The organism is uncultured Roseibium sp., from assembly GCF_947499295.1.
Lineage (GTDB): Bacteria > Pseudomonadota > Alphaproteobacteria > Rhizobiales > Stappiaceae > Roseibium.
On record NZ_CANMNP010000010.1, the window covers coordinates 173,015 to 229,424 of the forward strand.

A 56,410-nucleotide genomic window follows, 5' to 3' on the forward strand; every position below is an offset into this window, starting at 1 on the left:
CGCCATTGGCCAATCAATGCGCAGCTCGTTCAAGGAGCGGTCGAGCCGGTCAAGATGACGAGGAACATCGACTATCTTGCTTTGCCAGACTTCGCAGACCTCATATACGCCATCAGCGAACTGGTACCCACGATCCTCCACATGGACCGCAGCGTCCGCATGACGGACATATTGACCGTTGACATAGGCAATTCGGCTCATGCTTCCTCCGTTCGGGGACCGGATCTATTCAAACCAATCGGTATTGAGGTCATTTTTGACCTTTCGGTCAGGCAATTGCAAGACTAGAAAATCGGCAGTCGATCAGAAGAAGTCGAGACTGACTCGGAACATTTGTTCCACCTGGCGCACTCTGTTGGCGACGGCGAAGATCACGATGCGGTCCTGCGCCTGGATCTGCAGATCGCCATTTGGTGTCAGGACCTTACCCTCGCGAAAAACTGCACCGACGCGGATACCTGATGGCAGATCAATCACCCTCAGAGGTTTGCCGACAAGAGGTGAAGTATCCAGTGCCTCAGCCTCGACAATCTCGGCAGCACCGTTTTGCAGAGAGTGAACCCCTCTGATACGGCCGCGCCGGACATGCTGTAGAATGCGCGAGATCGTCACCGCTCTCGGATTGATGAAAGCGTCGATGCCGAGCGCATTGGCAAAGGCGGGATAACTCGGATTGTTCAACAAGGACAATGACCGCTTGCAACCGAGCTTTTTGGCCATCACCGACGACAGGATATTGACCTCGTCCTCATTGGTCAGAGCGACCATGGTGTCGGCGTCGCCTGCGTCCGCTTCATTGAGGATCTTTTGATCGAGTGCACTACCATGAAGAATGACCGATCTCTTAAGGTCATCCGCCACGGTAATCGCACGTTCTCGCGAGGCTTCAATCAGTTTGATTTTTGTTCCGGACTGACGCTGTTCCAGTGCCTTGGCGACATAAAGACCAATGTTCCCGCCTCCGGCAATAATTACCTTGGCCGCTTCCGGCTCCTCATGTCCGAAAATGCTGAGTGTGCGCCTGACCTGATCCCTGCGGGCAACCACATAGGCAAGATCACCGGTCAGAATAGAGTCGCTGCTCTTTGGCACAAAAAGGCGATTGTTTCGATAGAGCCCGACCACAACGGCCCCGAGATCTGGAAATAGCTCGGTTAGCTGACGCAGCGGCGTGTCGATGACCGGGCAATCATCTTCGCACATGATGCCGACGACGACTATTTGATCATCGGCGAACCGTACCGTTTCAACAGCACCGGGCAATGCCAGGCGACGCAGCACCATCTCGCCGACTTCGATTTCCGGCGAAATGATCACGTCGATCGGCATGTTGTCGCGCGAAAAAAGGTTGCGCCAACGGCCCTGAAGATAGGACTGCGCGCGGATTCGGGCCACCTTTGTCGGCACGTTGAACAGCGAATGCGCAACCTGACAGGCCACCATGTTGACTTCGTCATAGAGCGTGACGGCGACAATCATGTCGGCTTCCTCAGCGCCGGCCTGCGCGAGAACATCCGGATGCGCACCATGGCCGACAAAGCCGCGGACATCGAGTTGATCGCCAATGGCATTGATCAACTCTGGCGCGGAGTCGATCACGGACACATCGTTCTGTTCGGCGGCCAATCGTTCGGCGATGCCGTACCCGACCTGACCTGCGCCGCAAATCACGATTTTCATGGAAAGAACCCTTCCCTACTCTGCTGACTAGTTCCGATGTTCACCGGGCGTCAGGTCATACCCAGGGTCTTCAGTTTCCGGTGAAGCGCAGACCGTTCCATACCGACAAATTCTGCAGTCCGCGAGATGTTCCCGTCAAATCTCTTGATTTGAGCCTGGAGATATTCACGCTCGAAAATCTCTCGCGCTTCGCGCAACGGAACGGACATGAGATGCTCACCCGTTCCTGAGCTCGGCAGGCTCGGCAAGGTTTCACCGATTTCGGCAGGCAACAAATCCGCTGTGATGGTGCTGTCCGGATCACCACGGCTAAGGATCATCAGTCGCTCAACATTGTTGCGCAGCTGGCGAACATTGCCTGGCCAGTCATGAGTTTGCAGGACCGCCATCGCATCGTCGCCAATCGGGCGAAGCGGTATACCCGAGGCACCGGAAATCTGCTCCATGAAATGGTGTACGAGAACCGGGATGTCTTCACGCCGTTCAGCGAGCCCTGGCACCCTGAGAGGGACAACACTCAACCGGTGATAAAGATCCTGTCTGAAGAGTCCGGAAGCAATATGCTCTTCAAGGTTCTTCGACGTTGAAGACAGGATACGGATATCAACTTGTACTTTCTGCGTTCCGCCGACACGTGAAAAGCTCTGTTCGACAAGCACCCTCAGGATCTTGCCTTGGGTTTCAGCAGGCATATCGGCAACTTCATCGAGATACAATGTGCCGCCATGGGCTTCCTCAAGCGCACCGATCTTGCGCAGATTTCCGTTCTCGTCCTCGATACCGAACAGCTCTTCTTCCATTCGCGCAGGCGTGATGGTGGCCGCATTGAGCACCACGAACGGGCTTTTGATCCGGGGCGACAAATCATGAATCATTCGGGCCGCACGTTCCTTGCCGGCCCCCGAAGGACCGACGATCAGGATACGGCTATTGGTACCGGCAATCTTCTGAATGGTCTGTCTGAGACCATGTGCTGCAGAAGAGTTTCCGATGATATCACTGGTTTCGCCGCTACGTTGCTTGAGATCCCGGATCTCACGTTTAAGACTTGAGGCTTCCAGTGCGCGTTCTACGATGTGAATAAGGCGATCTGCCTTGAATGGTTTCTCAATGTAGTCATATGCGCCGCGCTTGATTGCCGAGACAGCCGTTTCGATGTTGCCATGACCGGATATGATGACAACCGGCATGTCCGGGTTGGAATCCTTGAACAGATCCAGAAGCGCCAAACCGTCAAGCCGGCTTCCCTGCAGCCAGATGTCGAGAATGACAAGCGACGGTTTACGCTCTTTCACCGCAGCGAGAGCGCTGTCTGAATCGTGCGCTGTCCTGGTACCGTAACCATCATCGTCCAGAATACCGGCAATCATTTCACGAATGTCGGTTTCATCGTCTATAACTAAAATATCATGTGCCATGAGCAGTCGCTGCTTCTTGTTGTTGCTCGGGTTCCAGCTCAATCTCGGCTTTGGCGGCCAAAGTCAGTCGAACAAGAGTTCCCGTGTCTGAAGGATCGTCTTTGGGCGCGTCGAGCAATTCAATACCGCCCCCGTGGTCTTCCAAAATCTTGCGCACGATTGCGAGACCCAAACCGGTCCCCTTCTCACGCGTTGTCATATAAGGCTCCAGCAAGCGGCTGCGATTTTGCTCAGGCAAGCCAACTCCGTTGTCGATCACATCGATGACAATGCGACCCGATTGGTCCGGCCCTTCTCCTGACAGACGAACCTCGACTGTGCCCTTCGGCACGTCTTCCCCTTCGCGGGCTGATACGGCTTCGGTCGCGTTCTTGACGACATTGGTCAACGCCTGCCCGATAAGCCTCGCGTCAAACACAGCCTTGACCGGAGTGTCAGGAACATCTGCTGTTACGCTGATATCCGGATTGGCAACAGACTGCATGAAGGCGGCATCTCTCACGGCTTCCCGAAGATCTCCCGATGACTTGTTGGGCTTGCGCATACGGGCAAAGGACGAGAACTCGTCAACCATCTGACCAATATCGCCCACCTGCCGAACAATCGTATCGATGCATTGGTCGAAAACCTGACGATCTTCCTCAATCCGTTTGCCATATCGTCTCCGGATTCGTTCTGCCGACAGCTGAATCGGCGTCAGAGGATTCTTGATTTCATGAGCAATTCTGCGTGCAACGTCCGCCCAGGCCGAATTGCGCTGGGCCGACACTAGATCCGTGATGTCGTCCAGGGTCACCACAAATCCGTGTTCGCGGCGGGTCGACTGTTCGGTCGTGATGCGAACGTTGATTGTCCTGAGACGGCCGCCGCGCGCAATCTCAATCTGTCGCTCAGGCAGCCGGTCACCATCATTTTCCAGGAGCTCGCCGATACACTCGTCCAGCTCTGGAACAACCTCCATCAAGGGCTTGTTCAGGATCTGAATCTCATCAAGCTGCAGAAGCTCCAACGCGGACCGGTTGATCAACATGATGGACGCTTCATCGTCTATCCCGATCACACCCGTTGAGACCCCGGACAAAACGGCCTCATTAAACCGCCGTCGCCGGTCGATCTGTTCATTGGCCGCAAGCAAGGCATCGCGCTGGCCGAGCAATTGCCCGGTCATCTTGTTAAAGGTGGTCCCGAGATTTGCGAGGTCTCCCCCTGACTTTTCCGTTCGAACCTTCACTGCGAGGTTGCCTTTGGCAACTTCGTCAGCAGCCGAAATCAACGTTCTGATTGGCGACACAAGCCGATTGGCGAAACCAAAACCTATCCAGATAGCCGACAAGAGAAGAACCAGCGCCACGCCAAGATAAACAAGAGCAAAGGCGACCTGTACTCCGAACCTGCTGCTTTCCATCTGCTGGTATTGGGAGGCCCCGGTCTCCGCCAGGCGCAAGTACTCAACAACGCGGGGATCGATGGCACGGACAGCGTAAAGATAGAAATTATCGTATGCGGACAACTTCATGATGCCGCCGACGATGTTGGAACTGCCGGGTGCAATCAGGATCGGATCGCCGGACTTTGCCTTGAAAAAACTGTCAGCCGGTGGCAGCGGAACATCGGCGTTTGGATCCAGCACGACACGCGTCACCACCTTGCCTTCGCTATCCAGGATAAACGCGGCCAGAATCCCGCGCAAAGAGACCTGGGTAGCGAAAAACTGGTCGAATCGTGTGGGTTCGAAGTCGTAAACGGCCTTAGCGCGATCGATATCATTTGTCATGGCGATCAGATCGCCACGCAACACGCGCGCATGTTCCTGCAGATAGGCCTGCGCGACCGTGAGAGCATTATCGATGATCTGGCGCGTTCGCTCTTCAAACCAGCGATCAAGGCCCCGGTCCAGCGTAATAGCTGCAAGAATAGCCATGAGGATCGCTGGTACGGCTGCAACGACACTGAAAAGGGCAACGACGCGAACGTGAAGACGAGCCGCGGCACGGCCGCGCCTTCGCGCCTGCCAGAGCTTCAGAATTTCAACGGAAATGACACCGAGCAATACTGCGGCGAGCGCGCCATTGATCGTCATTGCGGTGACAATGACTTCCCGAGTCGGGTCGATGGCCGTCAGGCCCATCAGAATGGCAAATGTCACGCCAATCGAAATCAGGGCGACAACCATGATCGCGAGGCCTGCGCGGCGCCAGAGTTTCCCTGCCGCACTCGACTGCGCTGCCGATCGCTGTTCCGCTTCCAGTATCATTAAGCCTCAGCACGGCGGCCACAATATTCCGGCCGCATCCAGTATTGTTTTATGCGGCAAACTTATCACACAATGTTGCGAAATTGCGACAGGGTGGAAGCATCACTGAAAAAATGCGGTGGAAGACTGCATGAACAGGCTTAGATACTTGTTTTATATAACTTTATTCAAGATCAAGTCTTTGTCAAACGTTCAATCGCAGTGCACATCGGACCCCTTATTCGGGCCGGCGACAGATCTGAGTGTACAAATATGCTCCCGCGCCGCACTCAGGGGCGCGGGGTCTCATTGTTCCGTCATCAAAGGATAATCTGGCAAGACAGCGACAAACGCTCGCCGGCAATCAACGAACCGAACGCATAACCTGAATGTCCAGATCCCGGATCTTCTTCCTCAAAGTGTTTCGATTGACGCCGAGGAGTTCTGCCGCCTTGATCTGGTTGCCGCGCGTTGCTGCCAATGCAGCACTGATCAGTGGATATTCGACTTCACGCAGAATGCGATGATAAAGCCCTGGAGGCGGCAACGCGTCTCCGAAAGTATCGAAGTAGCCTGCCAGATAACGTTCAACAGAGCCGCCGAGATTGATGTTCTCAGTTGTTTCCTCTTCAACCGATGCAACAGAAGGATGGCTGAGCTCCTGCTCCAGCAAGTTTTCACTTATGACATCCTGAGGATAAAGTGCTGCCAGTCGGCGAACGAGATTTTCAAGCTCGCGAACGTTCCCCGGCCAGCGATACCGTCGCAGAAGATTGAGCGCTTCCTGGTCGATCTGTTTGGCCGGCAAACCCTCCTTCTCAACCAGTGAGAAGAAGTGTCTAACGAGATCCGGAATGTCTTCGATCCGTTCGCGAAGCGGTGGCAATCTTATAGGCACCACGTTGAGACGGAAATAGAGGTCCTCGCGGAAAAGCCCTTGATTGATCAGGTGCCTGAGATCCTTGTTGGTGGCGGCAATAATGCGGACATCCGTCTTGATCGGAGTTCGCCCACCAACCGTCGTGTATTCGCCTTGTTGCAAAACCCTCAACAGACGGGTCTGTGCTTCCATGGGCATGTCGCCAATTTCATCTAGAAAGAGCGTACCGCCGTCGGCCTGCTCGAACCGGCCAGAACTGCGATTTTGAGCGCCTGTAAACGCTCCCTTTTCGTGGCCGAAGAGTTCGGCTTCGATCAAGTCTCTCGGGATGGCAGCCATGTTGATTGCAACAAAAGGTCCATTCCGCCTTTTGCCGTAGTCATGAAGGGCTCGGGCAACGAGTTCCTTGCCCGTTCCCGACTCGCCGTTGATCATGACTGTCAGGTCGGTTTGCATAAGACGCGCCAGGACCCGGTAGATCTCCTGCATCGCCGGGGATCGGCCGACAAGAGGCATTCCCTCACCGGCATCATCCAGATCCAGGGAAGGCCGCTTTTTCGGCTCTTCCAATGCACGTTGAACAATGCTGGTCAGCTCTTTGAGGTCAAACGGCTTGGGAAGATATTCATAAGCGCCTTTCTCGGACGCCTTGATCGCCGTCATGAATGTGTTCTGGGCACTCATGACAAGAACTGGCAACTCGGGACGCATTTTTTTCATGCGTGGCAGCACGTCAAAAATATTCTCGTCCGGCATCACAACATCAGTGATAACCAGATCTCCGTCGCCTGAAGATACCCAACGCCACAAGGTCGAAGCGTTAGAGGTCAGCCGGACAGTGTACCCGGCCCTGGAAAGGGCCTGATTGAGAACTGTGCGAATGGCCGCGTCGTCGTCTGCAACTAGGATCGTGCCGGTCGGCATGGTCAGCTATTCCCTTCGTTCGGCTTTTGGGAGTGGGAGGCTCCTTCGCCGGAAAAAGCGGGCATGAGGATACGGAAGACTGTTTTGTGTCGCTGACTGTCGCATTCAATCACACCGCCGTGGTCGCCGATGATCTTTGCAACCAGCGCAAGTCCAAGTCCGGATCCGTTGGTTTTCGTCGTTATGAATGGTTCGAATAGGTGCGGTAACAGGTCGTCTGGAACACCGGGACCATTGTCCTGAACACAGAATTCGAGCGGTAGGCTCACCTTTTCATCCGTTCCTGGCACAGACAGTCTGACACCGGGCCTGAAGGCCGTGGAAACGCGAATTTCTCCATCGGGGTCATCGCCGATAGCTTCACTGGCGTTCTTGATGAGGTTCAAGAACACCTGAATGAGCTGGTCCTTATTTGCATAAACGGGTGGCAAAGACGGGTCGTAAATCTCAACAATACGCTTGTCTCTTGCAAAACCGCTGTCGGAAAGACGTTTCACATGGTCCAGCACCACGTGGATGTTGACAGGCTCGCGCTCGATTGGGCGCTCATCGGAAAAGACTTCCATCCTGTCGACCAGTTTCACGATCCGGTCAGTCTCATCCATAATCAGCCTGGCAAGGGCCCGGTCTTCGCTAGGTACAGATTGTTCCATCAGCTGGGCTGCACCGCGTATGCCGGAGAGAGGGTTCTTGATCTCATGAGCCAGCATGGCTGCAAGACCTGTGACCGTGCGTGCCGCGCCGCGCGACGTCAGCTGGCGGTCGATCTTTTCAGCCATCGTGCGTTCCTGAAACATCAACACCACGGCACCTGGCCGATCGGAGACGGGAGCCGCATTTATGTCCACAACCCTGGGAGCACCAATTCGAGGCGAGCCAATGTCGACCTTGTACTCATTGACCGGTGCCGCACGCTCTCGCACTTGATCGATAAGTGTCAGAAGTGGGCTGCCGAAAGGCACAAATTCGCTGATTGGATGTCGGCGCAGTACAGACACGCTAGATCGCATAAAAATTTCTGCGGCCATATTTGCAGACTCGATCACTCCGTCCGGAGCCACGAGCAAAACAGGATGCGGCAATGCATCCAGTATAATCGGTCCATCGCTGGCCAAAGCGGCCGTTCGTCCCGTTTCAGACTTGAGATCGCTCACGCAGCTGTCCGTTCATTTGCTGAAGAGATCCAGTCATAAGCAATGCGGGTCACTTCTTTGGGATTTTGGGATGCCATAAGAATTGATTTGAGCGCAGCAGGCATTGGCATTGCCCCGAGCGCTACGGATTGTTCCAGATACCAGCCAACATGTTTTCTGGCGATACGAACACCCTTGCCTTCGCCATAGTGGCTCAGAATGCTCTCATAGTGCTCGATCACCAGATCCGCGAGGTCGTTCCCCATTGGCTCAGGCAGCCGCTCACCGGTCGCAAGATAGTGTCCGACGAAACCCGGAAGCCACGGTCGGCCATAAGCTCCCCGTCCGATCATGACCGCGTCGGCCCCAGAGGCTTCAAGCATGTTCAGTGCATCGGCACTGCTTTTACAGTCACCGTTTGCGACCAATGGAAGAGAAGTGGCTGCTCTCACCCGCGAAATAGCCGACCAGTTGGCTGCACCCTTATAGAATTGGTTCCGGGTTCGACCATGAACCGTGATGAGTTTCACACCGGCAGCTTCGGCACGTCGGGCAAGCTCAGGTGCATTGATAGACTGCTCGTCCCACCCGAGACGCATTTTCAAGGTCACCGGCACATCAACAGCTGCGACGGTTGCGTCGATCAGCATCAATGCGTGATCAAGATCGCGCATGAGAGCAGAGCCGGAATAGCCTGAGGTGACCTTCTTCGCTGGGCACCCCATGTTTATATCGATTATATCAGCACCAAGATCGGCAATGACCTTGGCCGCCTCCCCCATCCAGCGGACTTCTCGCCCTGCAAGCTGGACGACGTGCAAGCCCTGGTCATGGGCCTCGGCACGCATCTGCGTTTCCGCGTCACCCTTTACAAAGGACTCGCTTGCGACCATTTCACTGACAACCATACCTGCACCAAAACGCGCTGCGATCCGCCGAAAAGGCAGATCGGTTACGCCGGACATCGGTGCAAGCACAGCCCTGTTGGGCACTTCGTGCTTGCCAATCTTAAGTGTCTTCACCACAGGTAACACGCGATTCTCATTTTTGCTTAATGCCTGTGCACTTTCTTATTTGCCTATATTGTAGACAATTAATGCAATGCAACAAGACATAATTTGCGGTCTGAACAGGTTCTTAGTTAAAGACGGCCTGTCAGTTTGAATTTTTTGGAAAGCCTGGAGAAAGCGATCATGGCAAAATCCGCGGCAGCCCTGATCGTTGCCGCTGGGCGTGGAACGCGCCTGGCAGACGCAACCGACGCCCGGCCGAAGCAGTATAAGCTCCTCGCGAACAGTCCTGTTCTGAGCCATACACTGAACGCTTTGGGAAATCATCCGCGGATCACACATATCGTGACCGTCATTCACCCAGACGATGCGGATCTCTATTCAGAGGCGATATCCGCGATCGAAAAGCCGATCAAACAAAAGCTTTGCAGGGCTGTTTTAGGTGGCGCGACAAGGCAAAAATCGGTTTTTGAGGGACTGAAGGCGCTTGAGGAGTTGTCGTGCGACTACGTCCTCATTCACGATGCCGCACGTCCCTTTGTCGACACGGGTATCGTTGACCGGTTGCTTCAAAAGCTTGACCAGGGTGTTGAGGGAGCACTGGCCGCAGTTCCAGTTGCCGACACGCTCAAGAAGGCAGGTCAATCTGACGGCAGTCTGGAAACCGTTGACAGAACTGGCCTGTGGGCGGCCCAGACCCCCCAGGGATTTCCGTTCAACAAGATCCTCGCAGCTCACAAACGGGCGCAAGTTGCGGGAGAAACAGCCTTCACGGACGACACAGGCCTTGCGGAGTGGAATGGCATGACCATTTCCCTTTCTGACGGCGATCCGGCCAATTTCAAGATCACAACCGGCGCCGACCTAGAGCGCGCTGAAAAACAGGCAACTTATTCAAAGATGACAGCTGAAACCCCAGCACTGATCCCACTTAGCAAATTGACAGACGTTCGGGTGGGCATCGGCTATGACGTTCATGCCTTTGAAGCCGGTGAAGCAGTCATTCTCGGAGGCGTATCGATACCTTATTCCAAGCGTCTGAAAGGACACTCGGATGCCGATGTTGCGCTTCATGCCATTACCGACGCAACACTTGGCGCTATTGGAGACGGAGACATCGGTCAGCATTTCCCGCCATCTGACCCTGAGTGGAAAGGAGCGTCTTCGGATCAGTTCCAGCAATACGCCGTCAGGAGACTTGCCGTCCTTGGGGGCCGCATAGCACATATCGACCTGACGATAGTTTGTGAGGAACCCAAAGTCGGACCCCACCGTGACAAAGTTCGTGCATCTGTTGCACGTATCTGCGAACTCCCGCTTGCACGCGTCTCTGTGAAGGCGACGACGTCAGAGAAACTGGGGTTTACTGGCCGAAAAGAAGGTATTGCAGCGCTTGCTAGTGTTACTGTGCGCCTCCCCTTCAATGACGACGAGTAAAAAGTTCAGCCCCGATGAAAACCCAAATGAGCAGCTCTGCACCACACAATCTGGACGATCTCATTCCACTGGCGACCGACGTGTTGGATGCCATGAAAGCCAAGGGCTTGATGCTCGCGACAGCGGAATCGTGTACCGGCGGCCTGATCAGCGGTGTTTTGACTGAAATTGCCGGGTCCTCGGCCGTCGTTGATCGTTCGTTTGTCACTTACTCCAATGAAGCCAAGGCCGAAATGCTTGGCGTTTCGCGGGATCTCATTCAAAAGGTCGGTGCCGTCAGCAAGGAGGTTGCGATGGCAATGGCGGAAGGCGCATTGAAAAACTCCAACGCGGATGTAACCGTCTCCGTAACAGGTATTGCCGGCCCCGACGGCGGCAGTGAAGACAAGCCTGTTGGGACAGTTCATGTTGCCGTCGCGGTGCGGGGAGGAACAACGCAGCATATGCATTGCTGGTTCGCGGACCGTGGCCGCCAGTCGATCAGACTTGAAACCGTGCAGACCGCCTTAACGTCTATTCTAAATGCGGTCGCCTGAGTAAATAGGTGTCAAGGCAGGTCCAAATCCAGGCTGGCTGAACGTACACTGGTTGTGGTCCAAGTCGTTGAACCCTCTTGAGCGATAATTCCGGTCACCGTGAAACGAACTTCAGTGTTAATCACCTCGTAGGTCATTCTCGCAAGAGCAACTCTTGCGGAGAGTACTACGCCGCATGCCGGCCCTTCCTGTTTTCACGTGACACTTTTGGGTTGTTCGGCTGTTGTCACGTTTTGTTTCTCAAAAGGCTGACGTCCTTGAGAAGGCTCCTATTATGATCGGACCTAGATCGTGCGGAGCCACTCAGTTGCCAGAGCAGAGGTTGAAACCGGTTGCGGCAACACTGTTCGTCTTGAATACAATTTCAGTTTTGGCAGGCGCAATATTTGCGATGAACCAGCGCATCAGGTGACACTCATACCTCTTGGGATCGCAGTATGTGTCGAAAATGATCTTGCCCGGCTTGTTCCTGGCAACAATCCTCAAAGCCGTCTGTCAACTATATCCACAGGCTACAAACCGAGGCGGCCTTCAAGCATATGAGCAAGTTCTAACCCGGGGTAACAGACCGAATTCCTGTATCCCTAGTCTAGAAAACACAGTCATTCACCAAAGATCATCTGACCTCTAAATTTTTAATCAACTTCAATTGTCGGTAGCAACTGGTTTTACAACCACTTCCCTTATGGTCACGCTCGGCAAGAACCAAGACGCAATCAAAATTGCGAAACGGGAAAGAGTAAATGACTGTCGCACATATGCTTCTTGCAGCTGGAATACTGGTTGCAAGCGGAGCAATTGCAAAAGCGGATGGCGAACTTCAATCTGTCGGAGACACCTATATCGTGTCACGCGACGACTATAGTGCGTTTCGTGGTTCTCACCGCATCTACAGCAGGATGTCGGACGGACTGGTTCAAGTCGAGTATTGCGGACGCAAGTACTGGGTTCGCTACGCGACGGTGGCCTGGACCGAACTAGAAGTGGAACAAAACTACATTGTCCGCGTTGAGTACAACTGGGGCAAAGGCTGGCGGCCGATCTGCGCGCATCCTGAAGAGCAAGTCACCCTGGAAGACCTGGGGATTTACGACGATCCCCGCGTGATTGTTCAAAACGACGGGTCAACTGTGAAATCGGTAAACAGGTTCGCGGCAATTAGAGAATCTTTCCGCCCAACCACGGTCGAGGATGCTGCGAATACGCTGCGAGGCAACTAGTGCGAAAAACGAGCTGCCAATGGTAAGGCTCGGGTAACAACAATACAGGTAGACTTAGACGTTGCAGGCAATAAGGGGGCCGAGCAAAAAGGATTAACCGTATGAAACGCGCCCTTGCGTTCCTGACGTTATCAACGATATCCGCTGTCTACATGGCGGGAGCTGCGTATGCGCAGGGTGATTTCTATATCCGTTCCGACCATTCGAACGGCGGGTTCAACGGATCCCACGAAATCCTCACACTACCCAAAAAAGGCTATCACGAAGCCCGCTATTGCGACCGTACCTTCTGGGTGTCGTCCGGGACAGTTGTCTGGACGGAAGAAGAAGTTGCGGCAGGCCGAAGCCTCATTGTTGAAGAAAACATCGGCGCAGAGCGCCGTGTGGTCTGCTCCGACTATTCTGCATTTGCGACTCTTGAAGATCTAGGTTTGAAAAAGCGGGAGATCGAACAGATCAGGCGCAGAAACGAACCACTCGACATGAAATCGACCCGTTTGCGGACAATCAGGGATGCGTTCAGCCAGTTCAAGTAGGCATTGTCAGGCACCGTAGACCTGGTCCGCCCGCGCTTCGAACGCGTTGGAAAACTTCCGGAACGCCTTGTCGAACATGACGCCCATGAGCGAACCGAGCGTGCGGCTACGGAATTCGTAGGAGATAAAGAACCCAACCTTGCTCTTGCCCTCACCTGTGTCCTCAAAGGTCCACGTGTTCTCCAGGTGCTTGAAAGGTCCATCCAGGTATTCAACCAGTATTGTCCGTTCTTCGGGGCGAAGTTCAACACGGCTGGTAAATGTCTCCTTGAACAATTTATAGGCGACAGTCATATCGGCAACCAGAACCGTGTTGCCATTTTCAAGTTCCTTGCGACCGCGCACATGCAGCCCCTGGCAGAGCGGCACGAATTGCGGGTATTTTTCCACATCTGCGACGAGGCGGAACATGTCGTCCGCCTTGTGATTGACCGTGTGATTGGAAGTAAAACTCGGCATTCGGCTCAACAGATCCAGTTCAGGTCCGGCTCAGTGACCGAGCTTTGCTTTTCGCGCAGCCCTGAGATCAGCGAAATCCTCGCCTGCATGGTGGGAAGATCGCGTCAATGGCGTTGCGGACACCTTCAGGAAACCTTTGGCATAGGCAATGCGCTCATAACCCTTGAATTCCTCCGGCGTGACAAACGAAATCACTGGGTGGTGCTTCTTTGACGGCTGCAGATATTGCCCGATCGTCAGGAAATCCACATCGGCAGCGCGCAGATCGTCCATTAACTGAAGAACTTCATTTCTCTCTTCGCCGAGCCCAACCATGATGCCTGACTTAGTGAACATCTCGGCATCGAGCTCTTTCACCTTTTGCAATAGACGAATGGAGTGGAAATAGCGCGCGCCCGGACGCACCGTCAGATACTTGGAGGGGACAGTCTCCAGATTGTGATTGAACACGTCGGGTTTTGCATCAACCACGATTTCCGCGGCACCGTCTTTTCTGAGAAAGTCCGGTGTCAGCACTTCGACCGTTGTTGTTGGTGAGGTTTTGCGGATTGCGTTGATAACGTCGGCAAAATGCCGAGCACCGCCATCCTCCAGATCATCGCGATCAACAGATGTGATAACCACATGCTCCAGCCCCATGGCAGCGACCGCATCTGCAACACCCTGAGGTTCCTTGGGGTCGATCGGGCCCGGCATTCCCGTGCGCACATTGCAGAAGGCGCATGCCCGCGTGCACGTGTCGCCAAGGATCATGAAACTTGCGTGTTTTTTGGACCAGCATTCACCTATGTTCGGACACCCGGCCTCCTCGCACACGGTCACCAGATTGTTGTCGCGCACAACATTCTGCGTCTCGCGATAAATCGGTGAAGTTGGTGCCTTGACGCGGATCCATTTGGGTTTCCGCTGGACCGGATTGTCGGGACGATGAGCCTTCTCCGGATGACGCGGACGCGCATCGGATTTTTCATTCGGGCGGTTTAGCGTGTCGACGATCGTAACCATGAGCCTTAAGTGTCGTTTTTCCCTTGAAAGGTCAATATGGAAAGCTGTTGAGCCAGCTATGTGTTTAGCGCAGGACTGGTCAGTTTCTCCAGCTTTTGCCGGGTTTCTTCTGTGAGCGGATGAGATTTACGTGTCGTTTCATTCATCTGAACGATTACCGTGACCGCCTTTGCCACAGGTTCACCATTCTGGAAAACCAACTGAAAAAGGCGGAAAGAGCTGCGCCCGATATCCTGGACAGACGTCCCGATTTCCACTTCACCCGGCCAATTCACTTCCGACAGAAAATCCAATTCAAGGCGTGCAATGACGAATGATGCATCTGCATCTGTCAGCTCTTGACCAAAAATGACTTCTACCCTTCCCGTTTCCAGGAATGTGGCAAAAACCGCATTGTTGACGTGACCCTGCCGATCGGTATCCGCGTAGCGAAGTTTGTCAATCGCACGAAGGGGGAAATCACTGATCGTTGGTCTCATCAATTCGGCATTCCTTGAGCATCTCCACATGCCTTCACTTAAATGGATTTCTGCACCGAGCCCAGAGCTGGCCCCGCTACGGCCTCAGCACACCAGCATCCAATCAGCCAGCTTCCCATGGCCAAGTAAAAACGATCCGTAGCTCGGCGATACTCAATCGACGCCGCGTTCGTCACGAAGCATCAGGCTACCTCAGACAATTCAGCTGCGTATTTTTCGCCAAAGAAACAGGAACAGGATAGAGCCGAGTACAGCTATGATCAGGCGATCGAGAATGCCTCCCGTCAAATTGAGATCTAGTATCGACGCAAGCTCGCCACCGATCAACGCGCCTATCAAACCGACAATGAGGCTTCCGAGAAATCCTCCCCGGCTATTGAGCACCCGGTGTGCGACAGCACCCGCGATCAGACCGATAATGATTGTGATGATCCATCCCATCGCGGGTCTCCTACTTCCCTTGCTACGAGATCAGGCGTGCAAGCAACACGACCACGACGGCACCGATCGCAGCAACAACGATCTCGTTGACGAAAGTGTTCCCCAGATTGAGATTGATGCCGGCTACCTTGAACAGAAACCCTCCGACAAATGCTCCAATCAATCCGGTAATCAGATAGCGGATCAGACCACCACCTCCAACCACGATGCTCGCCAGCCAACCAGCAAGAATACCGATAGCAACCCAGATCAAAATTGCCTTCATATCCATTTTTGCACACTCGCCTTAAGTTTGATTTCTGTCAGAACCGTGCTCGGCTCGATCGATAACAGCAGTGTAACCAAACGAACCATCATCACAACTTGCCGATATCACATCGACACACACCTGCCTGAAAAAGCTGCTTGGTTTGGAAAACTCCAAACCGAACACGAGCCCGTCATGAAGCACCAATTTGCCTGAAGTTTTCCGGTCTCCTGCTTGTAGTTTTACGCTGATAAACTGATCGCCAGTTGAATAGTTGCCGGTCAAGCGGGAAAGGCTATTTTCTGCGTAATAGCGGAAACAGGGAATGCGGCCATCGGACTGTCTTTCGACAAAAAAACGCTGACCAAGCTGCTTCGTCGCCAACGTTCTCTGGTCATCAGGCAGTACCGCCAGAGCAGCAATAACCGTTGTCTCTTCATGAGGTTTGAGAGACCAGCTTCCCTCCCGAAACAAAAACCTCAATCCGTCAGAAAGATAGGCAAGCATAACGGCCTCTTTGCCTGCATCTGGGTGGCTCCGGCCGCTTGTCCGGCCGGAGACTTCGCGGTCAGGCGTTGAGAACTTTGCCGTAAGCGTCGAGCACCGCTTCCTTCATCATTTCCGACAGTGTCGGATGTGGGAAAATCGTATGCATCAGCTCTTCTTCGGTCGTCTCAAGGTTCATCGCTACAATGAAACCCTGGATAAGCTCGGTCACTTCCGCCCCACACATATGTGCGCCCAGAAGCTCGCCCGTTTTCTTGTCGAAAATGACCTTGATCATGCCGTTGTCTTCGCCAAGAGCGATGGCCTTACCGTTCGCATTGAACATGTAACGACCGACGCGGATGTCGCGTCCCAGCTCCTTGGCCTTGGCCTCGGTCAGTCCAACGGAAGCGACCTGCGGGTTACAATAGGTACAACCCGGAATCTTGCGGTGATCCATCGGGTGAACTCCCGGAACCCCGGCAATCTTTTCAATGCAGATCACACCTTCATGTTCTGCTTTGTGGGCTAGCATCGGCGGACCGGCAACGTCGCCGATGGCGTAGACACCCGGAACACTGGTCCGGCCATATTCGTCAATGACAACACAGCCTCGATCGGTTTTCACGCCAAGTGCCTCAAGGCCGATATTCTCGATATTGCCTTGGACCCCAACTGCGGAAATAAGATGATCAGCTGTGATCTGGCTGACTTTTCCGTCTTTGGTTTCAACATGTGCGGTAACGGAGTTCGCTGCTTTGTCGACTTTCGTTACCTTGGCTTCGGTAATGATCTTCAGTCCACGTTTTTCCAGGGCTTTGCGCGCAAATTTAGAGATTTCCTCGTCCTCTACGGGCATCACGTTGGCCATCAGTTCGACAACCGTCACATCGACACCCATCGAAAGATAAAAAGAGGCAAACTCAATGCCAATCGCGCCAGATCCCATGACGACCAGCGATTTTGGCATCTTGGCCGGCTTCATGGCCTCGAAATAGGTCCAGATGAGTTTTCCATCCGGTTCGATGCCGGGCAGAGCACGCGGACGAGCGCCCGTGGCGACGATGATGTGCTTGGCATTATATGTGCCCTCACCTTTTACGCCCTTTGGCACGGGATTCTGCGGTTCAACAACCGGTTTGGTTGATTTTCCGACGACGATCTGCCCGGGTTTTGTAAGTTTTGCTTCACCCCAGATCACATCGATCTTGTTTTTCTTCATCAGAAAGCCGACACCGCCATTCAAACGAGCCGAAACACCGCGCGAACGGGCAACAACGTCCTTCACGTCTGCTTTCATTGAACCTTCAAGCGTCAAACCAAAGCTTTTGGCATGGTTGGCATGATCGAGAATTTCTGCAGAACGCAGCAGGGCCTTGGTCGGGATGCAACCCCAGTTTAGGCAGATGCCGCCAAGATGTTCCCGTTCGACGATTGCGGTCTTCAAACCCAATTGGGCGGACCGAATAGCAGTGACGTATCCACCTGGCCCGGAGCCGATGATGATGACGTCGTAGTTGGTATCAGCCATGGTGTTTTCCCCGGCAAATGAAACTTCATTTGAAAAACGGCGCGGCGTTGCCGCCGCGCCGGAGCTGAGGCCTTAAACCAGCATGCTCATTGGATTTTCGATGTAGCCCTTGAAGGCTGCCAGCAGCTCGGCACCGAGTGCACCGTCCACACAACGGTGGTCAGTGGACAGCGTCACGCTCATCACCGTGGCAACTGCAAGTTCACCATCCTTGACAACAGGGCGTTTTTCACCTGCCCCAACCGCAAGAATGGTGGCGTGCGGAGGGTTCACGACCGCAGAGAAGTTCTTGACGCCCATCATGCCCATGTTGGACACAGCCGTCGTCCCGCCCTGATATTCTTCAGGCTTCAACTTGCGTTCTTTTGCCCGCTTGCCAAGGTCCTTCATCTGATTGGAGATGACGGACAGCGACTTCTCTTCAGCGCTACGGATGATCGGGGTAATCAGACCACCGGGGATGGACACCGCGACCCCCACATCAGCATGCTTGTGCATGACCATGTTGTCGTCGGTCCAGGACACATTCGCATCCGGCACGTCACGAAGGGCCAGAGCAAGCGCTTTGATCGTCATATCGTTGACCGAAAGCTTGTAGGCCGGCTTGCCGTCCTTGTCTTTTGAAGCGGAGCCATTGAGCTGCGCACGCAATGCCAGCAGTGCATCCAATTCCACGTCGACAGACACATAGAAGTGCGGGATCGTCTGTTTGGATTCGGTAAGCCGTTTTGCGATCGTCTTGCGCATGCCATCATGCGGCACCAGCTCGTAGCTGTCGTCATCGAAGAGTTTCAGCACCTGATCGGCGGAAGGTCCGGTTGCCGGAGCTGCAGCAGCTGCTTTGGTCGCTTCTGCGGCAGGAGCAACCTTGCCGGTCCCAGCTTCAAGAGCTGCCTCAATGTCGCGCTTCACAACGCGGCCGTGAGGTCCGGTTCCCTTCAGGGCGTTAAGATCAAGCGAATTTAGTTTGGCAAGCCGCCTTGCGAGAGGTGAAGCAAAAAGGCGCGTTCCATCAGAAGCAACTGGAGCTGGTCCTGCAGGAGCTGCAGCGGGTGCCGCTGCGGCCGGAGCCGGGTCAGCCGCAGGTGCCGGTTCGCCAACAGCCGCAGCCGGAGCAGCAGCACCTGAGGTGTCGATAGAACTTGCGTCTTCTCCTTCTTCCAGCAAAACAGCGATCAACTCGTTGACCTTTACGCCTTTCGAGCCCTCGGCAACCAGGATTTTGCCGACCGTACCTTCATCAACGGCTTCCACTTCCATGGTTGCCTTGTCTGTTTCAATTTCCGCGATGACGTCGCCCGCGGATACCGTGTCGCCTTCCTTGACCAACCATTTGGCAAGGTTGCCCTCTTCCATCGTCGGAGAGAGGGCCGGCATGGTGATATTAATTGGCATGTCCGTCTCCCCCGCCTCAGGCTGTGTAGGTCACGGCTTTCACCGCTTCGATAACTTCAGAAACAGTCGGCAATGCGAGTTTTTCCAGGTTTGCGGCATAAGGCATCGGAACGTCCTTGCCGGTCACCCGAGTTATCGGCGCATCGAGATAGTCGAACGCCTGTTCCTGAACCTGATAAGCGATTTCCGATGATACGGAGCACATCGGGAATGCTTCCTCGATGGTCACCACGCGCCCTGTCTTGCGAACTGATGCAAGCACTGTGTCAATGTCCAGGGGACGGATCGTACGCAGGTTGATGACTTCAGCTGAAATTCCCATCCCGGCAAGTTCATCAGCAGCCTTGAGCGTATAGGTCATGCCGATACCCCAGGAAACAAGGGTCACATCGGTTCCGCCACGCTCCACCTTGGCCTTTCCAATCGGAAGCACGAAGTCGTCAACATCCGGGATTTCAAACGAATGACCATAGAGGATTTCGTTTTCCAGGAAAATGACCGGGTTGGGATCACGGATGGCAGCCTTCAAAAGGCCTTTCGCGTCTGCGGCCGAGTAAGGTTGGATAACCTTCAAACCAGGAACATGCGCATACCAGGAGGCATAGTCCTGAGAGTGCTGTGCACCAACACGCGCCGCAGCGCCATTAGGCCCGCGGAAAACAATCGGGGCACCCATTTGGCCGCCGGACATATACAGCGTCTTGGCCGCAGAGTTGATGATCTGGTCAATACCCTGCATGGCGAAATTGAACGTCATGAATTCAACAATGGGCTTCAGCCCTGCCATTGCCGCCCCAACGCCGAGGCCGGCAAAGCCGTGCTCAGTGATCGGAGTATCGATAACGCGCTTTTCTGAGAACTCATCCAGCAAGCCTTGAGTGATCTTGTAGGCCCCCTGGTATTCGGCCACCTCTTCACCCATGACAAAAACGTCCGGATCCCGGCGCATTTCCTCGGCCATGGCATCGCGCAATGCTTCGCGCACCGTCGATGATTTCATCGGTGTTCCGGCAGGAACTTCCGGATCCTCGGCGGCTTCTGCGACCGGCGCTTGCGGTGCGGCGGCAACTGCCGACGCACTCGGTGTTTCGGCGGCTGCAGGTGCCGCAGCAGGAGCGGGTGCCGCTGCAGCCGCATCGATCGCGCTGGCATCTTCACCTTCGCCAAGCAAAACGGCGATTTTCTCGTTGACCTTCACATTGTCGGTTCCCTCGGCAACAAGGATCTTGCCAAGTGTTCCTTCATCAACGGCTTCCACTTCCATGGTTGCCTTGTCTGTTTCAATTTCCGCGATGACGTCGCCCGCGGATACCGTGTCGCCTTCGGCTTTGAGCCACTTGGCGAGCTTACCCTCTTCCATTGTCGGCGAGAGCGCCGGCATCAAAATGTCGATCGGCATGTTTTCCCCCGGCGTTAAAGCAGAATGTCAGTGTAGAGTTCAGACACATCCGGCTCCGGATCAGTCTGAGCAAATTCAGCAGCTTCGGCGACCCGTGCGCGGACATCCTTGTCGATGCCCTTGAGGTCGTCCTCGCTCGCCCACTTGTTTTCCAGAAGGCGGGCACGAACCTGCTCAATCGGATCGTGTTCGGTCCGCATTTTCTGCACTTCGTCCTTAGAGCGGTATTTCGCCGGGTCGGACATGGAATGACCGCGATAGCGATAAGTGATCATTTCCAGGATAAACGGGCCCTTGCCTTCACGGCACCAAGTCAATGCCTTTTCAGAGGCTGCCTTGACTGCACGGACATCCATGCCGTCCACTTGTTCGCCCGGGATGCCGAAGGAGGCACCACGTTGGGAGAGGTCGGTCATTGCGGATGCGCGCGCAACGCTTGTACCCATGCCGTATTTGTTGTTTTCGATCACGTAAACAACGGGGAGCTTCCAAAGCTCGGCCATGTTGAAGCTTTCGTAGACCTGCCCCTGATTGGAGGCACCATCACCGAAGAAAGCCATCGCAACATTGCCGTTGTCCCGATATTTGTTGGCAAAGCCCAGGCCCGTTCCAAGCGACACCTGTGCGCCAACAATCCCGTGGCCTCCATAGAAATGCTTTTCCTTGGAGAACATGTGCATTGAACCGCCCTTGCCTTTCGACAAGCCGCCGCGGCGTCCGGTAAGTTCCGCCATCACGCCCTTGGGGTCGAGGTCCATGGCCAGCATGTGCCCGTGATCACGGTAGCCGGTGATCATCTGATCGCCGTCTCTCTTGGCCATCTGCATACCGACGACGACAGCTTCCTGCCCGATGTACAAATGGCAAAACCCGCCGATGAAACCCATGCCGTACAGCTGTCCGGCTTTTTCTTCGAATCGGCGAATGAGTAGCATTTCGCGGTAGGCGTGGAGTTCTTCGTCCTTGTCGAACTCGGCGATCGCAGGCTTCGCCTTTTTGGCGGAGCTGCGGGTCCGGCTTGTGCTCTTTGAGCTAGCGGAAGTGGTTTTTCTTGCTGCGGCCATAACCCTCTTCTCGGCGTGACGTTTCCCCTAAGACAGGTAGGAGCAACTTATCCGCTCCCTTCTGTCAATCCAATCCATCGTTTTCTGATTCTTGAATTGATTTAAATAATTGCTTTGGAAGAGAAAAATAACACTTAACTGAAATTTGATTAATCTTGAACAATAAACCAAATTTTAGTTCACATCGTATCGATGCCCAGGACGAAGCACAACCAACTCGGTTTCGTGAACCAGATTAAGATTGAGACGCGCACGCTCATCAAGCATATCGGGATCAAGGCTCTCAGGCCGAAGCAGGCTGACCCTTGCCACAAGCTCTTGACGCTCTGCGGACAAGTCGGCCAACTCTGCCTCAAGTTCTGAAACTTGCCGCTCGATCATGGCTCTGCCAACCAGCCCGAGCTCGCCGCTCATGGCATGAAAGCCAAAATAGCCAAGCGCTGCGATTGCGATCGCTGGCGTTATCAGGCGACGAAGAAAGGATTGCTTACGCTGACGGGTAGCTGCTCGGGGCACTCTTTGGACCTTAACGCTTCAACTCTGGTCTCTTTGTCTGAGTACTATGAGGCGTTAGGTTTAATAGAATCTTGAGACGCGACAAAAATGCTCGTCTTCGTTGTGAAAGACTGGAGCCACACATATGGCCCCCTTTGCTGCAGAACGTGACGAAATGGTTCTGGTCCAGCTGGAGAGGCGTGGGGTCAAAGACCCCAGAGTGCTCGATGCAATGCGGTCTGTACCCAGACACCTTTTTGTACCTATTGAGCAACGCCACGTCGCTTACAGGGACGGACCTTTGTCAATCGGACACTGCCAAACCATTTCTCAACCCTACATCGTCGCGCTGATGGCAGAATTATTGCAGTTGAAAGAGGATGGTATTTGCCTGGATGTCGGAACTGGGTCCGGTTATGCGGCAGCCGTATTGGCCAAGCTCTGTGCCCATGTCTCCAGTGTCGAGCGTCTTCCCGAGCTCGTGGGTACTGCGAGAAACAACCTCATCGCGGCTGGATCCAGAAATATTGACATTGTCTGCGGAGACGGCAGCCTCGGATATCCCGAGGGAGCCCCTTACGATGCAATTGCGGTCGCTGCCGGAGCCCCCTTTGTTCCTGAACCGCTCAAGGAGCAACTGAAGCCTGGTGGTCGCCTCGTGGTTCCTGTCGGTCCATCCCGAAGGCTTCAGGAGCTGATCGTCGTCCACCGCATTTCTGATGGAGCTTATGAAACGGAAAACCTGGGTGGCGTCGCGTTTGTTCCCTTTGTCGGCGCTCATGCCTGGCCAGAAAACTAACGGTTCACGCAGCAGCCAGGCGCGCAAGTTTGGTTAAGACAGTCGCTGTTCCCTTCAGACGGGTATCCGTGTTTTCCCATTCCCGTGTGAGCACAATTTTCTGATCGGGACGGATTTTGGCCAGGACACCCTGTTCAGCAATGTAAGACACGAGACCTGGTGGATTTGCGAACTCGGAATTGCGGAAACTGACAACTATGCCCTTTGGTCCCGCATCGACTTTCTCGACATTGGCCTTACGGCAAAGCCCTTTGATGAAAACAATCTTGAGAAGGTGTTGAACTTCGTCCGGCAACGGTCCGAACCGGTCGATCATTTCAGCACCAAACGCATCGATTTCTTCCGCTTCGGTTACATCGCCAAGTCGGCGATAGAGCTGCAGACGGAGCTGAAGGTCGGCGACATAATCTTCGGGAATAAGAACGGGTGTACCGATGTTGATCTGAGGAGACCATTGTTCGTCACCAAAATCAGCGCCGCCGTCTTTCAATTGCGCCACGGCTTCTTCCAGCATCTGCTGGTAAAGTTCAAATCCGACCTCCTTGACGTGACCCGATTGCTCTTCTCCCAACAGATTCCCTGCCCCGCGAATGTCCAGATCGTGGCTGGCCAACTGGAAACCGGCTCCAAGCGTCTCCAGAGATTGAAGCACCTTGAGCCGCCGCTCAGCCGTCGCAGTCAACGTCTTGTTTGCAGGCACAGTGAAAAGCGCATAGGCACGCGTTTTGGATCTGCCGACGCGGCCGCGCAGCTGGTAAAGCTGTGAAAGTCCGAACATGTCGGCTCTGTGCACGATCAGCGTATTCGCTGTTGGAATATCGAGGCCAGATTCCACAATCGTTGTCGACAGAAGCACATTGTACTTGCCCTCATAGAAGGCATTCATGACGTCTTCCAGTTCGCCGGACGGCATTTGACCGTGAGCGACCGCAACCTTCAGTTCAGGAACTTGCTCTTCCATAAAGGCCATGCGCTCTGCAAGGTCGGACAAACGCGGACAGACATAAAAGCTCTGCCCGCCCCGATAGTGCTCACGCAATAAGGCTTCGCGAACCACCAGAGGGTCATAGGGGGAAACAAATGTTCTCACCGCCAATCGGTCAACAGGCGGTGTTGCGATGAGGGAAAGTTCCCGAACACCTGTCAATGCAAGCTGCAAAGTTCTCGGAATCGGCGTCGCAGAAAGCGTGAGAACGTGGACATCCGATTTCAATTCTTTTAGCCGCTCCTTGTGCTTCACACCGAAATGCTGCTCTTCATCGATGACGAGCAACCCGAGGTCACGGAATTGAACGGATTTACCGAGCAACGCATGCGTTCCGACGACAATATCTATCGAACCGTCTGCAAGCCCCTTTTTTGTTTGTGTCAGCTGACGGGTTGGTACGAGTCGCGACGCGTGAGCGACATTGATCGGCAAACCATGGAAGCGATCCGTGAAGGTCTTGAAGTGTTGGCGTGCCAACAACGTGGTTGGCACCACAACTGCAACCTGGCGCCCTGACATGGCTGCAATAAAGGCTGCCCGCAGAGCAACCTCTGTTTTTCCAAATCCAACGTCGCCGCAAACAAGCCGGTCCATCGGTCGGCCAGAAGAAAGGTCCTCAAACACGGAGTCGATTGCCGTCAACTGGTCGTCGGTTTCCTCGTAGGGAAAGCGCGTTGCAAATTCGTCGTAGACGCCTTCCGGCGTTTCGACGACTGGTGCTGTTTTCAAAGCGCGCTGTGCCGCCGTCTTGATCAATCCATCGGCAATTTCGAGGATGCGTTTCTTGAGTTTTGCCTTACGGGCCTGCCAGGCTCCTCCACCCAGCTTGTCCAGTTGTGCATCCTGGTCCTCCGAGCCGTATCGAGACAACAGCTCGATGTTTTCAACCGGCAAATAAAGTTTGTCTCCACCCGCATATTTCAGTTCGAGACAATCGTGTGGAGCGCCAACGGCTTCAATGGTTTTCAGACCGATGAAGCGACCTATGCCATGCTCGACGTGAACGACAAGGTCACCTTCAGAAAGGCCGGTTGCTTCTGTAATGACATTGGCACCCTTGGCTTTTCGGCGTGATTTACGCACCAGACGGTCGCCAAGAATGTCCTGTTCGCCGATAAAGGCGATGTTCTGAAGCTCGAAGCCATGCTCAATACCAAGAACGCAGAGCGCTGAAGTCTTCGCTTGCAGAGATTGTGTCTGTTCGAAAGAATCGACTTCCTGAACGGAACCAAGTCCATGGTCAGCCAGGATCTGTCCGAGGCGGTCACGAGAGCCATCCGACCAGCAGGCAATAACCGTGCGCTTTCCAGAGGCCTGCAACTCCCGCACATGAGCTGTGAGTGCATCGAAGATGTTTACATCTCCGGCGGCCCGCTCTGCGGCAAAGCTGCGACCTTGCCTGCCGCCAAGCGCAATGACCGTTTTGCCGCTTCCCGGTGGCGGCGTAAATGCATCCAGCGCGGCGCTCGCCCTGTCGGCGATGGCAGTGGTCCAGTCTTGTTCTGAAATATAGAGGCGGTTTGGTTCGATAGGCATATAGGGTACGGTTCCTGCACCCGCCCCCATCTCACGCGCTTCCTGACGGGCTCTATAGTGTTCGCTGATCTGTTCGGCCCGTTCACGCACCGCATCGGCAGTGTTGGTGTCAAGTACAATGGGAGCATCCCCGACATAGTAGAAAATCGTTTCAAGACTGTCGTGGAACAGCGGCAACCAATGTTCCATACCGGCATAACGCCTGCCGTCACTGATCGACTGGTAAAGAACATCTTCGCGACTGGCTGCGCCAAAGCTTGCCAAATACGATTTCCTGAACCGTGAAATCGCCTCGTCCGACAAGACAACCTCGCTCATTGGCACAAGGTCTAGGCGCTTTAGCTGTTTGGACGTGCGTTGTGTTTCAGCATTGAAGGATCGAATGGATTCAAGCGTATCTCCAAAGAAATCAAGGCGAACCGGCTCTTCTGAACCCGGCGCAAACAAGTCTACAATTCCGCCTCGGACTGCGTATTCACCTGTTTCCCGCACTGTTGGCGTACGCGAAAACCCATTCATCTCCAGCCAATTGGAAATCGCGGACATGTCGACCTGATTTCCTGGTGCCATTGAAAAGGTTTGTTCGGCCATGAACGAACGCTCCGGCACACGCTGGAGAGCAGCATTGAGCGTCGTGAGCAGGATCGTTTTCTGCCTGGTCTGAATACCGTGTGCGAGCTGACCCAATGCGAGCAAACGCCTGGCACTGATGGCTGTATTTGGTGAGACGCGATCGTAAGGCAGGCAATCCCATGCGGGCAACTGAACGATATTTGCTGAAGGGTCAAAGAAGGCCAACGCCTCACTGACCATTGCCATGCGTGTTGCGTCACGCGCGACAAAGACAAGCGAAAGTCCTTCGGTTTCACACTCGGAAAGGAGCTTTGCAAGCGCATAGCTTTCAGCGCCGTCGGGTACACCGGCCAACGTGACATTGGCCCGGTCTTTCAGAAGGCTGTCAAACACAGCATTTGTCCTTAGAAGTCTATTTCGAAAAGCCGGCCGGACCGGCTTTTTCGTGATAAGCGATTATTCGGCGATAAAGTGGCCCATCCCACTCCTGAGGCAGAGGTTTGCGACCAGTCATCCAGGCGTAGAGGTCTTGATCATGTGCAGTAAGCAAATGTTCCAGTTCCAGCATTTCTTTTTCGTTGAGACCGTCTATCTCAGCGTCCGCAAAGCCTCCGAGTAGCAGATCCATCTCTTTCATACCGCGGTGCCAACAGCGAAATAGAACCTTCTTGCGGCGGGCATCTCTGACTACACCTTTCGCAGGGCTCTGAGATCCGGGAGTACTGGAAGCATCTGTCATGGCTGGCCTTCAAGATAATGATCCGTGCTGCGGACCGTGTTGCATCGCAGATCTGCTGGATTGCATCGGGCTGAAGAAATTGGTCGCGGATATATAACGTTGGTGGGGCGACTTGTCAGCGCCTGAGTTCTCAGAATGTTCTATTTGTTGCGAAACAGTCGCCCTTCATGCCAGAACAGTCGTCAGGTCGCGAAAAGACCGACTGCAAACGAGGTATTTGACCAATAAAATGCGCCCTCCGGTTCTCGACCCACTATTTGCACCAGTTTCCACATTGCCTGGCATCGGACCGAAAATCGCAAAGCTTTTGTCCGGATTGGTCGGATCACAGCCGGATCGCGATGCGACCGTTGCAGACCTCCTGTTTCACATACCTCACAGCTTGATAGACAGACGCCACAGGCCCGGAATCGCCTATTCCGAAAATGGAGATATCGTTACGCTGGACGTCACTATCGGCAGGCATGCAGCACCGCCCCGTCATTCCAAGGCGCCATACAAGATCACAGCATTCGACGCGACAGGGCAAATCAGCTTCGTCTTCTTTCATCCCCGAAGAGACTGGTTGGAAAAGAACTATCCCGAAGGCGAAAGACGGATCGTATCCGGAAAAGTCGAGTGGTTTCAGGACAAGCCACAGATGGTCCACCCCGACTATTCTCTGGCACCTGACGAAGCCGAACAAATGCCTCCCATTGAGCCAGTCTATCCCTTAACAGCCGGGGTCGCCGCGAAAACGCTTCAAAAAGCAATGAAGGCCGCAACAGACAAGGTCCCGCACCTGCCAGAATGGCTTGACCAAGCCTATTTGCAAAAAACCGGCTGGCCGGACTTTAATGATGCGCTCAGGGCTCTTCACGCACCTGAAGAGCGGCAGGATCTGGACCCGCAGTCAGCTTATGTGCAAAGGCTTGCCTATGACGAGCTTCTGGCCAGCCAGCTCGCGCTCGCTATGGTTCGCAAGCACATGCGTACGCTCGGCGGCGTCTCGCGAATGCCAAAAGGAAGATTGCAGGCCGCCGTCATTGGTTCTTTGCCTTTCCGACTAACCGACAGCCAGGAACAGGCTATCAAGGAAATCAACGCCGACCTTTCAGAACCCATAAGAATGCTTCGTCTCCTTCAAGGTGATGTCGGTGCCGGCAAGACTGTAGTGGCCTTGGCAGCTTTGGCTCAGGTTATCGAAACGGGTGCGCAAGGTGCTCTCATGGCGCCAACTGAAATCCTAGCACGGCAGCATCTCAGTTCAATGGCCCCATTGTGTGAGAAATCCGGGATCCGACTTGCACTGATGACCGGCAAGGACAGTCAGAAAGAAAGACGTCTGAGACAGGAACAACTGGACCGGGGAGAAATCGATCTTGTTGTCGGCACCCATGCCCTTTTCCAGGGTAACGTTACCTTCAAAGACCTTGGAATGGTCGTGGTTGATGAACAGCACCGCTTTGGAGTTCATCAGCGACTAGCCCTGTCAGCCAAGGGCCAAGGCGTAGATGTACTCGTCATGACCGCGACCCCCATTCCGAGAACTCTCGTGCTCACCGGCTTCGGTGACATGGATGTCTCAAGGTTGACGGACAAACCAGCAGGCCGAAAACCGGTCAAAACCGTGTCTGTCTCTCTGGATCGCCTTGATGAAATCATTGGCCGCGTCGGCGCTGCTGTGTCTGAAGGCCAAAAAGTCTATTGGGTCTGTCCGCTTGTTGAAGAATCCGAGAAAATCGACCTGGCTGCCGTAGAAGACAGGCACCGTGTTCTAGAGGATTTTCTGAATCAACGCGTGTCGCTCGTCCACGGCCGCATGACAGCGGATGAGAAAGACGCTGCAATGACGGATTTCAAATCCGGTGCAACCAAAATACTCGTGGCAACCACTGTCATAGAGGTTGGGGTCGATGTCCCCGATGCCACGATTATCGTCATTGAACATGCCGAGCGTTTCGGGCTTGCTCAATTGCACCAGCTCAGAGGTCGCGTCGGCCGCGGAGACAAAGCCTCCTCATGTGTACTTCTCTATAAAGGTCCGCTCGGTGAAACCGCAGGTGCACGGCTCAACATCATGCGGGAAACCAACGATGGTTTCCTAATCGCTGAAGAAGACCTGAAGCTACGCGGTGGTGGAGAAATCCTCGGCACAAGGCAATCCGGAACGCCTGGCTTCCGGATCGCCAGAGCTGACGAGCATGCAGATTTGATGGAAGTTGCTCGAGACGACGCGAGACTAATTCTTGAAATGGATCCCGAGCTTGAGACCACGCGTGGCCAAGCCCTGCGTGCCCTGCTCTACCTTTTTGGAAGGGACGCGGCAATCCGGCTTTTGAGAGCCGGCTAGTCAGGCATCCTCCCGTTCCCGGATCTGCTTCAACTTTTCAGGGTCTGCAATGACGTCTTCCAGAATTTCAGGATAGTCGGGGCTGACAAGACCGGCTGATATCACCAGTTTGGCGGCCTCCTCGACACTCATGGACAGCTCGACAATGTCTTCCTTTGGAACGAAAAGCAGAAAACCGGACGTCGGATTGGGCGTTGTCGGCAAGAAGACTGACATTGTGTCGGCCTTGCCTTTCAACCGCCTTTCAACTTCACCCTTGGTTTCCGTGGAAATAAACGCGATCGCCCATAGTCCCTTACGTGGATATTCGATCAAGGCCGCCTTGGTAAAACTATTTCCACGCTCATCAAGTACTGTCTCAAAAATTTGCTTTAACCCGCTGTAAATATTGCGAACCAACGGCATTCGGCCCAGCAGACTTTCACCAACTGAGATCAAACTGCGCCCGAGAAAATTGGCAGCCAGAAAGCCAACAATAGTCAAGACGAAAATCGCAACAATGAGGCCAAACCCGGGAACAGGAAACGGCAGATATGTTTCAGGATTGTAGATCCTGGGCACAAACGGCTTTACCCAGCCGTCGACCCATTTGATGAAGGTCCAGGTCAACCATAGCGTGATACCAATCGGTCCTGTAATAACCAGGCCTGTCAGGAAGTAGTTTCGCAGGCGAGTTGCCGCACCTGGTCTATGACCTATCTTGTGCGGATCATCTGAATTATCTTTGTGCCTGGTCATGAATAAAACCGACTGACTTTCCTTTTGTGCTCGCCATTCCGTGTGACGTCACTTAGATAAGCATCATTATCGCAAGGCGGTATGCTTCGCTTGATTTATTTTTCGGCGATATACGCCAAAATTGCCGAATTCGGAGGCAGCGTTGCGGCGAGCCACGTTCAAACTTTTGGGAACCGGTTGTGTTGGCCTCGGAATTGTCGGTGCATTTCTGCCGCTCCTGCCAAGCACGATCTTCTTTATTCTTGCGGCTGCCTGTTTTGCACGGTCCTCTCCCGCGCTTGAAACCAGGATCTTAAGACATCCGGTTTTCGGCCCGCCGGTGGTTGCCTGGCGGGAACATGGCGCTATAGGCCGTAAATCCAAGGCGATTGCCGTTGCAGGCATGAGTTTTGGCTATGGCATGTTTTTCTACACCGCCCAGCCATCGGCCTGGCTGGCAATCCTGGTCGGCCTCTTCATGATCGGTTGCGCGGCCTATGTGCTAAGCCGACCTTCGGGTCCAAAACCACAGCAGGTTGAAGAGCAGTCAGAAGCATGAATGAAATCAATTGTCTGGAATGAGCCGCTTTCCGAGCGGAACTGCCTTATCTTCTATATATCCAAGTTTCTCATAAAACTTCAGGACATGCTCGTTTCCCTGGCGCACGAACAGATTGATTTTCGGGCATCCAAGTGCTTCCAAAAACGCTTCGCAATGTTCCATCAGCAATTTGCCGAGACCAGAGGATTGATGACCCGGTTCCACGCTTAGGTAGTAGATTGAGCCTCGATGACCATCGTAACTGGCCATCACGGAACCGATGACCTGATCACCCAAAAGCATCACGAAAAATGCGCCGTTCCGGTCAGACAGCTTCCGGTCGATATCTTTGTCGGGATCATTCCAGGCCCTCGTCAGCCCGCACTTCTCCCAAAGGCTGATGACCTCTTGCCGAAAACGCTCCTCGAAATGGGTTATTTTTGGTTCTTGAGATGAAGACATTGGCTATTCCACGGTCACAGATTTTGCGAGGTTTCGAGGTTGGTCGACATCCGTACCCATGAAAACCGCGGTGTGATAGGCAATTAGCTGAACAGGCAAGGCATAAATGATTGGTGCAACAATATCCGACATATCCGGAAGGACTACAGTGTTCTGCGCCGCGTTCCCGCATTCCCGTGCGCCGCGTTGGTCTGTAAGAAGCACAATATTGCCGCCCCGCGCGGCAACTTCCTGCATGTTGGAGACCGTTTTCTCGTAAATTCCGTCATAAGGAGCAATGACGAAGACAGGCATATTCTCGTCGATCAACGCGATCGGTCCATGCTTCAATTCACCTGCCGCGTAGCCTTCAGCGTGGATATACGAAAGCTCCTTGAGTTTGAGCGCGCCTTCCAGCGCAAGAGGGAAATTTGTGGCCCGGCCGAGATAGAGCGCGTTGTTGGCTTTCGACAGAGGTTGCGAGAGCTTTTCAATATCGGCTTCCAAACCAAGCGCCTTCAGTGCCAGGCTTGGCACCTCCGTCAGTTCAGCAACAAGTGAACGTTCACGTTCGGCTGAAAGCACCCCTCGCTCACGGCCAGCCTGAAGTGCGAGCGCGGCAAGAACTGCAAGTTGGCAGGTGAAGGCCTTTGTCGACGCCACGCCAATTTCCGGACCTGCGATTGTCGGGAAAACTATGTCAGCTTCACGCGCGATCGTGCTTTCAGGAACATTGACGATTGCACCGATTGCGGCCCCGTGCTCTTTGCAATAACGCAGCGATGCCAACGTATCGGCCGTTTCACCGGATTGCGAGATGAAGAGCGCCGTATCCATCGCACCAACGGGCGTTTCCCGGTATCGAAACTCACTCGCGATATCGATTTCGACTGGAAGACGTGCGTATTTCTCAAACCAGTATTTGGCAACAAGTCCAGCCAGATATGCGGTCCCGCAAGCCGTAACAATAAGCCTGGAAAGATCCTTGAAATTGAGTGCTTGCGAACCGTCAACTTTCGCCGCGTTTGCGGAATAATCAAAGTACCGAGACAATGTGTGACCAAGCACTTCTGGCTGTTCGTGAATTTCCTTAGCCATAAAATGCTTGTAATTGCCCTTTTCCATAAGACTAGACGTCACTGAAGACCTGGCTTCAGGGCGAACAACTTTATGATTGTCCTGGTCATAAATCTCGGCACCGGAACGGGTCACAACCGCCCAGTCACCCTCTTCCAGATAGGTGATGCGATCTGTGAAGGGTGAAAGCGCAATCGCGTCAGACCCTAAAAACATTTCCCCATCACCATGGCCAATGGCCAATGGCGATCCTTTGCGCGCGCCAATCATAAGGTCCCCTTCATCTTCAAAAAGAAGTGCGAGGGCAAAGGCTCCCTTCAATCTTGGCAGCACGCCAGCAACGGCGTCTTGGGGAGACAGTCCTTTCGCCATTGCAATATTGATAAGGTGGGCGACGACTTCCGTGTCGGTTTCAGTATCCAGAATGGCTCCGGCGCTAACTATTTCGTCCCGCAAGTCAAGATAGTTTTCAATAATGCCATTGTGCACAACGGTGACAGAACCTGCCTGATGGGGATGAGCATTTGAGACGGTTGGCGCTCCATGTGTTGCCCAACGCGTGTGCCCTATCCCGGACGTACCAGAAAGAGGCGCGTTTTCGAGAGAGCTTTCCAAATTGCGCAGCTTTCCTTCTGCACGGCGCCGCACGATCTTGCCATCGACCAGCGTCGCCACACCGGCAGAATCATAGCCGCGATATTCAAGCCTTTTCAGGGAATCAATGATCCTGGGAGCAGCTTCAATATTACCCAAAACGCCGACAATGCCACACATGAAGAATGCCTTAAAAACCTGATTTGTCTGATCGCATTGCTTTAGACGACAGAGCCTTGGGGACTGAAATCAAACCCTGTTTCAGAACGTGACAAGATTTTGCCCAAAGCCTGGAAAACGTCAGGCTTTTGAGTCCTTCTCAGCCTGCAATTTTTCTCGAAGCTTCTTCGCTCGTCCGGTCTTCTCGATTTGCTTCGACCGTCCAAAGACAAGCGAATCTCTCGAAACATCGTTGGTGATCACGCTTCCAGCCGACACAAAAGCTCCGTTACCGAGTTTGATTGGTGCAACAAGTGTTGAGTTGGATCCGACAAAACTGCCAGCACCAACTTCGGTTCTGTGTTTGAGGTAACCATCGTAGTTACACGTTATTGTACCAGCGCCTATATTTGACTTTGATCCGACACTGGCATCCCCGATGTAACTGAGGTGATTTGCCTTTGCGCCGGAACCGAATGTTGCGTTCTTCACTTCAACAAAATTTCCGACACGCGTATCTGATCCAAGCACAGCTCCGGGACGCAGGCGAGCATAGGGCCCGACAATGCTGTCAGCTCCCACGGTGGCACCTTCCAGATGACTGAATGCCCTGATTTTCGCGCCTTTCGCCACTTTTACACCGGCGGCAAAAACGACATTCTGTTCCACCGTGACCCCAGGTTCGAGGTTCGTGTCGTGTGAAAAGAACACTGTGTGTGGCGCAACGAGCGTGCACCCCTTTTCGAGCGCGTCCATGCGCATTCTCTTCTGAAAGTCGGCTTCGCAAGATGCTAGTTGAAGACGCGTGTTGATCCCTTGTGTTTCTGTTTCTGAACCAGTCACCGCCACAACTTTCAAACCGCGCGCGTTTGCAACTTCAACCGCGTCTGTGAGGTAAAACTCGTTTTTTGCATTTTCGTTTCCGATAGCTTCCATCAGAGCCAAGGCATGCTGACCTGCAAAACCCATTATGCCTGAGTTACATACCGTGATCTTTCGCTCTTCCTCACTCGCGTCCTTTTCCTCGCGAATGGCAGTCAACTGCCCGTCTTTGATGAGCAAACGGCCATATCCAAATGGATTTGCAGACCTGAAGCCGAGAACGGCGACATCTGCGCCTGATTGCAGAGCCTGACGGACTTTCATGATCGTCGAAGCTGTCACCAGTGGTGTGTCGCCGAATACGACCACTACATCGTCGGCCTCGATCTCCAATGCAGGCTTTGCCGATAAGGCAGCATGTGCCGTTCCAAGCCTGTCATGTTGAACATAACAACGCGCTGTCGGCGCAAGTCGGTAAACGAGCTCCTCAAGCTGCGGCATGTCAGGGCCGGTGACCACCGAAATTCTGTCCGAGCCGGCTTGTTTCAACACCTTCAAGACATGTCCAACCATCGGCAGGCCGCCGATCTCATGCATCACTTTTGGCAGATCGGACTTCATGCGTGTACCAAGGCCGGCGGCAAGGACAATTGAAAGGCAGCTGCGCGTTGTCATGGAAGTTCCATTTTCGAAAGCATGTGTCGATCAGGTGGAATCGGTCTTTATATGCCCCGATCCACAGAACATTGAAAGATCTGACTTAAGCCCCATTTCCGTTTGCCGTCCGTTAACCATAATTAGCACCTGATACGCTATCTTCTGTGAGATTCGATATTCGCGATCGGGAAACCGGGTAATTGGCAAAGCCTCAGGAACAAAAAACACTCAGGGATACCATCCGTGAAACCTTCACGCCTTCTCGTGTTGGGCTGCTTTCCTGGGCTTTTATTGCGGTTATCATGGGAACAATTGGAGTTGCGTCCTACCAATTCGGTGGCGACACTCCAAATCGTTCTTCGGGTTCACTGGTAACTTCCGGCCTGGTTTTGCCGCCCGCGGGTGATATCGAGACGACTGCGTCGACCCCTGCAACTGGACGCATCCCCGTCGAAATCCTGCAAGTACCGCACAACAGACTGGATTTTGATGCGGTCAATCTGAACCAAAGCCAGATTGAAGTTCTTCAACGCGAAATTGTCGGGCTGCGCCGAAGGCTCAGTGCATTGACCGAACAGAATGTGGCCTATTCTCGCCGAATAGCGGCTCTGGAGAAGCAGGTGGCGGTCGCAAAGCTGTCGGACGCAGCAAACCCAATAACCCGAGGTGACGTAAGCATTGAACCCGCACCGGGTGTGGTGATTACCAGAGCGAAACCTGACCAGCAAAACTCAATTGCGTCCCAGACAGCGGCCGCAGACAATCCGAGTGTCACCCAACAAACAAATACCGGAATAGAAATGTTGGCCGGGAACAAACGGGACGCTACACAGAAAAACGTCCCGCCGCGTAGAATCGCCATCTACACCCCAAAAGGCAACACGCCCGGCGAATTTGTCACAGATGAAGCAAACCAGGAACCTGTACGAATCGTGCAATTGCCTCGGGTCGGCCCTGACCCAATCGTGACGGGTTCAATACCAGCGCAAACCGTTGACACACTGCCGGAGCAAACAGCGCCTCCGGCTGAGCCATTCGACGCAAACCCGACCCAAACTCGAGCCAAACCCGCGGTCATATCTCCCTCCAGTGCAGCGGGACGGTTGCGTGGAGGTGGAGAAAATCAGATCAAACGCAGTGATTTTGGGGCCGTGATCGGTCACTACAGAAACATCGCTTCTGCTGCCAAGGCCTGGGCCGATTTCAAGGAACAGAACGAAGAACGCATGCGTGATCTTCGCCCGCTTCTCATGAACAGGCAAGGCACTGAGGGTGGTATCGCCCTTCTCGTCGGACCTTTTGGAAATGCTGCCGATGCAGCTGTTGCCTGCCTGCATCTGCTGGACGTGACCAGCCTGTGCCACCCTGCCCTTTATGCAGGCGAACCCTTGATTGCTGCGGCTGAATTCAGGGACACCGCATTCTAAAGACTGCAGGTGTGCTTTGTGCTTCGGCAAGCACCGGTTTCGGTTTGACGGCTCCGCTAACTCAGTTCCAATGCTTTGCCTTGCTATCCAATGTACTGGAACGCTGGAAATGTCTCCAGCAGCCAATATGAGAATACGGCCATTTGCCCGGTCAAAAACAGCACCCCGGTCAAAACAAGCACACCACCCATGGTTTTTTCCACCGCCCCCATGTGCTTGCGGAAACGTTTCATGAAATTCAGGAACGGACCCGCGAAAAGGGCTGCAATCAGAAACGGAACGCCCAGCCCGACCGCATAAGCACTCAGCAGAAGCGCACCTTGACCGACGGTATCCTCAGTGCCTGCCACAAACAGGATCGCAGCAAGGATCGGACCGACACACGGCGTCCAGCCAAATCCGAAAGCAAGGCCGATGACATAAGCGCCCAACGGGCCTGCGGGCTTCCTGTCGACGTGGACTCGCGCTTCTCGATAAAGAAGACCTATTCGAAACACCCCGAGAAAGTGGAGACCCATGATGATGATCGCAACGCCAGCGATGTACCCGAGATAGTCAAGATAGGCCCGGATGAACTGGCCAAGAAAACTTGCCGTTGCACCGAGCAAGACAAAGACGGTTGAGAACCCCAGCACGAAAATCAAAGCACTGAAGAATACGCGGCGGGTAGCAGCATGCTTGTCGTCGTCCTCGCCTGTGAGTTCTTCAAGCGAAACGCCAGCAAGAAAACCGAGATAAGGAGGCACCAGAGGCAGCACGCATGGAGAGACGAATGACAGGACACCTGCCAATGCGGCGCCAACAATTGTCACATCCTGGATCATCTAAATTTCCGGCTTAGTTTGGATTGAGGTCCGACCGTAGCCGGGTTGTTGTCTACAAACCTGTTTAACTGCACTGACGGCTTGCAAAAAGACAAAAGCCGCTCACCTTTTAGCGAGGTGCCTCATCTCAGTCAGCCGATGTCAATTCTCAAGGCAATAAGCCCTGTTCCTGAAAAAAGCGCAATGCGCCAGGATGTAGCGGTGCTGCTGCGCCAAAGTCAGTCATATCGCCAGAACTCAAGGTACCAAGTGCCGGGTGCAACTCCTTGAATCCTTCAAAGTTCTCGTAAACCGCCTTCACAAGAGTTCCGACGATTTCATCTGGCATCTTTGCCGATGTCATAAAGGTCGCAACAACGCCGAACGATTCGATCGCAGTGTCATTGCCATAGGTATCAGCAGGTATGTCGGCCCTTCTGTAATATGGAGACTGTTGAAGGATCGCATCGACTGCAGAACTCTCAATACCGAGCAGCCTGACGCCGCATTGCTGCTGCGTTTCTTCAATCAACGCTGCCGGATGACCGATAAGTACGAAATATGCATCGATGGTGTCAGAGCAGAGCGCGTCGGCCAATTGGGATGTCTTCAGGTTTGAAAGATTACCTTGGTCTTCATCTGTCCAACCGATCCTGCGAATAATGGCAGACCAGGAAGCTGCGGAACCGGATCCGCTGCTTCCGACATTGATCCGGGCGCCCTTTAGATCATCGAACTTCTCGTACCCTGAACTTCGCTTCACAACGACAGTGGCGACTTCCGGATGCAGCGAGAAAACGGTCCGGAGATCATCGAAAGGTACCGATGACGCGAAGATGGAACTCCCGTGATAGGCGTGGTGTGCCCAATCCGATTGAACGTAGCCAAAATCAAGGTTCCCTTCCCTCAACTGATCAATGTTGGAGATAGACCCAAGCGTGGTTTCAGCCGAGCACCTGACACCATGATCATGTCGGTCCAGATTGACAATCCTGCAAGTCGCTCCACCAGAAGGGTAGTAGACCCCGGTTACTCCGGCCGTACCGATCGTGACGAAATACTGATCGTCGCTCAAGGCGGAGCTAGTGGCCGTGCTTAAAGCAAGCGCGAGTGTAACAACGGCAAGACAAGATGACCGGAATCCCGTTCCTGACCCAGATTTTGAAGAAATAAAAAAAATAAACCCATCTCCTCGACATGCTCGCACCGTATTGCCGGGCAACGAATACCAAATCAAAAGATTTCTGACCAGTTCACCTTGCCTGGTTCCGCTGGACAGAAGCAGTTTGTGACAGACAACAAAAAAGGCGCTCAAGCGCCTTTTTGAACTCAGACTTCTGCCTGAATGAACATGCTCCGGCCCCCAACCCAAGGCCGGTCATATCCACACGTCTAGTTTGCCTTCCCTCCGTTTATGACTTCGAACAGCTGTCCTTCCAGGGTCTCCTGATCGGCACCGTCCCTCAAACCCTGGCGCCACTGATCAAGTATCAGTCTCAAACCCAGCGTCTCACGGCTATGTGGAAGATCACCCACGAAGGATGCGAAAAACGCATCCAGCTGTTGCCTGTCTATCAAGCCCTGATCAATCAGTCCGTGAATGAGGGTCATCGTTGCCGCGATGTGCCCTTTCACGAAATCGAACTCCACCGAGCTCGTGTGTGTGTCCATCGTTGTTGATTGCATGTAACCTCTCAAGTGCCCAAAGACGTTACCCTACAAAGCTTTATTGCGCCACCTGACAGTTTTTGCAGGAGAATGATCATTATTTTCTTAAATTTGAATCTATTTGATTAGCATTTAAAATGTATTTGAAATGAATAGCTGTATATTCAATTTTTCATCGCTACTAATCGATTTTTTTATTTGAATTTTCTTTCACGCTTGAGTTCTCATGAGCGTTTATTCAGCGTTCAAACAGCATTCGTTATGTTTTTTTCGAGGCTGTTGAAAAAATCGAAATTGCCTCTTGCAATGTCCTCTTTGTCGGCCTAAACACACGCCACCAACGCGGTGGCGACCATAGCAAACCGTGTTGTTGCACCGGAAATTGGTGAGAGCCGATAGCTCAGCTGGTAGAGCAACTGACTTTTAATCAGTAGGTCCAGGGTTCGAACCCCTGTCGGCTCACCAATATTTCCAAAGGCTTAGCGATCCATCCAAAATCTTGAGCGAGATTTAGCTGCGTGGCGATTGAACGCTGACGCGATGCCTTTTGCGGTTTGTTGAACGCAAATGAAAAAGAGCCGACCCTTTAAGAAGCGCCGGCCCTCACCACTCTCAATAACCCTTAAGAACCGACCCATTTGCTAGGTCATTTCCAGGTATTGGCTGCTTAAGACTTCGATAAGCAAGAAAGCTGAAATTCGGCCCTAACCGGCCGGGTTTTCTTTCTGAATGTGCGTTTCGCCACCTAAAAGGCCTTTCACCTTCTCGCGGAGCGTCTGAAGGCTCACATAAAGAATTGGGATCAGGAGAACACCAATCGAGGTTGCGAACAGCATGCCTCCGAATACGGCAAAGCCAATAGCTTTCTGACTGGCTGCACCGGCGCTCGAAGCTGTCATCAACGGTACAACGCCCAGCAGGAATGACAATGCGGTCATCATGACGGCGCGGAAACGCAAGTGCGCTGCTTCAACAGCCGCGTCGCGAATACCTTTGCCGCTGTCACGCTGTTCCATAGCAAACTCGACAATCAGAATCGCGTTCTTGGCCCCCATGCCCACGAGCATGATCATTCCGATCTGTGTATAGAGATTGACATCCCCCCCCGTCACAAAAACCGCAACCAGGGCACCCAGAATTGCAAACGAAACAGACATCAAAATAGCGACCGGCATGGTCCAGCTCTCGTACTGAGCAACCAGGAACAAATAGGTGAAAAGCACCGACAACATGAGAATGAACATCACGATGTTGCCCGACCCCAGCTGCTGAAGTGCAGTGCCCGTCCACTCGTAGGTATACCCGGGCGGCAAGGCTTCCTGTGCGGCTGTCTGTACCTCGTTGATGACGACGCCCGTCGATGCACCGGGGGCCGGGTCAGCCATTACGGCAGCCGAGCGGAACATATTGTATCGTGTCAGGATCTGCGGTCCGAGGACGTTCTCAGTGGTCAGGATGCTGCGCATTGGCACCATCGTTCCATCGTCGGTGCGGACATAGAGAGCGCCAATGTCTTCAACACGATCCCGAAACTGTCCCTCAGCCTGAATCATAACCTTGTAAACACGGCCGAATATGTTGAAATCGTTGATATAGTAGGAGCCAAGATAGGCCTGCAAGGTCGTAAAGACATCGGAGACGTTGACCCCGAGGGTCTTGGCCTTCTGCCGGTCCAGGTCAACAAACACCTGAGGAACGTTCGCCCTGAAGGTCGAATAGGCACGTGCGATCTCTGCACTTTGGTTGGCAGAGTAGACCATGGAGCCCACTGCTGACGCGAGATCCTGCGGAGTTCCGTCCGCTGTCTGTTGCAGCATCAATTGGACGCCACCTGTTGTGCCAAGGCCGGGAATTGGCGGCGGGTTGAAGGCAATGATATTTGCGCCCGGGATTGTTGAAAACTCCGCCCAGAACTTTCCAAGGATCGCATCGATCTTGAGGTCCGGCTGCTGGCGGTCTTCCCAATTGCTCATTGTTGCAATCACAAGCGCCGCATTCGAAGAAGTGGCACCGTTCAGAATAGAAAACCCGTTCACAATAACAACGTTCTCAACACCAGGGGTGTTTGAAGTCAGCTCGACAACACGCTCTGTGACGCTCTCGGTCCTCTGGAGCGAGGCACCGTCAGGCAACTGCACGTCGACCATGAGATAACCCTGGTCCTCGGAAGGCAGAAAGCCCTGAGGCAAAGTCCCACCGAGTGTCACAATCACAGCTATGACACCGGCAACAATTGCAACGCCGACAAATGCAACGCGTACAAGTCTGCGCACGACTGCGGTATAGCCATCCCTGATCGATGTAATGCCGCGATCAAACATTCCCATGATGCCGCGCGGCGGGCCAGAACGCGCTTTTAGGATTAGGCCGCAAAGCGCTGGAGACAGGGTCAAGGCGTTGATTGAGGAGATCACCACCGACACGGAAATCGTCACCGCAAACTGCGAATAGAGCCGCCCAGTAATGCCCGGCATGAAGATTGTCGGCACAAAAACAGCAAGCAGAACCAAAGTGGTGGCTATCACCGGACTGGTGATCTGTTCCATGGCTTTCGCAGTTGCTTCTTTGGGCGGCAATCCTTCATCTGCAATGATGCGTTCCACGTTCTCAACAACGACGATCGCATCATCGACCACGATACCAATCGCTAGGACGAGAGCAAAAAGCGAAATGGTATTGAGTGACATGCCGAGTGCAAGCAGGACAGCAAACGTTCCGATCAACGAGACCGGGATGGCGACGGTGGGAATGATCGTGGCCCGCCAATTGCCAAGGAACACAAACACGACCGAGACAACCAGCAGAAAGGTCAGGAAGAGCGTTGCAATCACGTCATCCAGCGATGCCTGAACAAAGTCGGTAGTGTTGAACGGCACGCCATAGGCCATGTCGGGAGGAAACGTCTCCGACAGGCTGTCCAGACGTTTCAAGACATCCTCGGCCACCTGCAAGGCGTTTGCGCCTGGGGCCTGGTAGATCGCTAGGACGGTTGACGGCTGTCCGTTGAATTCGCCGGATGCATTATAAAACTGCGCACCGAGCTCGACCCGGGCGACATCACCAATCGTGACTGTGGCCCCATCACTTCCGGTTCGAAGTACAATCTCTTCAAACTCTTCGGGTGTCGACAACCGGCCCTTGGCTTTGATTGTGTACTGAAACTGTTGTCCATCAGGGACCGGCGGTGCCCCGATCTGGCCCGCGGCAACCTGAATGTTCTGATCACGAACCGCGTTGATAAAGTCCGTCGGAGTCATTCCAAGACTTGTCAGCTTATCCGGATCGAGCCAGATCCGCATGCCGTAAGCGAAATCGGTCATGACATCGGCGCGGCCAACACCCTGAACGCGCGCGAGCGCATCCTTCAGGTTGATCGAGGCATAGTTCGACAGAAAAACTTCGTCATAGGTGCCTTTCGGCGAATAAAGCGTGACAACCAGAAGCATGTTGGTGCTGGCCTTTTGGACCGTCACGCCATTGGCGGTGACTTCACTCGGCAGCTGGCTGGTCGCCTGGCTCACACGGTTCTGGGTATTGACCGTCGCAATGTCAGGATCCGTTCCGACATTAAATGTCACGTTCAAAGAATAGTTGCCGCTGTCATTGCTCGTCGACTGCATGTAGATCATGTCGTCGACGCCATTGACCTGCCCCTCAATCGGAGCAGCTACTGTTTCTTCCAGAACTTCAGCGTTCGCTCCGGTATAAGTTGCAGATACGTTGACGACAGGCGGCGTAATATTTGGAAACTGCTCAACAGGAAGCGCCAGGTAACCCAGGATCCCTGCGATCGTAATCACAATAGAAATAACCAGCGCAAATTTTGGCCGGTAGATGAAAAATTTTGAAAACATTTAGCTTTGCTCCGCCGGCTTGGCTGCAAGATCGGGGGTTACTTCGACACCAGGCCTGACTTTCTGCAAGCCTTCGATAATAACCTCATCGCCTTCCGCCAGTCCTTTGGTCACCACAAAATTCGTTTCGATTTGCTGTCCGAGCTCGACATATTTTTGCTCGACCTTCTTGTCGGAGGTAACCGCGAGCGCAAAAGCTCCCTGCTGGTCGCGCTGAATGGCAGCTTGCGGGACAACAAGCGCGGTTTCAGTTTTGGGAGCCTCCAGCACAACGGTGACATAGGTACCCGCCAACAGGCGCACATCCTTGTTTTGGAATTGGCCTCTAAAGGATATTGTGCCCGTGGTTGGATCTACCTGATTGTCGATATAGACAATTTTGCCCTTCTCTCCGTATGCCTCCCCATTCGGGAGAATCAGATTGATGTCGGGTGACTCTTCCGGACTGATGTCTGCCGGTTTGATGCCATGTGTTTTCACCGCGTCCAGATACTGCGTTTCTGAAACCGAGAAATTTACATAGACAGGCGCAAGCCGGATAAGCTTTGCGAGCGGCTGTGTGCTCGGACCAACGACTTCCCCAACGCTGTAGGTCGATTTACCGATTTGGCCGGGAAACGGTGCAGACACATCGGTATAGCTCAGGTTGAGTTCAGCCTGCTGAAGAGCGGATTGAGCAGCCTCGACAGAAGCTTCGGCCTGCTGCTTTTGCGCGAGTGTTGCCTCATAAGCGGCTTCAGAGACGTGTCCTTTTTCCAGCAAATCCTTGTCGCGCTTTTCATCGGCCGCCTTCAGGGCCGAATCAGCCTTTGCGCTCGCGACATCAGCTTTTGCCTTTGTCAGTTCTGCTTCATATTGCGCTTTTTCGATCGTGAAAAGCAGATCGTCCTGTTTCACAACGGAACCGTCCGGGACAGCTTTGTCCTCCAGAAATCCACTGACCCGTGCAATCAGATCCACCTGGTCGACAGCTTCGATTTGTCCGACAAATCGCGCACTATCGCGAACATCCTGTGACGTGACCTTTGCAACAGTCACCGCGGGCGGCGGTGGCGCGGATGCTTCCGTCTGTTGAGAGCTGTCCGAGCAAGCAGCCAGAAATACGGCAGATACTCCGGCAATTACAATTGAACGGTGAAAAGAGGAAAAGTGAAAAATGGACATTCATGAAGCTCCGCTGTCAGACCCTTGAGGCCGAGGCGCACGATTGAACTTCACTATAAAAGGACTTGTTGATTCAACAAGAGATTATTCTGCCCGCACCTGACCGGGCGGGCGACAAAATAAGTTACTTTTTCAACTCTGAGAACTGCGCATGTGCGCTACTGACAAGACATCAAGAGGCTTTACGTGCGTTCTTTGGCCGGAGTGAGGACGATAGTGAGACCGAAAAGTTCGTTGGCAGGAACGATCCTGGTCGTGTTTAAGCCTTCACATTCGATTTCCAAAGCCGCCAGAATCGGCAGATCACCCGCAACGGCGTTTGCAGCGGCCTCTCCAAGAAGCGATCTGTAGCCTGCTGGGCTAAGCACGAATACCTTTCCACGAGGCGTTTCGAGTTCCAGTCCAAGACTGGTGGCCCGCATCTCACGCTGTCCTGTGAAAGCCCCCAGAAATTCATGGTGATCCGACGGATCTTCGGCAAGCATATAGACGGTTTGCACTGCCCTCGCACCATTTGAATGGGTCTGAAAATCGGGTTTCCAGAAATTCTCGGGGTACTTGTTGAAACACGTAAAATAACCGATCTGCGGAGAGAGCGGATTATTCAAAATCGTCAAATCGAAGGCAACAGATGTCGTGGATCCATCTCTCAGATGCGCTGTCCGTTCAAAGGAAAACGGTTCATAGACGTCCAGCCCGGACTTCAAAAACGCCTCACGGTCTTCAGAAGCACCTTTGCTTTCCAGGACCAGCATGCTGGCCCCTTCCCCGCACGCCAAAAAGTCCCGATTGAAAGCGCCGAAGGAAAACTGTTTTCCGGCAGGCTCCGCAATGAGGTTCGCGTCAGCCACACTTAATAGCTCGATAAAAAAGCCATCAAACTGAATCAGTCGATTTGCTGTTCCCCAAGGGTGTCTGTTCTCAGGTGTTACCGTGAAGCCAAGCTCGGAATAAGCGCGACCGGCCGCATCTAGATCCTTTACTGCGACGACGACGTGATCAAGACCGCGCACCATGGCCATTCCTTCAGGTTTAACGCTCAATCAGACCAAACGGCTTTGCTGCATAGCTGCACCAACAAACGATGCAAAAAGCGGATGAGGTTCGAAAGGTCGAGACTTGAGTTCCGGATGATATTGCACGCCGATGAACCAAGGATGCTCAGCGATCTCAACGGTCTCCGGAAGCACACCATCTGGGGATGTCCCGGCAAAAATCAAACCGCAGTCCTCAAGGCGTTCGCGGTAGCCGATATTGACCTCATACCGATGGCGGTGCCGCTCTGAAATAGCGGTCGTTTCATAAATCTCGGCAATTTTCGACCCTGCTTTCAAAGCAGCCGGATAAGCACCAAGACGCATCGTACCGCCAAGGTCACCGTCCGCAACACGGGTTTCTTTTTCATTGCCCTTGGTCCACTCCGTCATCAAACCAACGACGGGTTCCTTTGCGGGTCCGAATTCAGTGGAATTGGCGTTTTTGATACCGGCAAGATTGCGGGCGGCTTCCAATACGGCCATCTGCATCCCGAAACAGATCCCGAAATAAGGAATGTTTCGCGTCCGGGCGTAGTTTGCAGCCGCTATCTTACCTTCAGCGCCGCGCTCACCGAAACCACCGGGAACCAGAATGCCATGGACGCCTTCCAGATAAGGACTTGGGTCCTCTTTCTCGAATATCTCCGATTCGATCCATTCGAGTTCCACTTTGACGCGATTGGCTATTCCGCCGTGAACAAGAGCCTCGATCAGAGACTTGTAGGCGTCTTTCAACACGGTGTATTTGCCAACGATCGCTATTTTGACCTCGCCCTCGGGGTTTGCGACGGCCTCAGAGATACTTTCCCAACGATCAAGCACAGGAGCTGGGGCGCCTTTCAAGCCAAAGGCTGCCAGCACTTCGTTGTCCAGGCCTTCCGTGTGATACGCAATCGGAACATCATAGATCGACTTCACGTCATAGGCAGGAATGACCGCGCTTTCACGGACATTACAGAACAGGGAGAGCTTGCGCTTTTCTGTCTCTGGAATGGGACGATCACAGCGAATCATCAAGATATCGGGCTGAATGCCGATTGACCGCAATTCTTTCACAGAGTGTTGCGTCGGCTTGGTTTTCATTTCACCAGCACTCGGGATGTAAGGCATCAAAGTGAGGTGGACATAAACAACATCGCCGCGAGGAAGGTCGTTACCGAGTTGTCGGATTGCTTCAAAGAACGGCAATCCCTCGATGTCTCCAACGGTGCCGCCGATTTCGACCAGAACGAAATCGTAGTCTTCATTGCCGGTTAAGACGAAGTTTTTTATGGCATCGGTGACATGCGGGATCACCTGTACCGTGCCGCCCAGATAGTCGCCGCGGCGTTCCTTGGCAATTATGTCCTGATATATTCGCCCCGTGGTGATGTTGTCCTGCTGATTGGCAGGACGCCCGGTAAAGCGTTCATAGTGACCGAGATCGAGATCCGTCTCCGCCCCGTCATCGGTCACGAAGCACTCGCCGTGCTGGTACGGGCTCATCGTACCGGGGTCAACATTGAGATAAGGGTCGAGTTTACGAAGACGTACCTTGTACCCGCGGGCCTGGAGCAATGCGCCCAGTGCCGCCGATGCAAGACCTTTTCCAAGCGAGGAAACCACGCCGCCAGTGATGAAGATGTATCGCGCCATGGATCAATACCATATCCTTGCCGAGGGCGGTTTGGCCACTCGGGAGTTGCGTTCTTAACACATAAAAATGCCCTGCGAGATCAGCCGCAGGGCACTTGTTGGACGAAAGGCCGATGAGCCTTCAGAACCGCTTTATTGCGCGGTCGGCACCTGTGGGCCTGATGGTGGGCTTAGGCCTTGAAGATCATCAAGAATACCGCCTGACCCATTTTGGGTGTCCCCATCTTGAGCAGCTGGTGCGCCATCGATCGTGGCCGGAGCGGCATCGAGAATGGACGCCGGGCTGTCTTCGTTTTTTGCAATCAGGCTAAGCGTCAGGGACGTTGCGAAAAATGCCACCGCAAGGATCGCAGTCGCTCTGGTCAATATGTTTGCCGTGCCGCGGCTTGACATCAAGCCGCCACCACCGCCGCCGCCGCCAATACCAAGTGCACCACCTTCAGAGCGCTGAAGGAGGACAACAAGCACCAGGGCCAGCACGACCATAAGGTGTATTACGATGACTACGGTTTCCATCGAATGCCATTCTGTATTGATTTCAAGTTTGGCGGCCTTCTACACCAGACCGCGGTTGCTTTCTACCCTTCAATTGCGTCTTGAACACAGAAGCTTCAAGACCCTAGTGATCAGGAATAGGCGGCCAGGATGCCCAACAAGTCATCGGCTTTGAGGCTTGCGCCCCCTACCAGTGCTCCATTCACATTGTCGACAGACATGAGTTCTCTTGCGTTTGCCGGTTTGACCGAACCGCCGTAAAGCAGACGCATCCTCTGTCCTTCGTTTCCCAGCCGTCCTTCCAAATTGACCCGCATAGCCTTGTGCATTTCTTCCACATCCGCGGCGGTCGGGGTCAACCCGGTACCGATCGCCCAGACCGGTTCATAGGCAACGACAGTGTTTTCAGCCGTCGCACCATCCGGGATCGATGCATTAAGCTGGCCTTCAACTATCGAAACCGCGTTTCCGGCTTTTCGCTCCGTCTCAGTCTCTCCCACGCATATGATTGCGATCAAACCGGCACGCCAGGCCGCCTGTGCCTTGGCATTTACGATTGCATCGGTCTCGCCATGATCAGTGCGGCGCTCAGAATGTCCGACAATCACGGCGCTCGCACCTGCATCGGCCAGCATTTCAGCAGAAGTGTCGCCGGTATGAGCGCCTGAGGCAGCAGTGTGACAATCCTGTCCGCCGATTGCGAGCGGTCCCTTACCGGCTTTCTCAGCCAACAGGGCTGTGAGCGTCGACGGGGCGCAAATCATCGCGTCAACGGTGTCGGCGACCTCGTCGGAGATGCCAACCACCAGCTTATAGAACTCGGCCTGACTGGCCTTCAGGCCATTCATTTTCCAGTTTCCCGCCACCAGCGGCTTGATCGCAGCGCTCATAGTGTTTTGCTCCCACGGCATGTCAAGAATTTGCCGCCTATAGAGCAGAAGCTTCCCAATGTTGCAATCCGCACCTGCCCGTCAAAATCAAATCTGCGTTGAAGTTAGGCCACACCGCCTTGCGGCGGCGACATGACCTCATTATGATCCGCCCGCTCCGGCTGAAGCCGGTCCCATAATCAGCCTGCTGTTCGGCTGCTGGAATGACAAGAATACGGGAGACGTCATGCTCGACGCGCTGCGCAAGGGCGCTGGCACATGGATTGCCAAAATATTCATCGCCTTGCTGATCTTTAGCTTCGCCATCTGGGGTGTCACTGACTTCCTGCAGGGCTTCGGCCAAAACACTGCGGCAAGAGTTGGTGACACGGAAGTCTCCCTCCTCGATTTCGATCGCACATACCGTCAGGATCTCAACCGTTTCGGTCAACAGCTTGGCCGTCCGCTGACACCGAGCGAAGGAGCTGCACTCGGCATTCCGCAGCAGTCTCTCGGACGGCTTGTTGCCGAAGCTGCCATGAACAATGCAGCGAACGAATTGAAATTGAGCGTATCAGACGAACGTCTTGCGACCATCATTCAGTCCGATCCGGCATTCCAAAGCTCAAGCGGACGTTATGATCGCACACGCCTGCAACAGGTGCTTCAAAGCAACGGGTATACAGAAGACGAATATGTCGTCCAACGCCGTCACATTGCTGAACGCAGTCAGCTCGCCGAAGGCATCGCCGGAAGCATGAAGGCGCCTGTTGCCTATCTTGAGGCTTTGAACGCTTATCAGAGCGAAAGCCGCAACGCCGAGTATCTTTTGATTACCGCCGACTATATCGGCGAGATTGAAGATCCTGCCGACGGGGATCTCTCGACCTACTTTGAAGACACCAAGGCAAATTTCAAAGCACCTGAATATCGCGAAATCAAAGTGCTTGAGTTGACGCCCGGGGCGCTTTCCAGACCAGGCGACATTGTCGAAGAAGATGCCCTTGCAGAGTATGAGCGCCGGAAAGAAGACTTTTCGCAACCTGAACGCCGACGGGTCCGACAAATGTCGTTCCCTTCTCAGGAAGCAGCTGAAGAAGCAGCGGCAGAACTGCAGGGCGGCAAGACCTTTGACGATCTCATGACTGAGCGCAATCTGACGAGCAATGACGTTTCCCTCGGTGTAATGGCAAGAGCGGATTTTCTGGATGACACGCTGGGAGATGCTGCCTTTTCACTTGCAGAAGGAGAAACGAGTGGCGCTGTCGACGGTCGATTCTCGACAGTTGTCCTGAATGTTGAAGAAATTCTGCCGGAAGACGTGCAGCCCTTCGAGGAGGTGCGTGACACAATCGTAACGGAGCTGGCAGCGGAACAGGCCGAACGCGAAATACTTGATCTGCTTGATGAAATCGAGGATGCCCGTGCAGGCGGCGCCCTTCTTGACGAAGTCGGAGAGCGCTTCTCACTTCAGGTGAAATCCCCTGAAGCTTTCGATGCCAGTGGCCTGTCAATGTCGGGTTCAGCGGTTGAATTGACTGAAGCTGACGGCCTCGTGTCCGGTGTATTCGACAGTGACATCGGCATTGAAAATGATGTTATCCAGCTCGGAAACCAGGGTTTCCTTTGGTACGAGGTCACAAAAGTGATCCCGTCGCGCGACAGAACCCTTGACGAGGTCCGCGACGATGCCATCGCCAGCTGGAAACAGGATGAGATGGCAAAGCGGCTTGGTGAAGCTGCCGAAGCGTCTCTGGCAAAAGCTGAAAGTGGAACACCGCTCGCGAATCTTGGCACGGAAATGGAGCTTGAGGTCAAAACGGCCGAAGATCTGAAACGAAACAACCCGTTGGGGGATCTGGGGCAGGAAGCAATCACGGCTGTTTTCAATGGACCAGAAGGAAACGTTGCAACCACAGCTGCCGCGGATGGCAATAGCCGTGTCGTCCTGAAGGTCACTGCAACGTCTCGTCCGGAGCTTGAGGCCGATTCACCGGAAGCCGCGGCGATTGGCTCTCAACTGTCGCAGCAGATCCAGGAAACGCTGTTAGGTCAGTTCATCTCCGATCAGGAAAGAAAGTCAGGCGTTGAGATCAACAATGCCGGTATTTCCCAGGTGATCGGACTGACACAGCAGCAGCACTGACATTCGGCACTGGCGGATTTGACGACATGACCAATTTCAAGGACATCATCGCAAGCGTGGCCGACGGCGAAACCTTGAGCCCAAAAGACGCTCGCGAGGCCTTTGAAGTCATCCTCTCCGGATCCGCCACACCTTCCCAGCTGGGCGGGTTTCTGATGGCTCTGCGCGTACGCGGTGAAAGCATCGCCGAAGTTACGGGCGCTGTTGCAACAATGCGTGCCAAAATGCTTCCTGTCGATGCGCCAGACGATGCCATAGATATCGTCGGTACAGGCGGCGACAGTTCCGGAAGTTACAATATCTCAACTTGCACAGCGATTGTCGTCGCTGGTTGCGGCGTGCCGGTTGCCAAGCACGGAAACCGATCCCTTTCCTCCAAGTCCGGTGCCGCTGAAGCGCTTTCAGAGCTCGGTGTGAATATCGACATCGCACCTGAAAAGATTTCAGAGTGCATTCACAAGGCAGGAATTGGCTTCATGTTCGCGCCGCTTCATCATGCAGCGATGAAACATGTTGGCCCTACCCGCATGGAGCTTGGAACCAGAACGATCTTCAACCTTCTCGGTCCCTTGTCGAACCCGGCAGGTGTCAATCGGCAGATGGTCGGTGTGTTCGCACACAAGTGGGTTGAACCTGTAGCGCAATCCTTGAACGAACTGGGTTCGGAAAGGGCATGGGTCGTTCATGGTTCCGACGGGATGGATGAAATCACCACCACCGGCAAGACATTTGTCAGTGAACTCAAGGATGGAAGTGTCCGGTCTTTTGAAATTTCACCGGAAGATGCAGGCTTGCCTATTTCAAGGATGGAAGATCTCAAGGGAGGGCTACCAGCCGAAAACGCCAAGGCTCTGCGTCAGGTGCTGTCAGGTGCCGAAAACGCTTATCGCGACATTGTTCTTTTCAACGCTGCCGCGTCCTTGATGGTTGCTGACAAGGTCGACAATCTCAAAACGGGTGTCGAAATGGCAGCAGAATCCATCGACAGCGGCACAGCAGCCGACACTCTTGAAAAGCTGGTTGCCGCTTCAAACGGGTAAATGATGGCCGATATCCTGCAAAAAATTGAAGCCTACAAGCGCGAAGAAATCGCAGCTGCCAAGGCGCGTGTCTCTCTTGCCGATCTTAAGGCACACTGTGCTGACAACGACGGCCCCAGAGGATTTTTGAAGGCTATCGAGGCCAAGCATTCAGTTGGCGACTACGCCCTGATTGCAGAGATAAAGAAGGCCAGTCCCTCCAAGGGCCCCATCCGGGCGGACTTTGACCCGCCTGCACTTGCAAAAGCATATGAAGATGGCGGAGCAGCCTGTCTTTCGGTCCTGACTGACACGCCGTCTTTTCAGGGAAAACCTGAGTTTTTGACTGCAGCACGCTCGGCTGTTTCCCTGCCTGCATTGCGCAAGGACTTTTTATACGACACCTACCAGGTCTACGAAGCCCGCGCCTGGGGTGGTGATTGTATTCTTGTCATTCTGGCGTCAGTCGATGACGATACCGCAAAAGCACTCGAGGACACCGCATTCGAACTTGGCATGGATGTTCTTCTGGAAGTGCATAATGCCGAGGAAATGGAACGCGCGCTTAAACTCACTTCCCGTCTGGTCGGTATCAACAACAGAAACCTCAAGACCTTCGAGACGAAACTTGAGACCAGTGAAGTTTTGGCACCTCAGGTCCCGGACGACCGGATCGTGGTTGGCGAATCCGGATTGTTCACTCCTGATGATCTCGCCCGTATGAACAAGGTTTCAATTTCAACGTTCCTGATTGGCGAAAGCCTGATGCGCCAGAATGACGTAAGCAAAGCGACAAAAGACCTCCTGCAACATCCACCCATGTCAAAAGCGGTTTAGTCCGGCCATGAGCAGTCACGATCCGAAACTGACGCACCTTGACGAGGCCGGTGCAGCCAACATGGTGGATGTTTCGACCAAGGAAAGTACCCATAGAATCGCTATAGCGCGTGGGAGCGTGACCATGCGCGCCGATACGCTTGCGCTCATTCGGTCTGGCAATGCCAAAAAAGGTGACGTGATTGGGACTGCTCGCGTCGCCGGGATCATGGCGGCGAAAAAGACCCACGAGCTCGTGCCGCTTTGTCATCCCCTGATGTTATCGAAGGTCGCCGTAGATATCGAAGTCGATGAGGAATTGCCCGGTCTTATTGTAACAGCGACAACAAAGGTCAGCGGACAAACCGGCGTCGAGATGGAAGCCCTGACTGCATGCTCGGTCACCTGCCTGACCATTTACGACATGGCCAAAGCCGTCGACCGGGGAATGGTTATCGGCGACATCAAACTGGTGGAAAAGGCCGGTGGCAAGTCAAGTCATTGGACGCTGGATAAAGATGGCAGCGAAGGTGGCACCTGATGAGCCTCATGCCGGTCTCAGAGGCCCTTGAAAACCTGCTTGAAGGTGTTGAACCAAGAGAGACTGTTCAGGCACCACTCGACAAGGCAAATGGTCGTTTTCTTGCCGAACCACTTACATCCACGCGCAATCAGCCCCCTTTTGCCGCTTCCGCCATGGATGGATACGCCATCCGTCACAGCGACCTCACCGGCGACACAACCGTCCTAGAGGTGATCGGAGAAGCCCCCGCCGGACACGGCTTTGCGGGCAAGGTGCAGAACGGCCAGGCTGTGCGGATTTTTACCGGCGCTCCGGTTCCTGACGGAACCGACACCATTCTTATTCAGGAAAACGCGGAAAGAACAGGCGACAGCATCACTGTGCTTGAACAACCACAGAAGGCTGCATTTGTTCGGCCGGCAGGCCTCGATTTTTCGAAGGGCGAGATCTTGTTGTCTCCTCCTTTGAGCCTCACATACCGGCATCTTGCGCTCGCAGCGGCGATGAACCACGAAAAGGTGCCTGTCATCCGCAAACCCGTCGTTGCGATACTGGCAACAGGCGACGAACTGGTTCGCCCGGGCCAGGACCCCGGTCCGGATCAGATCATCGCTTCCAATCACGCTGGCATCGCTGCTCTGGTTGAAGACTGCGGCGGTCTACCGCTGGATCTCGGCATTTCGCGCGACGATCCGATTGAACTCGCAACACATGTGCACAAGGCACTCGATGCCAAAGCCGACATTCTCGTCACACTGGGCGGGGCATCGGTCGGGGATCATGACCTGGTGCAGGATGTTCTTGGCCAGGAAGGCATGGACCTTGCCTTTTGGCGCATTGCCATGCGTCCCGGAAAACCATTGATGGCCGGGCGTCTCGGCAAAACCAAAGTCCTCGGATTGCCTGGCAATCCCGTTTCAAGCCTGGTGTGTGGTCTTTTGTTCCTGAAACCTTTGCTGAAGGCAATGCTCGGCCAGAGACCGGATCAAGCAAGACCGCAACACGCAATACTTGGCGCAGACCTTCCAGAGAACGACCGAAGGCAGGATTATGTACGCGCAGCCTTGAAAGAGGATGACAATGGCCGCCAGGTTGTTACGCCTTTTGCCAAGCAGGACAGCTCTATGTTGAACCTGCTGGCAATGTCAGGCGCATTGATAATCCGGCCACCACATGCTCCTGGCGAGAAAGCCGGAACAACGGTTCCGATCCTGATACTCTGAAGCGCCGGATTAGCGTTCCCTCATTGCGTGAGCAATCTGATCCGTAATCGGCTTCACCAGATAGCTCAACACTGTCCGATCCCCGGTTTGCAGGAAGGTCTCGACCGGCATGCCCGGTACCAGCGTCTGGGTGCCGAGTTTTTGCAGTTCCTTGTCGTCGATCACCATCCGTGCAACGTAGTAGCTGTTGCCGGTGCGTTCATCTTCCGTCAGGTCGGCAGACACGGTCAGAAGCTCGGCATTCAGTTCCGGCGTGGTTCTCTGGTCAAAGCTCGGGAACCGAACTCTTGCACTTTGTCCAGGGGCCATCTGGTCAATATCAACCGGGCGAACCTGTGCTTCAACGAGCAATTGATCTCCTCTCGGCACGATCTGCATGACGGTTTCGCCCGGCGCGATCACGCCGCCGATTGTATGAACAGACAGCTGGTGCACGAAACCGTTGATCGGCGCCAGGATTGCAACGCGGGTCAGTTCATCTTCTGCCGCGATCTTCTGTTCTTCCAGCTGCGCTATGCGCGAACGGACTTCCTGAAGCTGCTCCAGAACCTCGGCGCGATACGATTCCTCGATCTGCAGGATCTGGATGCGGCGCTCGCTTATGGACTCCTTCGTCCTTGCGATTTGCGCGATCAGGTCTCCATATTCGCCTGCTAGACGGGCCTTTTCCCTTCGAAGCGCTGTCACCCGGCTTTTCGAGACAAGTTGCTTGTTCAAGAGACCATCCAAATCTCCCAATTCCTCATCGATCAGCTCAATTTCCGAATCCTTGGCCGTAACCTGGGCTTCCAACCCCTGGGTTTGCTTGTTGAATTGCCGGATCTGCTCTTCAAGCTGGTTTTTGCGGCCTTCCTTGGAATTCTGCCTGGCTTGCAGCAGCAGCTGCTGTCCACGCTCAATATCGCCGATTTTGTCCTTGCGTTCCTCAGGCCAGTCGATTGTGGTTTGATCGTCGCGCTCAGCCTCAAGGCGCAACTCCTGTGCAGTCAATTCCGTCAGCTGTTTGGTGATCACTGCCAGATTGGCGCGGGTAACGGTGTCGTCCAGCCTGAGAAGAAGTTCGCCGGCCTCGACCAAGTCGCCATCCTTGACCGTAATCTGATGGACGATCCCACCCTCACGGTGCTGGACTTGCTTGGAATTGCTCTCAACAACTATGGTCCCCGAGGAAACAACCGCTCCGGATATTTCAGTAAAGGTGGCCCAGGCTCCGATGCCGCCCACCACGAAGATCGCAACGAACAAGGCAAACAACAAATGATTGCGGACAGTCTTGCGCAACATGTCGTCCGCGTTGCTTGTTTGGGCGTGTCCGGTTGTTTGATTGATTTTCTGCTTAGCCATTGATCACCGTCCCGGAGCCATTCCGGTCTGCACGCGCGGAACCGGTTGAACAACTTGTTTAAGTACGTCTTCCTTAGGGCCGAATCCGACCATCTTGCCTTCCTTGAGACACAGGATCTTGTCGACTGTTGCGATGGCGCTCGGACGGTGCGCGATGACAACAACAATCGAGCCCTTGTCACGCATCGCCTTGATGGCGTTGGTCAGGGCGCCCTCACCCTCAGCGTCAAGATTTGAATTCGGCTCGTCCAGCACCACAAGGAAGGGATTTCCGTAAAGTGCCCTGGCAAGCGCAATGCGCTGTCTCTGCCCGGCAGAAAGCAAACGTCCGCTGCGACCGATAACGGTATTATAGCCATCAGGCAGGCTCACGATCAGATCGTGCACGTCGGCCAGTTTGGCTGCCTCGATTATCTTCTCAGAAGAAGCCTCTGCATTGAAGCGCGCGATGTTTTCCGCAATCGTTCCGTCAAAAAGCTGAAGATCTTGAGGCAAATAGCCGATGAAATCGCCTCGCTTCGCACTCGGCCATTGGCCGAGTTCCGATCCGTCAAAGCGAACAACACCCTTGAGGGATGGTGTCGCACCTACGAGAGCGCGTGCAAATGTCGATTTGCCTGAGCCCGAAGGTCCAATGATCCCCAGGCCGTCACCTGCGGACAGTTCAAGCGAAATATTCTGAACAAACGGCATGGCTTCACCAAACGGGCCGCAGAAGACTTGTTCAGCCTTGAGCTTTTGTGTCGGGATCGGCAAATCCATCTTTTCTGGTTCGTCATCTGCAATCAGCAATACTTCGCGCAGACGTTTCAGCGCTTGCCTGCTTGCGACGAAACCACGCCATTGAGCAACCGCCTGCTCAATCGGCGACAACGCGCGAGATGTCATGATTGACGCCGCAATCATAACGCCCGGAGTGATTTCCTGCTGAATCGCAAGCCAGGCGCCGACGCCCAAAATCGCAGACTGCAGAACAAATCTGATTGTCTTGATCGCCGTACCAAAAACACCTGTACGATCTGCAGCGCGGCGCTGAGTCGAGAGATATTCGTTGTTCTGGTCATCCCACTTCGATGTCAGGGCGCTCTGCATCCCCATCGCCGTCACGACTTCGGAATTCCGCTGACCTATTTCAACTTCAGCCGAACGCTTGCCGGCCTGACCGGCCGCGTCCTCAGATGGGCCACGTGACATGAGCTCATTCAAGCCAATCAAAATGGTGATGATCAGCGCACCGGCAGCTCCGACAATACCCAGAAGCGGGTGAAAGAGAAAAACGATCCCCAGATACAATGGCAACCAGGGAATGTCGAAAATCGCAGCCGGACCTGGACCGGACAGAAACTGCCGAACGGTATCCAGATCCTGAACGGGGCGAAGTTTGGCCGCCTTTTTTCCTAGTCTCACCGGAAGTGAATTGGAAACTCTGTAGACAATCCCGCTCAAGCGCGCATCGACACGTTGGCCAAGACGCGACAGAATTCGGCTTCGAACGCCCTCCAAGAGGCCATAAAAGAGGTAGAGCACGATGGCCAGAACACCGATCACCACAAGCGTCGGAACGGAGCCACTCGCCAGAACACGGTCATAAACCTGAAGCATGAACACCGGTCCGGTGAGCATCAGGATGTTTATGACGAAGCTGACAATCGCAACTCCCCAAAAGGCCGATCTGACGGGACGAAATGCTTTTGTCACCGGATTGTCCCGGCCAACTATCGCTTTCGCGTTGCTCTGTTTTGCACCCACCATTTAGCCCTCGGAAACGTTGCCTTTGATCGGGAATTCACATTCAAGCATCGATATGGCCCACCTTGCCGGCAAAACATGCAAGGCGGGATGTAACCATTACCGGATTGCTAGAATCTATAGCCCTCTTGAGTCGAATTATTCCTCAACAATATTGGCATCCGGATGGCACGATAAAGGTGTTCCATATCACACAATGTTTGTCGGCTCCGCAAATAAAACGAAGTTAACTTTCTCTAAAAATTTAAATATTTGTAACTAGGCCCGACTGTATTAAAGCCGGGCCTAAGCATTTATTCCAACTTCTATTCGTTCACTGCGCTGCATTCACGGCGCGTTTTGCCATGACTGTTACGAGGTTTGCTCTGTAGTTTGCGGATCCGTGGAGGTCTGAGAGCATATCTGCAGGCGCGGGGGCAATTCCTGCGACAGCGTCCGGTGACCAGTTGCCGGCCAGAGCCGCTTCCATGTCGCTCATCCGGAAGACGCCGTTCTGCCCGGCGCCTGTCACGGCCACCGTCACCGACCCGTCTGCGCCCTTGGCGACAAACACGCCCGCCATGGCATAGCGCGAGGCAGGGTTCGGATATTTGGCATAAGCCGACTTTGCCGCCAGCGGGAAGGCCACCGACACAACCACCTCATCTTCATCAAG

General features: G+C 53.9%; 48 protein-coding genes, 1 tRNA gene and 1 pseudogene (1 of these 50 only partly in view). 14 read left to right on the plus strand and 36 right to left on the minus strand.

What is annotated here, in order from left to right; all coding sequences use genetic code 11:
• The 7 genes from Q0835_RS16805 to dusB all read right to left on the minus strand — a co-directional run.
• On the minus strand, positions 1–201 hold the 5' end (the start) of the coding sequence (locus Q0835_RS16805; RefSeq protein WP_298963141.1) for a D-amino-acid transaminase. 663 nt of this gene lie to the left of the window's left edge; only the first 201 of its 864 coding nucleotides appear in the window; its start codon is at positions 199–201; its stop codon lies off the left edge, out of view.
• A gap of 102 nt (positions 202–303) precedes the next feature.
• Positions 304–1,680, minus strand: coding sequence for a Trk system potassium transporter TrkA (gene trkA / locus Q0835_RS16810; protein ID WP_298821903.1), 1,377 nt, complete (start codon positions 1,678–1,680; stop codon positions 304–306).
• A 50-nt stretch (positions 1,681–1,730) separates the two neighbouring features.
• Entirely contained in the window at positions 1,731–3,098 is a 1,368-nt protein-coding gene (locus tag Q0835_RS16815; RefSeq protein WP_298821904.1) for a sigma-54 dependent transcriptional regulator, read from the minus strand.
• Complete coding sequence (locus Q0835_RS16820) at positions 3,088–5,352, minus strand: PAS domain-containing sensor histidine kinase (RefSeq protein ID WP_298963143.1); 2,265 nt, start codon at positions 5,350–5,352, stop codon at positions 3,088–3,090. Before Q0835_RS16820 ends, Q0835_RS16815 begins: the two co-directional genes overlap by 11 nt.
• 343 nt (positions 5,353–5,695) lie before the next feature.
• The gene (ntrC, locus tag Q0835_RS16825) at positions 5,696–7,135 is read right to left on the minus strand and encodes a nitrogen regulation protein NR(I) (protein WP_298821906.1); all 1,440 of its coding nucleotides are present in this window, start codon (positions 7,133–7,135) and stop codon (positions 5,696–5,698) included.
• A 2-nt stretch (positions 7,136–7,137) separates the two neighbouring features.
• Entirely contained in the window at positions 7,138–8,289 is a 1,152-nt protein-coding gene (locus Q0835_RS16830; RefSeq protein WP_298821907.1) for a nitrogen regulation protein NR(II), read from the minus strand.
• On the minus strand, positions 8,286–9,293 hold the full coding sequence (dusB, locus tag Q0835_RS16835) for a tRNA dihydrouridine synthase DusB (protein WP_298963257.1): 1,008 nt from the start codon (positions 9,291–9,293) through the stop codon (positions 8,286–8,288). Before dusB ends, Q0835_RS16830 begins: the two co-directional genes overlap by 4 nt.
• Before the next feature lie 168 nt (positions 9,294–9,461).
• On the opposite strand from dusB, the gene Q0835_RS16840 reads away from it, so the two are divergent.
• The 4 genes from Q0835_RS16840 (at position 9,462) to Q0835_RS16855 (ending at position 13,007) form a co-directional block, all read left to right on the plus strand.
• Positions 9,462–10,715 (plus strand): bifunctional 2-C-methyl-D-erythritol 4-phosphate cytidylyltransferase/2-C-methyl-D-erythritol 2,4-cyclodiphosphate synthase, encoded by a 1,254-nt coding sequence (locus Q0835_RS16840; RefSeq protein WP_298963145.1) that lies wholly within the window; start codon positions 9,462–9,464, stop codon positions 10,713–10,715.
• Between the two features lie 26 nt (positions 10,716–10,741).
• Positions 10,742–11,251 (plus strand): CinA family protein, encoded by a 510-nt coding sequence (locus Q0835_RS16845; protein ID WP_298963148.1) that lies wholly within the window; start codon positions 10,742–10,744, stop codon positions 11,249–11,251.
• Between the two features lie 743 nt (positions 11,252–11,994).
• Positions 11,995–12,471 carry a hypothetical protein gene (locus Q0835_RS16850; RefSeq protein ID WP_298821910.1) on the plus strand — a complete coding sequence of 159 codons (477 nt, stop codon included), beginning with the start codon at positions 11,995–11,997 and terminating at the stop codon, positions 12,469–12,471.
• 101 nt (positions 12,472–12,572) lie between these two features.
• Entirely contained in the window at positions 12,573–13,007 is a 435-nt protein-coding gene (locus Q0835_RS16855; protein ID WP_298963151.1) for a hypothetical protein, read from the plus strand.
• A gap of 6 nt (positions 13,008–13,013) precedes the next feature.
• On the opposite strand, the gene Q0835_RS16860 is transcribed toward Q0835_RS16855, so the two are convergent.
• From Q0835_RS16860 to Q0835_RS16910, 11 genes are all read right to left on the minus strand, one after another.
• Positions 13,014–13,466 (minus strand): type II toxin-antitoxin system RatA family toxin, encoded by a 453-nt coding sequence (locus Q0835_RS16860; protein ID WP_298963154.1) that lies wholly within the window; start codon positions 13,464–13,466, stop codon positions 13,014–13,016.
• 30 nt (positions 13,467–13,496) lie between these two features.
• A complete protein-coding gene (gene lipA / locus Q0835_RS16865; RefSeq protein ID WP_298963157.1) occupies positions 13,497–14,471 on the minus strand; it encodes a lipoyl synthase in 975 nt (324 codons plus the stop codon).
• Positions 14,472–14,527: 56 nt separating this feature from the next.
• Positions 14,528–14,950 carry a thioesterase family protein gene (locus tag Q0835_RS16870; protein WP_298821913.1) on the minus strand — a complete coding sequence of 141 codons (423 nt, stop codon included), beginning with the start codon at positions 14,948–14,950 and terminating at the stop codon, positions 14,528–14,530.
• 201 nt (positions 14,951–15,151) lie between these two features.
• The gene (locus tag Q0835_RS16875; protein ID WP_298821914.1) at positions 15,152–15,391 is read right to left on the minus strand and encodes a GlsB/YeaQ/YmgE family stress response membrane protein; all 240 of its coding nucleotides are present in this window, start codon (positions 15,389–15,391) and stop codon (positions 15,152–15,154) included.
• 22 nt (positions 15,392–15,413) lie between these two features.
• Positions 15,414–15,662, minus strand: a complete 249-nt coding sequence (locus Q0835_RS16880) for a GlsB/YeaQ/YmgE family stress response membrane protein (protein WP_298821915.1) — start codon at positions 15,660–15,662, stop codon at positions 15,414–15,416.
• A 15-nt stretch (positions 15,663–15,677) separates the two neighbouring features.
• Positions 15,678–16,145, minus strand: a complete 468-nt coding sequence (locus tag Q0835_RS16885) for a hypothetical protein (RefSeq protein ID WP_298963160.1) — start codon at positions 16,143–16,145, stop codon at positions 15,678–15,680.
• Positions 16,146–16,206: 61 nt separating this feature from the next.
• Positions 16,207–17,655: a dihydrolipoyl dehydrogenase gene (gene lpdA / locus Q0835_RS16890; RefSeq protein ID WP_298821917.1), complete on the minus strand. Its 1,449-nt coding sequence runs from the start codon at positions 17,653–17,655 to the stop codon at positions 16,207–16,209.
• Positions 17,656–17,727: 72 nt separating this feature from the next.
• On the minus strand, positions 17,728–19,050 hold the full coding sequence (locus tag Q0835_RS16895; protein WP_298963162.1) for a pyruvate dehydrogenase complex dihydrolipoamide acetyltransferase: 1,323 nt from the start codon (positions 19,048–19,050) through the stop codon (positions 17,728–17,730).
• 16 nt (positions 19,051–19,066) lie between these two features.
• Positions 19,067–20,449, minus strand: a complete 1,383-nt coding sequence (locus Q0835_RS16900; protein WP_298963165.1) for a pyruvate dehydrogenase complex E1 component subunit beta — start codon at positions 20,447–20,449, stop codon at positions 19,067–19,069.
• A gap of 14 nt (positions 20,450–20,463) precedes the next feature.
• Positions 20,464–21,513 (minus strand): pyruvate dehydrogenase (acetyl-transferring) E1 component subunit alpha, encoded by a 1,050-nt coding sequence (gene pdhA, locus Q0835_RS16905; protein WP_298821920.1) that lies wholly within the window; start codon positions 21,511–21,513, stop codon positions 20,464–20,466.
• Positions 21,514–21,687: 174 nt separating this feature from the next.
• Complete coding sequence (locus Q0835_RS16910) at positions 21,688–22,029, minus strand: septum formation initiator family protein (RefSeq protein ID WP_298963168.1); 342 nt, start codon at positions 22,027–22,029, stop codon at positions 21,688–21,690.
• Positions 22,030–22,153: 124 nt separating this feature from the next.
• Between Q0835_RS16910 and Q0835_RS16915 the strand changes: the two genes are divergently transcribed.
• Positions 22,154–22,807 (plus strand): protein-L-isoaspartate(D-aspartate) O-methyltransferase, encoded by a 654-nt coding sequence (locus Q0835_RS16915; RefSeq protein WP_298963171.1) that lies wholly within the window; start codon positions 22,154–22,156, stop codon positions 22,805–22,807.
• A 4-nt stretch (positions 22,808–22,811) separates the two neighbouring features.
• Here Q0835_RS16915 and mfd read toward each other — a convergent pair whose 3' ends face one another.
• A complete protein-coding gene (gene mfd, locus Q0835_RS16920) occupies positions 22,812–26,297 on the minus strand; it encodes a transcription-repair coupling factor (protein WP_298963174.1) in 3,486 nt (1,161 codons plus the stop codon).
• 19 nt (positions 26,298–26,316) lie between these two features.
• On the minus strand, positions 26,317–26,643 hold the full coding sequence (locus tag Q0835_RS16925) for a succinate dehydrogenase assembly factor 2 (RefSeq protein WP_298963177.1): 327 nt from the start codon (positions 26,641–26,643) through the stop codon (positions 26,317–26,319).
• A gap of 229 nt (positions 26,644–26,872) precedes the next feature.
• Between Q0835_RS16925 and recG the strand changes: the two genes are divergently transcribed.
• Entirely contained in the window at positions 26,873–28,975 is a 2,103-nt protein-coding gene (gene recG, locus Q0835_RS16930) for an ATP-dependent DNA helicase RecG (RefSeq protein WP_298963181.1), read from the plus strand.
• On the opposite strand, the gene Q0835_RS16935 is transcribed toward recG, so the two are convergent.
• Entirely contained in the window at positions 28,976–29,713 is a 738-nt protein-coding gene (locus Q0835_RS16935) for a DUF502 domain-containing protein (protein WP_152501649.1), read from the minus strand.
• Positions 29,714–29,855: 142 nt separating this feature from the next.
• Here Q0835_RS16935 and Q0835_RS16940 point away from each other — a divergent pair, with 142 nt between their 5' ends.
• Positions 29,856–30,251, plus strand: a complete 396-nt coding sequence (locus Q0835_RS16940) for a YbaN family protein (RefSeq protein WP_298821926.1) — start codon at positions 29,856–29,858, stop codon at positions 30,249–30,251.
• A 6-nt stretch (positions 30,252–30,257) separates the two neighbouring features.
• Here the strand turns inward: Q0835_RS16940 and Q0835_RS16945 are convergent, their stop codons facing one another.
• The 3 genes from Q0835_RS16945 to glmU form a co-directional block, all read right to left on the minus strand.
• Positions 30,258–30,695 (minus strand): GNAT family acetyltransferase, encoded by a 438-nt coding sequence (locus Q0835_RS16945; RefSeq protein WP_298963184.1) that lies wholly within the window; start codon positions 30,693–30,695, stop codon positions 30,258–30,260.
• 3 nt (positions 30,696–30,698) lie between these two features.
• Positions 30,699–32,525, minus strand: coding sequence for a glutamine--fructose-6-phosphate transaminase (isomerizing) (gene glmS, locus Q0835_RS16950; protein ID WP_298963186.1), 1,827 nt, complete (start codon positions 32,523–32,525; stop codon positions 30,699–30,701).
• 120 nt (positions 32,526–32,645) lie between these two features.
• The gene (glmU, locus tag Q0835_RS16955; RefSeq protein WP_298963189.1) at positions 32,646–34,001 is read right to left on the minus strand and encodes a bifunctional UDP-N-acetylglucosamine diphosphorylase/glucosamine-1-phosphate N-acetyltransferase GlmU; all 1,356 of its coding nucleotides are present in this window, start codon (positions 33,999–34,001) and stop codon (positions 32,646–32,648) included.
• A 182-nt stretch (positions 34,002–34,183) separates the two neighbouring features.
• Between glmU and Q0835_RS16960 the strand changes: the two genes are divergently transcribed.
• Entirely contained in the window at positions 34,184–35,410 is a 1,227-nt protein-coding gene (locus Q0835_RS16960; RefSeq protein WP_298963192.1) for a hypothetical protein, read from the plus strand.
• Between the two features lie 83 nt (positions 35,411–35,493).
• Here the strand turns inward: Q0835_RS16960 and Q0835_RS16965 are convergent, their stop codons facing one another.
• From Q0835_RS16965 to Q0835_RS16975, 3 genes are all read right to left on the minus strand, one after another.
• A complete protein-coding gene (locus tag Q0835_RS16965) occupies positions 35,494–36,234 on the minus strand; it encodes a cytochrome c biogenesis CcdA family protein (protein WP_298821931.1) in 741 nt (246 codons plus the stop codon).
• A gap of 148 nt (positions 36,235–36,382) precedes the next feature.
• Positions 36,383–37,420 carry a TAXI family TRAP transporter solute-binding subunit gene (locus Q0835_RS16970; RefSeq protein WP_298963195.1) on the minus strand — a complete coding sequence of 346 codons (1,038 nt, stop codon included), beginning with the start codon at positions 37,418–37,420 and terminating at the stop codon, positions 36,383–36,385.
• A 185-nt stretch (positions 37,421–37,605) separates the two neighbouring features.
• Positions 37,606–37,899 (minus strand): hypothetical protein, encoded by a 294-nt coding sequence (locus Q0835_RS16975; RefSeq protein WP_152501642.1) that lies wholly within the window; start codon positions 37,897–37,899, stop codon positions 37,606–37,608.
• Positions 37,900–38,270: 371 nt separating this feature from the next.
• On the opposite strand from Q0835_RS16975, the gene Q0835_RS16980 reads away from it, so the two are divergent.
• Positions 38,271–38,346, plus strand: a tRNA-Lys gene (locus Q0835_RS16980).
• A 239-nt stretch (positions 38,347–38,585) separates the two neighbouring features.
• Here the strand turns inward: Q0835_RS16980 and Q0835_RS16985 are convergent.
• The 6 genes from Q0835_RS16985 to tpiA all read right to left on the minus strand — a co-directional run bounded on the left by Q0835_RS16985 (position 38,586) and on the right by tpiA (position 46,956).
• On the minus strand, positions 38,586–41,735 hold the full coding sequence (locus Q0835_RS16985; RefSeq protein ID WP_298963198.1) for a multidrug efflux RND transporter permease subunit: 3,150 nt from the start codon (positions 41,733–41,735) through the stop codon (positions 38,586–38,588).
• A complete protein-coding gene (locus Q0835_RS16990) occupies positions 41,736–42,899 on the minus strand; it encodes an efflux RND transporter periplasmic adaptor subunit (protein ID WP_298963200.1) in 1,164 nt (387 codons plus the stop codon). It lies immediately after the preceding gene.
• 182 nt (positions 42,900–43,081) lie between these two features.
• Positions 43,082–43,915 (minus strand): VOC family protein, encoded by an 834-nt coding sequence (locus Q0835_RS16995; RefSeq protein WP_298963203.1) that lies wholly within the window; start codon positions 43,913–43,915, stop codon positions 43,082–43,084.
• A 27-nt stretch (positions 43,916–43,942) separates the two neighbouring features.
• Positions 43,943–45,571, minus strand: a complete 1,629-nt coding sequence (locus Q0835_RS17000) for a CTP synthase (RefSeq protein WP_298963205.1) — start codon at positions 45,569–45,571, stop codon at positions 43,943–43,945.
• A 132-nt stretch (positions 45,572–45,703) separates the two neighbouring features.
• Positions 45,704–46,087, minus strand: coding sequence for a preprotein translocase subunit SecG (gene secG / locus Q0835_RS17005; protein ID WP_298821936.1), 384 nt, complete (start codon positions 46,085–46,087; stop codon positions 45,704–45,706).
• A gap of 110 nt (positions 46,088–46,197) precedes the next feature.
• The gene (gene tpiA / locus Q0835_RS17010; protein WP_298963209.1) at positions 46,198–46,956 is read right to left on the minus strand and encodes a triose-phosphate isomerase; all 759 of its coding nucleotides are present in this window, start codon (positions 46,954–46,956) and stop codon (positions 46,198–46,200) included.
• A 226-nt stretch (positions 46,957–47,182) separates the two neighbouring features.
• Here tpiA and Q0835_RS17015 point away from each other — a divergent pair, with 226 nt between their 5' ends.
• From Q0835_RS17015 to glp, 5 genes are read left to right on the plus strand one after another with little or no spacing between them, the layout of a single operon-like run.
• Entirely contained in the window at positions 47,183–49,081 is a 1,899-nt protein-coding gene (locus tag Q0835_RS17015; RefSeq protein WP_298963212.1) for a peptidylprolyl isomerase, read from the plus strand.
• Between the two features lie 26 nt (positions 49,082–49,107).
• On the plus strand, positions 49,108–50,121 hold the full coding sequence (gene trpD / locus Q0835_RS17020) for an anthranilate phosphoribosyltransferase (RefSeq protein ID WP_298963215.1): 1,014 nt from the start codon (positions 49,108–49,110) through the stop codon (positions 50,119–50,121).
• Positions 50,122–50,937, plus strand: a complete 816-nt coding sequence (gene trpC / locus Q0835_RS17025) for an indole-3-glycerol phosphate synthase TrpC (protein WP_298963217.1) — start codon at positions 50,122–50,124, stop codon at positions 50,935–50,937.
• A gap of 7 nt (positions 50,938–50,944) precedes the next feature.
• Entirely contained in the window at positions 50,945–51,457 is a 513-nt protein-coding gene (moaC, locus tag Q0835_RS17030) for a cyclic pyranopterin monophosphate synthase MoaC (RefSeq protein ID WP_298963220.1), read from the plus strand.
• Positions 51,457–52,662: a gephyrin-like molybdotransferase Glp gene (gene glp, locus Q0835_RS17035; protein ID WP_298963223.1), complete on the plus strand. Its 1,206-nt coding sequence runs from the start codon at positions 51,457–51,459 to the stop codon at positions 52,660–52,662. The genes moaC and glp overlap by 1 nt, the downstream gene beginning before the upstream one ends.
• Positions 52,663–52,671: 9 nt before the next feature.
• On the opposite strand, the gene Q0835_RS17040 is transcribed toward glp, so the two are convergent.
• The 3 genes and pseudogenes from Q0835_RS17040 to Q0835_RS17050 form a co-directional block, all read right to left on the minus strand.
• Positions 52,672–54,006: an HlyD family type I secretion periplasmic adaptor subunit gene (locus Q0835_RS17040; protein WP_298963226.1), complete on the minus strand. Its 1,335-nt coding sequence runs from the start codon at positions 54,004–54,006 to the stop codon at positions 52,672–52,674.
• A gap of 3 nt (positions 54,007–54,009) precedes the next feature.
• A complete protein-coding gene (locus Q0835_RS17045) occupies positions 54,010–55,704 on the minus strand; it encodes a type I secretion system permease/ATPase (RefSeq protein WP_366142353.1) in 1,695 nt (564 codons plus the stop codon).
• Between the two features lie 364 nt (positions 55,705–56,068).
• A pseudogene (locus Q0835_RS17050) lies at positions 56,069–56,410 on the minus strand (carbon monoxide dehydrogenase); the annotation flags it as partial.

Excerpts from the sequence above, each read along its gene's own strand:
- Q0835_RS16895 (WP_298963162.1), bottom strand. The coding sequence starts at position 19,050 with ATGCCAATTAATATCACCATGCCGGCCCTCTCTCCGACGATGGAAGAG.
- pdhA (WP_298821920.1), bottom strand. The coding sequence starts at position 21,513 with ATGGCCGCAGCAAGAAAAACCACTTCCGCTAGCTCAAAGAGCACAAGC.
- Q0835_RS16995 (WP_298963203.1), bottom strand. The coding sequence starts at position 43,915 with ATGGTGCGCGGTCTTGATCACGTCGTCGTCGCAGTAAAGGATCTAGAT.
- Q0835_RS16855 (WP_298963151.1), top strand. The coding sequence starts at position 12,573 with ATGAAACGCGCCCTTGCGTTCCTGACGTTATCAACGATATCCGCTGTC.
- glmU (WP_298963189.1), bottom strand. The coding sequence starts at position 34,001 with ATGACAACGCGCAGCTGCCTTTCAATTGTCCTTGCCGCCGGCCTTGGT.
- Q0835_RS17040 (WP_298963226.1), bottom strand. The coding sequence starts at position 54,006 with ATGGCTAAGCAGAAAATCAATCAAACAACCGGACACGCCCAAACAAGC.
- Q0835_RS16845 (WP_298963148.1), top strand. The coding sequence starts at position 10,742 with ATGAGCAGCTCTGCACCACACAATCTGGACGATCTCATTCCACTGGCG.
- recG (WP_298963181.1), top strand. The coding sequence starts at position 26,873 with ATGCGCCCTCCGGTTCTCGACCCACTATTTGCACCAGTTTCCACATTG.
- Q0835_RS16820 (WP_298963143.1), bottom strand. The coding sequence starts at position 5,352 with ATGATACTGGAAGCGGAACAGCGATCGGCAGCGCAGTCGAGTGCGGCA.
- tpiA (WP_298963209.1), bottom strand. The coding sequence starts at position 46,956 with ATGAGCGCTGCGATCAAGCCGCTGGTGGCGGGAAACTGGAAAATGAAT.
- Q0835_RS16935 (WP_152501649.1), bottom strand. The coding sequence starts at position 29,713 with ATGACCAGGCACAAAGATAATTCAGATGATCCGCACAAGATAGGTCAT.
- glp (WP_298963223.1), top strand. The coding sequence starts at position 51,457 with ATGAGCCTCATGCCGGTCTCAGAGGCCCTTGAAAACCTGCTTGAAGGT.
- moaC (WP_298963220.1), top strand. The coding sequence starts at position 50,945 with ATGAGCAGTCACGATCCGAAACTGACGCACCTTGACGAGGCCGGTGCA.
- Q0835_RS16990 (WP_298963200.1), bottom strand. The coding sequence starts at position 42,899 with ATGTCCATTTTTCACTTTTCCTCTTTTCACCGTTCAATTGTAATTGCC.
- trpD (WP_298963215.1), top strand. The coding sequence starts at position 49,108 with ATGACCAATTTCAAGGACATCATCGCAAGCGTGGCCGACGGCGAAACC.
- Q0835_RS16840 (WP_298963145.1), top strand. The coding sequence starts at position 9,462 with ATGGCAAAATCCGCGGCAGCCCTGATCGTTGCCGCTGGGCGTGGAACG.
- Q0835_RS16815 (WP_298821904.1), bottom strand. The coding sequence starts at position 3,098 with ATGGCACATGATATTTTAGTTATAGACGATGAAACCGACATTCGTGAA.
- Q0835_RS16885 (WP_298963160.1), bottom strand. The coding sequence starts at position 16,145 with ATGCTTGCCTATCTTTCTGACGGATTGAGGTTTTTGTTTCGGGAGGGA.
- Q0835_RS17015 (WP_298963212.1), top strand. The coding sequence starts at position 47,183 with ATGCTCGACGCGCTGCGCAAGGGCGCTGGCACATGGATTGCCAAAATA.
- Q0835_RS16945 (WP_298963184.1), bottom strand. The coding sequence starts at position 30,695 with ATGTCTTCATCTCAAGAACCAAAAATAACCCATTTCGAGGAGCGTTTT.
- secG (WP_298821936.1), bottom strand. The coding sequence starts at position 46,087 with ATGGAAACCGTAGTCATCGTAATACACCTTATGGTCGTGCTGGCCCTG.
- Q0835_RS16870 (WP_298821913.1), bottom strand. The coding sequence starts at position 14,950 with ATGAGACCAACGATCAGTGATTTCCCCCTTCGTGCGATTGACAAACTT.
- Q0835_RS16875 (WP_298821914.1), bottom strand. The coding sequence starts at position 15,391 with ATGGGATGGATCATCACAATCATTATCGGTCTGATCGCGGGTGCTGTC.
- trpC (WP_298963217.1), top strand. The coding sequence starts at position 50,122 with ATGATGGCCGATATCCTGCAAAAAATTGAAGCCTACAAGCGCGAAGAA.
- lpdA (WP_298821917.1), bottom strand. The coding sequence starts at position 17,655 with ATGGCTGATACCAACTACGACGTCATCATCATCGGCTCCGGGCCAGGT.
- Q0835_RS16985 (WP_298963198.1), bottom strand. The coding sequence starts at position 41,735 with ATGTTTTCAAAATTTTTCATCTACCGGCCAAAATTTGCGCTGGTTATT.
- Q0835_RS16975 (WP_152501642.1), bottom strand. The coding sequence starts at position 37,899 with ATGCAATCAACAACGATGGACACACACACGAGCTCGGTGGAGTTCGAT.
- lipA (WP_298963157.1), bottom strand. The coding sequence starts at position 14,471 with ATGGTTACGATCGTCGACACGCTAAACCGCCCGAATGAAAAATCCGAT.
- Q0835_RS16915 (WP_298963171.1), top strand. The coding sequence starts at position 22,154 with ATGGCCCCCTTTGCTGCAGAACGTGACGAAATGGTTCTGGTCCAGCTG.
- Q0835_RS16925 (WP_298963177.1), bottom strand. The coding sequence starts at position 26,643 with ATGACAGATGCTTCCAGTACTCCCGGATCTCAGAGCCCTGCGAAAGGT.
- glmS (WP_298963186.1), bottom strand. The coding sequence starts at position 32,525 with ATGTGTGGCATTGTCGGCGTTTTGGGTAATATTGAAGCTGCTCCCAGG.
- ntrC (WP_298821906.1), bottom strand. The coding sequence starts at position 7,135 with ATGCCGACCGGCACGATCCTAGTTGCAGACGACGACGCGGCCATTCGC.
- Q0835_RS17000 (WP_298963205.1), bottom strand. The coding sequence starts at position 45,571 with ATGGCGCGATACATCTTCATCACTGGCGGCGTGGTTTCCTCGCTTGGA.
- Q0835_RS16965 (WP_298821931.1), bottom strand. The coding sequence starts at position 36,234 with ATGATCCAGGATGTGACAATTGTTGGCGCCGCATTGGCAGGTGTCCTG.
- trkA (WP_298821903.1), bottom strand. The coding sequence starts at position 1,680 with ATGAAAATCGTGATTTGCGGCGCAGGTCAGGTCGGGTACGGCATCGCC.
- Q0835_RS16900 (WP_298963165.1), bottom strand. The coding sequence starts at position 20,449 with ATGCCGATCGACATTTTGATGCCGGCGCTCTCGCCGACAATGGAAGAG.
- Q0835_RS16880 (WP_298821915.1), bottom strand. The coding sequence starts at position 15,662 with ATGGATATGAAGGCAATTTTGATCTGGGTTGCTATCGGTATTCTTGCT.
- Q0835_RS16860 (WP_298963154.1), bottom strand. The coding sequence starts at position 13,466 with ATGCCGAGTTTTACTTCCAATCACACGGTCAATCACAAGGCGGACGAC.
- Q0835_RS16850 (WP_298821910.1), top strand. The coding sequence starts at position 11,995 with ATGACTGTCGCACATATGCTTCTTGCAGCTGGAATACTGGTTGCAAGC.